The organism is Pseudomonas sp. PDNC002 (assembly GCF_016919445.1).
Classification (GTDB): Bacteria; Pseudomonadota; Gammaproteobacteria; order Pseudomonadales; family Pseudomonadaceae; genus Pseudomonas.
The window spans coordinates 3,925,185-3,982,128 of the sequence record NZ_CP070356.1 but is presented as its reverse complement, the minus strand read 5'-3'; the positions used below and the strand labels follow the sequence as shown (position 1 = coordinate 3,982,128).

Sequence of the window (56,944 nt, the reverse complement as noted above, 5' to 3'; positions counted from 1 at the left end):
TTGCATTTGTATTGATCGCAGAGAAAAATCCGAACATTCAACATGAAAAAGCCCGGCATACCGCCGGGCTTTTCCGCATATCACAAGTTAGGGAACGACTGTGACATCAACCGACTGTGTAACTGTGCCACCGGGACCAGAGCACGAAATTTGATAGATATTAGAGAAGTACAACGGATCAGTTTCCCAAGCGCCTGAAGTTGCCAGCGGAACACCGGTCTTGCTCATACACTGACTAGCATTTTGAGAAGACCAATAGCGAGTGACCTTTTGTCCAGCCTGAATCTGACGTGGCTGCACATCCAAGGTCATTGTTGGCTTTGGAATAACATTAACAAAGACGCTCGAAGTTACAGTCCCACCTAGGCCTGTGCAGGAGATTTGATAGGTATTGGAGGAGTACACAGGCGCAGTGACCGAGGAACCAGAGGTCGCAAGGCGGTCACCAGTCTTGCTGGTACAGTAGTCAGCATATTGCGACTCCCAATTCCGAGTAACCACATCACCCTCAATAACATTCACCGGATTAACAGATAGCGTCATGGTAGGATGTTTGATTCCGAGCATTTCAAATCCAGACTTCTCGAACGTCTTGGTGTATGCGTAGCGCGAACCTATATACGCATCGACCGTCACCTTAAAGTTGGCATTTTTCTGGGCGTAGTCCTTGAAGGTTTTATTGAAACTATCTGCATCCACGTACACCCACAGCGGAAGGCCCATCGTCTCAGTGTATTGTTGAGAGAATGAATCGGAAATACCGGCCCCAGTCGCCTCTACCTTTACGGTCATCTTAGTGACGCTATTATAACTTACCAACTTCAGTCGGCTTCGACCTTTATAGTCCTCCCAATCAGAGGTGACAACCTCATGAAAAACAACAGAGTTAAAGCTACCGCATTCAGCACCAATTTCCTCTGAATAAGTCCAATTGGATGGAGTATAGGTACTACACCCCCTCAAGCGTTCTTTTGGCGCGGCCAACTCAAAGCGATAATGCTCAACCGGCGCCTGTGGGTAACTGACATAGCGAGCCTTACTGATAACCAGTCCAGATTTTGTATTCTGCAAATCTTTCTGATACATAATCGTCGCGCCATCGAACAAATCCGTCCAATGCACAGTTACACCCGGGCAATATGCATAATTTGTCTCTAGGTAACTGAAATATTTCCCAGCAGGAATATTGGTTCCAGTCCCACACACATAACCAGTAGCTCCTGCTGCAGCTCCCAGAAGTTGTTTCTGCTCAGCGACAGCCGACTCTTGAGTCGCGCTTGGCTGCATGACAGTTTCTTCGGCTTGAACAGTAGAGAGCCAGCCGATCGCCAGGCATACAGCAATACAAGTTGTTGAAAGCTTCATAGATCCTCGCATTTACCTTCAGAGTTAATCGAACGTGAATCGCTCAAAGGCGTCTGGACGAGGCTCAAGGCCCTCACATGATTAAGCGTCCGGCAGCGCGGACACTTGATCTGGACTTCACTCAGCTCCCCAATACGGGCAAGCAACCGGCTGCATTTCCCACAGCGGCAATCCTTCAGCATCTGCAACGCCTATTCAGTTCTGCTAGGCTCGCCGCGCTCTCGAGAGCAAGGGGGCCTAGGCTGGCTTGCAGCTCGGACTGCAGGTCGGCGACCGTGGGCGGTGCTACTACACCGACCACGGTCGCCCTCTTTCAACCGCCCACCCAAAGCCCGACACACGCCGAGCCCATCAATAGGCAGGCAACAAAAAACCCGGCACGACGGCCGGGTTTCTTGATTTGCGTACCGGAGCCCTTAAGACAAACCGGTAACACCATGCCTACTTTGTACCCCCTCTTTGCCAAAAGGCCAACGCCAGCCCTCCAATCAACGTGAATACGTTTTCAACCCCTTTGATATTTAAGGATTTTTTATCCTTCCATCCGCCAATATCTCATGCAGCACGACGTAGCAGCATGCCCTGGAGCGCCAGGTGCGCATCGCGCAGGCGACGATAGAACGTTCGCTGGCTACACCGGCAATAAGCCCACTTCTGGTACTCCATGCTCTGGCGGTTCAGATAGTGCTCCCGCAGCTTATGCGGCAGCAGATAGCGATTCATGATCATCTCGATTTCCGCCGCCTGCCCCACCAGCACGCTACCGCCCCGGTTCATGCTGCGGATTAACTCGCCGCAGGTGTCCATCAGCAGCGCGATCACATTGCCGCAGCCCGTGCCCTCCGGGCGCCTCAGCCCCGGCCCATGGAACTCGAAAGCCCACACCCGCAGCAGTTCGTCCATTGCTCGAATCATCGTCAAAACTCCAGCTCGGCCAACCCAACACATCAAGCGACCTACCCAACACACACCCAACACACAAAAAACTATATAAATCCTTAACTTAATTAGATGTGTGTGGTGGGTGTGCATGGTTACCGCGCATAAATGAAGGCTGCCACGGCATGCCCCGCGGAACGCTCAACTGGTCCAGCGGTGAACAGAACCCGGGCTCGTTCCAATCGGCCAACACTGACCGCACGAGCGAAAACCACCATCCCACCGTCAAACCCACCAATTTGATGGCCTACCTGTGCCGCCTGATTACACCGCCAGGCAGTCTGGTGCTGGATCCGTTCATGGGCAGCGGCAGCACCGGCAAGGCCTGCATGCGCGAAGGATTCCGCCTCATCGGCATCGAACGCGACACCGACGAAAACGGGCAGTCCCTGGGCTACATCGCCATCGCCGCAGCCCGCATCAGCCACGCATGGGAACAGGCGCAGCACGAGCGCGCCCAGGGCGATCTGTTTGGTACTGGAGACGAAGCATGATCATCGCAGCGACAACCAGCACCGAGCCCGCCGCTGAGTTTCTGACCGAAGCCGAGCTACAGGTAATGGCCCAGTACCCACCAGATCGCATGGCTCAAGGCAAACGGATGGGTGTACGAAGTCTACGCTGCAGGCCGCCCCATCGTCGGCCGTATCTACGCCCGTCTGAAACTAGCCGGGGTGAAGCCCACCAGCTCGGCCGCTGTTGAGGAACCTTGGCAGCTCGACTTGAGGGACGTCAGCTAATGGGACGCCCGCGCAAACCGGAAAACCGAGAGCTTCCCTACCGTATGCTCAAGCGCACCCGGAAGCTCAAATCAGGTAAGGAATGGGTCGGCTACTACTACCTCGGCCGCAAGGAAGACGGCACGGTCAAGGAAATCCCCCTCGGGACCGACCTCGGCGAGGCACTGCAGGAGTGGGCACGCCTCGCCCGGGCAACCCCGCCGAAAACCATCCGCTACATGTCGGAGCTGTTCGACCGCTACGAAAACGAGATCATCCCCACCAAGTCCAAGCGCTCCCAGGACGACAACCTCAAATATGAGCTGCCCCGGCTGCGCAGAGCCTTCGACAAAGCCCCTATCGGCGCAATCACGCCCCAGGTGATCGCGCGCTATCGGGATGCACGGACGGCAAAAACACGCGGCAATCGCGAGATTGCCATCCTTTCCCACGTCTTTACCCTTGCACGGGAATGGGGCTACCACGACGGCGCCAACCCCTGCGCGGGGTCCGCCGCAATAAAGAGCGCCCACGGAGCTTTTATGCGGGCAACGACGTTTGGTCCGCCGTCTACGCCCAGGCCTGCCAGGAGCTGCGGGACGCCATGGATATGGCCTACCTTGCCGGCCAGCGGCCGGCGGACACCCTTAAAGTGTCGGCGGGCGACCTGACGGCGGACTTCCTGCTGGTCGGGCAAGACCACAAAAAAGCTGCGCGTGCGCCTGCACGTCGACGGAGCCCCCACGGGGCTGGGCCAGTTCATCGACGGTCTGCTGGAGCGCCGCAAGCTCGCCGGCATCACCAGCTCGACACTGATCACCAACAGTCGGGGGCTGCGCCTGAGCTACCGCATGCTGGTCAACCGCTGGAACGAAGCGCGCAACCAGGCGGCAGCAGCCGCGATCGAGGCCCACGACAAGCCGTTGGCTGAGCGCATCAAGGCGTTCGTATTCAGCGACGTCCGACCCAAGGCCGCGAGCGAAATCGAGGACATCGGCGACGCCAGCAAGCTGCTGGGCCACAGCAAAGAAGAGATCACCAAGAAGGTCTACCGCCGCGTTGGCGAAGTAGTCAAACCGACTCGCTGACCCGTCGCGTGGGGCGCGTGTAACGGAAACGATCTCGAAATAACGGAAATGATGCGAGGAAGGCAGAAAGCAAAAAGCCCCGCAGATGCTTAATCTACGGGGCTTTCTGTTTGGAGGCTGAGGTCGGAATCGAACCGGCGTTCACGGATTTGCAATCCGGTGCATAACCACTCTGCTACTCAGCCATGACACGGATGACCACAAGGTGATCATCAAAATCTGGAGCGGGAAACGAGACTCGAACTCGCGACCCCGACCTTGGCAAGGTCGTGCTCTACCAACTGAGCTATTCCCGCGTTGTCGTGTTGACGGGCGCCATTCTAACGTTTCGAAAAGCCCTGTCAACTCCTTGATTCAAAAATACTTATTTCTCTTTTGGGGTCGCGTTGAGGTGCGGCCAGGCGGCCACCAGATAGTGCAGCATCGACCACAGGGTGAGGACCGCGGCAATGATCAGCAATGCGTAGCCTACCAGGACCCAGAAAGTCATCAGGGGTGGATTGGCCAGAAGAATGACCAGCGCCAACATTTGCGCGGCAGTCTTCCATTTCCCGAGGCTCGAGACGGCAACATGCGCCCTCGCCCCTAGCTCTGCCATCCACTCGCGCAATGCCGACACCACGATCTCGCGACCGATGATGATCGCCGCAGGCAGCGTCAGCCACAGATTGGCATGCTCCTCGACCAGCAGGACCAGCGCGGTAGCGACCATCAGCTTGTCCGCCACCGGATCGAGGAACGCGCCAAACGGCGTGCTTTGCCCAAGCCTGCGAGCGAGGTAGCCATCGAGCCAGTCGGTAGCCGCCGCCAATGCGAAAACGGAACTGGCAGCCAGATGACTCGCCGGAAACGGGAGATAGAACAGCAGGATGAAGATCGGAATGAGCAGAACGCGGAGCAGTGTAAGCAGGTTCGGGATATTCATCGGGTCGGAAGGTCTGCGAGTTGAGCCGGCATTCTACTCGCTGTGCAGTGCAGCATAAATCTGCTCTGCCAGCTTTTTACTGATACCGGGGGCCTTGGCAATTTCATCGATACTGGCTCTACCGAGTTCCTGCAACCCACCGAAATGCTTGAGCAGGTCGCGCCGGCGCTTGGGACCGACACCTGCCACATCTTCGAGGGTCGAGGTTCTACGCGCCTTTCCGCGTCGTGCGCGGTGGCCAGTAATGGCGAAGCGGTGAGCCTCATCGCGGATTTGCTGGATGAGGTGCAGCGCCGGGGAATCGGCGGGCAGCGTGAATTCATGTTCGGCGTCATTGAGATACAACGTCTCCAGGCCCGGCTTGCGGGTAACGCCCTTGGCCACACCAAGCAACGTCAATCCCACTACAGCCAGCTCCTGAAGCACCTCCTGGGCCATCGCCAGCTGCCCCTTGCCACCGTCCACCAGCAGGATGTCCGGCATCTTGCCTTCGCCCTCCTTGAGTCGGCTGAAGCGGCGCGTCAGGGCCTGGTGCATGGCGGCGTAATCGTCGCCGGCAGTGATGCCTTCGATATTGAATCGGCGATAGTCCGACTTCAGGGCGCCTTCCGGCCCGAAGACGACGCAGGACGCGACAGTCGCTTCACCGCTGGAATGACTGATGTCGAAACACTCCAGCCGCTGTGGCGGCTCGGGCAGGTCCAGCGCCTCGCCCAGCGCGTCGAAGCGAGTGGCCATGTGCAGCCGGTTGGCCAGCCGCGCCCCCAGCGCCTGTTCGGCGTTGGTCACGGCCAACTGCTGCCAGCGAGCACGGGTGCCGCGCACGCGATGGCTGATTTCCAGCAGCCGGCCACGGGACTCTTCGATGGCCGATGCCAATATCGGAAAATCCTCGTGCACGGCATTGACGATCAGTTCGGTAGGTAGATCGCGCTCGTGATGACTGAGGTAGTACTGGCCAAGGAACGCGAGCATGACATCCGCCACCTCCTCCTCGATGGCCACCTGCGGGAAGAAGTTCTTGCTCCCCAGCACGCGCCCGCCTCGAACACTGATCAGATGCACGCACGCGCCACCCGGCGTGACGATAGCCGCCACCACATCGACATTGCCGGTGCCGAACTCCATGCTCTGCTGATCCTGGACACGGCGCAGGATAGAAACCTGATCGCGCAGCTCCGCGGCTTTTTCGAAGTCCAGGCGCATCGCCGCCTGCTCCATGCTGGAGGAAAGCTCCTCCGCCAGGACGTTACTGCGGCCTTCGAGGAACATGATGGAGTGACGCACGTCTTCGGCATATTCCTCCTCACTCACCAACCCCACGCAAGGCGCCTTGCAGCGCTTGATCTGGTATTGCAGGCACGGACGTGTGCGGTTGCGGAAATAGCTGTCCTCGCACTGGCGCACGAAGAATGCCTTCTGCAGCAAGGCCAGGCTTTCACGAATCGCGCCAGCGCTGGGATAGGGGCCGAAGTACCGCCCCTTCCGCTTCTTCGCACCGCGATGGATCGTCAGGCGCGGGAAGTCATCCTCGGTGGACAGGAAGACGTACGGATACGACTTGTCGTCGCGCAGCAGGATGTTGTACGGCGGCCGCCATTCCTTGATCAGCGTCTGCTCGAGCAGCAGCGCTTCGGTTTCGTTGGCAGTGATGGTGGTCTCGACCTGGGCGATCTTCGCCACCAGGGCGGCGGTCTTCGGCGCCAGGCCGGTCTTGCGGAAGTAGCTGGATAGACGTTTCTTGAGGTCCTTGGCCTTGCCGACATACAGCAACTTGGCCTCGGCATCGAACATGCGGTAGACGCCCGGCCGTCCACTGCAGGTGGCCAGGAACGCCGCCGAATCGAACGGAGCGGTCATCGTCAGTTGCTGGTGTCGACCATGCCGTGCCGGACGGCCAGCAGCGCCAACTCGACGTCGCTGGTGATCGAGAGCTTCTCGAAGATGCGGTAACGGTAGGTATTCACGGTCTTGGGCGACAGGCAAAGCTTGTCGGAAATGCTCTGCACTTTATGGCAGTTGGCGATCATCAGCGCGATCTGGATTTCGCGCTCGGACAGCGTATCGAACGGTGTGGCGTTCTTTTCCGGCTCGAAGGATTTCAGCGCGAGGCTCTGGGCAATCTGTGGGCTGATGTAGCGCTGGCCGGCAAACACCTGGCGAATGGCCTGGACCATTTCTTCCAGCGCTGCGCCCTTGGTCAGATAACCCGCTGCACCGGCCTGCATCAGGCGAGTCGGGAATGGGTCCTCCTCGCAGACGGTCACCACCACGACACGAACGTCGGGCTGGCTGCGCAGCAATTTGCGAGTCGCCTCAAGGCCGCCGATGCCAGGCATCTTCACATCCATCAGCACCACATCGGGCTTGAGCTCGCGAGCTAGTTGCAGCCCGCGTTCGCCGGAGTCGGCCTGGCCAACGACCTGCAGGCCATCGATATCGGCCAGCATGCGGGTAATTCCGGTGCGCACCAGATCGTGATCATCGACCACCAGCACCTTAATCACGCAGCACCCCTTGAGCGAAATGGAATGATGAAGCCCCCGACGGCAAATGTCGGGGAACTGCCGAACCTTAACAGAAAGCGGCCCCACCACCTAGCGTGGAACGACCTTGTCAAAATGCAAGCGCCAGAGAAAACCTTGGCCCTGGCAAAATGCTGACAGATGAGCCAGAACCCGTCTAGAACGCCGGTCTTAATATTTTTCGGGCTGTATTCCCTAGGCCCACCGGGTTCCGGCTAGTCCTGGAAAGCAAGTCGAGTGTTTGAATTTCGCGCATCGAAGCGCACCGGGCCACCCGGCAGATCACCGTATGTCATGCGTATTGGAAAAACGCACTGAGATGCAGCTTTTCTCAGAAAGATCGAAGGACTCACATTTCATCGAGCGCAGGCCAGGATCCTTCCATTGGCTGCCCTACCCTGGCTCATCTGTCCGACGCCACCGGTGATCTGGCACCGCACTGAAAATCAGTTTTCCTATCATCCCGGCCTGGGAAAACATCGGAAACTGCAGCACGCCATCCATGAACTCCGCGAAACCGTATGAAAGGTGTGCCTACGAACTCCTCATGGCGCCCCCTATAGCCATCGAAGACAGAACAACCCGCCGCAGAACAGCCAACCATGAAAAGAATTTGGAACCGCCAGGGCATTTTCGAGCCCCGTCCCCGCAGCAAGAAAGCAAGGAATATGAGAACTCTTCGCGCAGCCGGGGCTGCAATGATGTCGGCATGGGCGCTCGCGCCGGCGCACGCATCCTCCCCGGTGCTGCCGCCAACCATTCAGGCTCTGGCGGCCTCTCCCATCGTTTCCTCGCAGTCACTTAACCTGACGCCCGGACCAGTTGAGGACCGCCTCCTGGCCATCGCCTGGGAAGATAACAAAAGCCACGCCGTCTCCTTCGGCCTGGTCAGAAAGTCCAGCCACACAACCCAAACGCTGTGGCTGACCCAACGAAGCGATGCCTACGACTTGTTGCTGAGACAAATCACGAACTGGCAATACCACCAGCAGCCCGTCATCGCCCTCCTTTATTCCCAAGGCGCGCTCGCTCGGCAGGTGGAAATCTTCGGCATTGGCAAAGACGGTCTTCAACCACTCGACCAGCAACTGGGCGAGGCCATCGAGTGGAAAATTCGTCGCGATGGCAGCTTTGCGCTGGTGGTCTATTCCAAGCCCCACGCTCGCCTTGAACCCACCTGCTTCGACTGGTCGCCCAAGACCTACAAACTCATTCCTAGCCATTGTCAGTGAACCGCCGAGAATCACTCACTCACCGACATCCTCAAATTGCGCCCCATGTGTGGCACTGCGAAACGTTGAAACTCAACGACGGAAAAGTTTCAGCATCCACTAGCGCTCCGAGCACAAGGTAGCGACGCAGCAGCGTCTAGAAAGTGTGGGGGCAACACCGTATCGCGCCACATAACCGGTACTTCCCGGGCCAGTATCTAGGCAGGGAAAACGGGCTGTTCTCTTTCACTTAAAGCCGTGCAAACATGCAAGGACTGCTCCGAAGTCAGAACCGCCAAGTACGAGGCTGCATAATCCAAGCTGGCGCACGAGTCGCACCGAATCAACTCGAAAAGACCCATACCAGAGCCGGATGCCGCTGGCTCCTCCATGCGATTACAAGCCAACCTTTTGTTAATGCCTTCCTGGCGTTTTTTCCATCTCAGGCTGAAATACTTGGTGGGATACAAAGAATCTCCGTCGTGAGACTCAACCAAGGAAGGCAAAATGACTCAACCATCGCAACGCTTTGCCCGGCCCGCAGGGCTCGCCGCTACCCTACTGTGCATGTCACTCTCGCCAGCTTATGCAGATCAGGTGTTGTATCAGGTCGGTACGAAGCCACTCTTTGACGGCAGATTCGGGGACATCGCGGCGTTCCAAGGTGCGCTGAACGCACTCCCAGAGACCTGCAAGCTTCTCCCGGTAACGGTGGATGGCCAGTTTGGTCAGTCGACACGCAAGGCGATCCAGCACGCGACCCAGTGCGACGCCATCAAGAGCGCCCTCTCGCCCAACTCCCCCGCATTCAAAGGGGCGTTGACAGAAGACCTTTGGAAATCGGTCATGCCGAGCGGCAGCCCGAGCCCCTCCTACGAAAAGCGCGCCCAAACACTGGTTTTGACTTACGAAGCGACCGACTACGATCGCCTCGAATGGAACTTCTGCCAGAACAAACCTTTCTGGACGCCAGCCAATCCTTCAGCGCCTTGCTACACGAATGATCCGTCGAGCCTCATCACCTGGGGGCCTCGTGGGGCGACAGCAGGAGGCGGCAAGGAAGTCCAATGGGTTCTATGGCAACTCGATCAACAACATCCCGCGTCCATCACGAATGCCTTTGGATCGGAAGCCGCCGCCGTTCGCACGCTCTTCACGCTGAACTCAAATGCGACGCGCGCCATGTTGTGTTCGGTGTATGTCGATCCTAAGCGGCGGGGCCAATGGACCGCAGGTTTCCAAAAAATCGGGGAAGACCCAGCTGTGCGCCAGGTCTACGACGCGCACTACCTTTCCACTGCCAGTGACGGATCCAAGATGGCGAGTCTCTTCCGGCTATATCAGAGGCTGGGCGTCTCGCCGACCACGGTCGACTATGGGTTCTTTCTGGATCGGGCCACGCACTCCTCGCCGCCCAGCGACACCGTGTCAGCGGCACAAAAAATCAAGGGCGTACTATCTGCAAATCATTGGCCCCTCACACCCGCCAACGTCCGGCGTGCGTACTCGCGGGCATTCCCTACAAGCAATCAAACGCGCGATCGGCTCGGTCGCGACGTCGCCTACTTTGTTGATGCGCTGGGCATCGAGGGGCTGACCGCGGAGGAGAAGAGCGCATGGGTCCACCGTGGCACTTTTGCTGCTTCGGAGGTGGGGCTGTTCGATAGCCAGGCAGCATCCAAGCTCGTTCCCACTCCGGCGACCGTCAAGGGGCCACCCTTCGATCAGGCCGGAGCGGCCTTCCACTGCCCGGCTTCGGTGCTCAATCCACGCAAGCCGTAAAGCCCCGCTCGGTAGCTATAAAACCGCTTGCTGAGACTTCTGACTCTCCGCAGTGCGCACCGCATCACAGGGGGTCATTCGCTCTCACAGGAATGACCCGATGCAATACCGCAATGACAGGAGCCACCCACTCAGGTGGATTGCGCGCCTGCTGCCAGACCAGCGTTTCGTCCTGCACGTTGTTTGCGACCAATATAGTCGATGGCAGGCTGCTCAACGAATGTATGAACCAGGTATGCACTGCCAAACACCATGAAGATATAGGCAATGACCGAAAGCCCACTTGTGCTCCAGTGACTCCGAAAATAGAGAACAAATGCCGGATGCGCAAGATAGATAGAATATGACATTCGCCCCAAAACATCCCCCAACCAGTTATTTGTCAGCCTGAATATCACACCCTCTTCTTTCGCCAGAGACCATACCAAGGCTCCACCTAGAAATGGCGCAAGATAAGAGTCGGACCTATTCCAATTCAGCTTCGCAAACAGGTAGACCCCTATAAACAAAACACCAACCTGAATCATGGATGAAACCATCCAATCAGCCTTGCTGGAGCTGACAGTCAGGGCTATAAAAACCCCAATACAGAATCCGATGATCACGCGCACGAATCCAAACGGAAGGCCATTCCACTGCTGAAAGTGGACATTCATCTGACTCGGAGAGGTTCTGCTAATAAACACCACAAGAACTAAAGATATCAGAGCCATACTCGATATAAGCAGCCCTCGATTACTGTTTCGCAAGGCATGAATAATTGGGAAGAATAGTAATCCAACCCAGAACTCACCAGAGATGCTCCAGCCGACACGGGCGGGCTCGACCCAATAGTTTGAGCCATCACCAAATGGAAACAGCTGAGTAAGGGTGACAACCTTGAACACATCCAATGCTGCAGGCCATGGAATACCATCCACCAACTTAAGAAAAACAAAATGCACGGATACTATAAACAGGAACGCCGGAAATATCCTATAAATCCGGCGCTTCGTAAAATCAGAGAACCACCGCTCGCTGTCAGACCCACCACCAAAAACAATGGAGCGACTAAGAACATAACCACTCAGAATGAAAAAGAAGTCCACGACCAAAACAAAAGACGATGGAATTACATCACCCACATTATTCCAATAGTAGAAATGCCCAAGCGCTACAACTATCGCAAACACACCACGAAAAAAGTCAAGAGAATAATTCCTAGTCATACAGGCGATCCATTGAAGTAAACCGCCAAAAATTATCAACTCATGATAAAACGCAGCATCAGTCAATTCCGCAGACTCGCCAGAATCGACCTAAAAATCTATAGGGAATTTTCTAATTGAATACGGTGAGTTTCCGAACTTCGCGCTTGCCCCGACCTCTGCGCGCCTCGGTGATGTAGCCCGCAGAGGGTCAAACGCACGCAACTTCTGCCGCTATGACTCCACTGAAAAGCCCCGCACTAGCGGGGCCTATCTCGAAATGGACAGCGTATCGGGTCTGCTCTACTTCCATCCCGCTGATGATGGTTTCGCTGGTTACGTTACTTGCTCGGCGCGGCACAAGTGCCCTGCAGCACCACGGCGCTCTGGTAGATATCGTCAGCGTTGGTGAGAGTCCCAAGCTTGTCCGCGGACACTGACATCTTCTTGGCAACAAACTCACGGTTGGCTCCATACGCACTTGGGGCCAGGGGTCCCTTCTCGGCTGTGCCTAATGTGGTACTTGCGACGCCTGCAATACCCGCGCTGACACCAGGCCACACACCGCCGGTCCCAGCCGCGGCGAGCATGCTCCCCACGAAACCGGCAATGCCACCAAAAACCCCTACGCCAAGCCTTGCGCTTTCAGACGACTTCGAACGCGCTTCGTAGAAGTTCTGGGCTCTCAGGCAATCCGCAGATGCAACCTGGTAATCGAGAAGCGCAGCTGCTTTCTGGAGTTGAGCGCTTTCGTTGTTCCGGACCGATATTGGGTATGCCTTGAGAGGGCGCTTTAGTTCTGCAACGTGCAGTGCAGCCAGGTCTGGGTCATCTGCTTCGGCATGCCCATTTCCCGAGCCGGCAGAAGAACACCCAGTGAGCAAAAGCACGAGAGGCAAAGTCCGCGGGAGGCTTTTCCACATATCGGTTCATCCTTGAGCCAGAGATTGTCGCAAGCGTAGCTCAGATGATGGCGCATTCAATACATATGGCCATCACGCCCCTTTCTCCCTTGCGAGCCACTCCATAGTCCTGAAATCAACGTAATTTCAGGATGGCTGCTTGAGCCCTCGATCCTTATCAATCCGATGACGGCGGCCCTCCTATTAACCCGACTGACTGGGATCCCACACTGCTCCAGCACCCGGAATTCTCCCAGTAAGCAGGGCCAAACCGCAGCCTCGGTGATCCGGTAGGTTGCGCTCAGCAGTCCTATCACTCCAACGACGAGCTTAGTTGGGCGCGAGAACTGGCATCCGCGCAGTCGCGTCATGCCGCGATGACCGCCCGGCACTAAGGCTGGGCTTTGTCTTGGTTGGCTCGCATCTCCTGCATGGTGAGTGATCCCCAGTAACGTCGAGGATTACCGCACATGAAGCAGGAACATACCTTGCCGTGATGGGCGAATAAGCCGGCGTTTCTCTCGTCAGTACACCAGGATTCGTGAGCCAGTTGCTTACGGTAGAACTTCGCCTTTATGCGCCGTTCGTGATGACGCCTTTCGGACCTTCCCATGTCGTTGTTCTCCAATGGGTAAAGCCGAAAAAGCCCCGGCAGATTTCTCTGGCGAGGCTTTGGGTTGGTCTGTACGTAATGGCGAAAGAGTATCGAAATGCTCTTCAAACCTTCAAGCGACTTTTCAGGCGCCCCGCTGAGTCCACAGGTTGCCCCTGGCCGATTCGCCCGTGGCCGTCGGCAAGTACAGCGTGTGCCCGCAGTGCTGCTGCGACATGAGCAGAGTGCCCAGCCGAGTCGACAATCGTCGTGTTTTGAGGTAGCCGACGCCGCGATAGCCTGCGTTACGAAAAGCGAGAGAACAGTTACGGAAACGAACTGCCGGCATTGGCTAAGCGCTGTGCAGGAGCCAGAAACGCGAAAGCCCCGCACTGCGGGGCTTTCAACGTTGTAATAGTGGCGGAAGCGTAGAGATTCGAACTCTAGGACAGTTGCCCGTCGACGGTTTTCAAGACCGTTGCCTTAAACCACTCGGCCACGCTTCCACATGAGCGGGCGGCAATATTACCGGATCGCAACACACTGTCAAACTCTGATGATTCAGCGCGCTTTTCCCTCTGTTATGATGGATACCACTACGGTCATGGATCCGTATCCCGCTTAACAGGAGTGTCTCGACATGCAAGAACGGCAATATCTCGACTCCACAGCCGTGGAGCAGAAAGAGGTCAGCGGCGTCCTGCGCAATACCTACGGCCTGCTGGCCCTGACGCTGGCCTTCAGCGGCCTGGTGGCTTTCGCTTCCCAGCAGATGCGCCTGCCCTATCCGAGCATCTTCGTGGTCCTGCTGGGCTTCTATGGCCTGTTCTTCCTCACCGTGAAGCTGCGCAACAGCGCCTGGGGCCTGGTCAGCACCTTCGCCCTCACTGGCTTCATGGGCTACACCCTCGGCCCGATCCTGAACATGTACCTGGGCATGGCGAATGGCGCGGGTGTGATCTCGTCCGCGTTCTTCATGACGGCTCTGGTGTTCTTCGGCCTGTCCGCCTATGTGCTGACGACCCGCAAGGACATGAGTTTCCTGTCGGGCTTCATCACCGCGGGCTTCTTCGTGCTGCTGGGCGCCGTGCTGGTTTCGCTGTTCTTCCAGATCAGCGGCCTGCAACTGGCCATCAGCGCCGGCTTCGTGCTGTTCTCCTCGGCGATGATCCTGTTCCAGACCAGCGCGATCATCCACGGCGGTGAGCGCAACTACATCATGGCCACCATCAGTCTGTACGTGTCGATCTACAACATGTTCATCAGCCTGCTGCAGATCTTCGGCATCATGGGCGGCGACGACTGATAGTCACACCGCACCGGAAAAAGCCCGTTTCGACGGGCTTTTTTCATTTCCAGCGGGGCAAAGAAACCGAGGTGCCGTATCATTCGGCGGCACACCACCGCATAAAGCCAAACCATGAAGTTCGTCATCGCCCTCTTCTCCTCGCCGCACTCGCCGGCAGCCCGACGTGCCCTGCGCTTCGCAGAGGCCGCACTGGCCGGCGGACACGAAATCACCCGGCTGTTCTTCTACCAGGACGGCGTGCACAGCGCCTCGGCCAATGTCGTGGCCAGCCAGGATGAACTGGACGTCGCCGCAGCCTGGACTCGCTTCGTCGCCGACAACCACCTGGATGGCGTGGTCTGCATCGCAGCCGCCCTGCGCCGCGGTGTACTGAACAGCGAAGAAGCCCACCGCTATTCCCGTCCGGCAGCCAACCTTCAGGCGCCCTGGGATCTTTCCGGGCTTGGCCAACTGCATGAAGCTGCGCAACTGGCAGACCGCCTGGTCTGTTTCGGAGGCAACTGATGGCCAAGTCTCTGCTGATCATCAGCCGCCAGGCACCCTGGGCCGGCCCGGCCGCCCGAGAGGCACTGGACATCGCCCTCGCCGGCGGCGCCTTCGATCTGCCAATCTCGATGCTGTTCCTCGACGATGGCGTCTTCCAGCTCGCGCCTGACCAGCGTCCCACCAGCGTTGAGCAGAAAGACCTGCAGGCCAACCTCCAGGCGTTGCCGCTCTTCGGCGTCGAGGCGCTCTACGCCAGCGCGCACAGCCTGATCGAGCGTGGCCTGGACGCCAACAGCCTCACCCTACCCACTCAGGTACTGGACAACGCCGCACTGCGCGGCCTACTGCAGACCCACGACCAGGTGATCACGATCTGATGGCTACCCTCCACCTGCTCTCGCACTCCCCCTTCAACGATGGCCGGCTCGACAGTTGCCTGCGGCTGCTGGGCCCTGATGACGGCGTTCTACTGACCGGTGATGCGATCTATGCCCTGCGAGCCGGCACCCAGCCGGCGCAAGCGCTGGAGCAACTACCCGCGAGCAACGCACTGTTCGCCCTGCAGGAAGACCTGCAGGCGCGCGGGCTAGACGTCGTCCCATCCCGAGTCGACGCTGTGGACTACCCCGGCTTCGTCGAACTCTGCACCCGCTTCGACAAGGTGAACGCCTGGCTATGAGCACTCTCCTGGTCAATGGAAACGCCCTGCCGCTGGACAAGGATGGCTATCTCGTCGACCTGAACGACTGGAGCGACGCCGCCGCCGAGGCCCTGGCGCACAACGAAGGCATTCACCTGACACCCGAGCATTGGGAAATCCTCTTGCTGCTGCGCGAGTTCTACGGTGAATTCCAGCTTTCCCCGGCGAACCGCCCGCTGATCAAATACGTGGCCCAGCGCCTGGGCCCGGAAAAAGGCAGCAGCCTGCACCTCAACCTCCTGTTCAAGGGCACCCCGGCCAAGCTTGCCGCCAAGCTTGCCGGCCTGCCGAAGCCAACCAATTGCCTATGACCGCCGCCCCGCTCGTCCTGCAGACCCCGGAAGAACATCCCTTCGCCCAGTTCGTACGCATCCTCGGCAAAGGCAAGCGCGGCGCACGCGGCCTGACCCGCGAGGAGGCCCGTGAGGCGCTGGGGATGATCCTCGATGACAAGGTCGAAGAAGCCCAATTGGGCGCCTTCCTGATGCTGCTGCGGCACAAGGAGGAAAGCGCCGAGGAACTGGCAGGCTTCACCGAAGCCGTGCGCGAGCGCCTGCAGGCGCCGAAGATCGCCGTGGACCTGGACTGGCCGAGCTACGCCGGCAAGAAGCGCCATCTGCCCTGGTACCTGCTGGCAGCGAAGTGCCTGGGCGGCAGCGGCACCCGCATACTTCTGCATGGTGCGGGCGCCCACACCGCCGGCCGTCTCTACACCGAGCAATTGCTCGAGCTGCTGGGCCTGCCGCTGTGCCGCGACTGGAGCGCAGTCAGCCAGGCACTGGATACCCAGGGTATTGCCTTCGCCCCGCTGGTGGACTGGATGCCGCGACTGCAGCGCATGATCGACTTGCGCAACACCCTCGGCCTGCGCTCGCCAATTCATTCCTCGGTGCGCCTGATCAACCCGCTGGGCGCCACCTGCGTGCTGCAAAGTATCTTCCATCCCGGCTACCAGGCCGTGCACCGTGAAGGCAGCCGCCTGCTGGGCGACTCCGCCATCGTCATCAAGGGCGAAGGCGGCGAGATCGAAGTGAACCCAGATGCCACCTCGCACCTGTATGGCTGCCGTGATGGTGAAGATTGGGACGAGGAATGGCCGGCGCTCTCTCCGATGCGCCACGTCAAACCGGAAACCCTCGACCCGCAGCACCTGGCTGCCGTCTGGCGCGGTGACGAGGAAGATGCCTACGGCGAGCTGGCCGTCCGAGCGACCATGGCGCTGGCCTTGCGGGCGATGGGATTGCAGCGGGAAGAAGCCTTTGCAGAGGCCGACAAACGTTGGGCTGCGCGCAACAAATCGATTTAATCGATACCTTGAATCCTGTTTTTGCGCTAAACAATCGAGTCTGAGCCGATAGACTGGTCCCATCTCCCCGCTTTATGGAGCACTCAAGATGGGACAATTGATTGATGGCCGCTGGCAGGACCAGTGGTACGACACCAGCAAGGACGGCCGCTTCCAGCGCGAGAACGCACAGCGCCGCAACTGGGTCACTGCCGACGGCCAACCCGGGCCGACCGGCGACGGCGGCTTCCGCGCGGAAGCCGGCCGCTACCACCTCTACGTTTCCCTGGCCTGCCCCTGGGCCCACCGCACCCTGATCTACCGCCAGCTCAAGGGCCTGGAGTCGCTCATCGACGTATCCGTGGTCAGTTGGCTGATGCTGGAGAACGGCTGGACCTTCGACAAGGCGCTGGGCTCGACCGGCGACAAGCTCGACGGCCTGGACTTCCTCCACCAGCGCTACACCAGGGACGATCCGCACTACACCGGCCGCGTGACCGTACCGGTACTGTGGGACAAACGCGAACAACGTATCGTCAGCAACGAATCGGCGGAGATCATCCGCATGTTCAACTCGGCGTTCGACGGCATCACTGGCAACCCGCTGGACCTCTATCCGGAAGCGCTGCGCGCGCAGATCGACGAGCTGAATGAGCGCATCTACCCAGCCGTGAACAACGGCGTGTACCGCGCCGGCTTCGCGACGACGCAGGATGCCTACGAAGAAGCCTTCAAGACATTGTTCAATGAACTGGACTGGCTGGAGGAGCGCCTGGGCAAGCACCGCTACCTGGCGGGCGAATACCTGACCGAAGCCGACGTACGCCTGTTCACCACGCTGATTCGCTTCGATGCGGTCTACCACGGCCACTTCAAGTGCAACCTGCGGCGCGTGGCGGACTATCCGAACCTGTCCGGCTGGCTACGCGAGCTGTATCAACTGGAAGGCGTGGCCGGCACCGTGGACTTCCAGCACATCAAGCACCACTACTACGGCAGCCACCGCACCATTAACCCGACCGGCATCGTGCCGCTAGGGCCGCAGCAGGATTTCACCGGGCCGCACGGGCGCGACCATCTGCAGGGCAAGGGTATTTTCCGTAAAGGCTGAGACACCGTAGGAGCGGACTCCGTCCGCGATGTTCATCAGCAGCTGCGAACATCGCGGATGAATCCGCTCCTACAAGAGCAGCGCAACACCAGATTTGCAGGAGCCGATCAGATCGGTTTCTCGATGCCGTCGTAGACCTTCTGCAGCGCGTCCAGGCGTTCCTGGTAACGCTGCTTCAGGCAGGCCTTGTTGGCGCCGCAGGCGCGGCGCTGCTCAAGCCAGGCGAGCTGGGAGTCGCCCAGGTTGCCGCGCATGCCCATGGCGAACAGACCGCGCAACAAGCGGTAGGTAGTCGCCACCTGCACATCCATCTCGGATAGCTGGCGATCCGCGCAGATGGCTTTCTCGTCAGCCTGCTTGGCCTTCTTGCAGTCGAAGCTGGCCGCCGAGGCTGGCAGCACGGTGAAGGCGAAGACGCATACAGCGCCCGGCATCACCACACGCAGAGCTTTCACTGCTGCCCCTCGAACCACGCGAGTTTCTCGCGCAGCTGCACCACTTCCCCGACGATCACCAGGGTCGGCGCATGCACTTCGTGCTCCGCCACCAGCTCCGGCAGGTTCGCCAGGGTGCCGGTGAACACCCGCTGATGCACCGTGGTGCCCTGCTGAACAAGAGCGGCCGGCGTGTCAGCAGAGCGGCCGTGACGCACCAGTTGCTCGCAGATCACCGGCAAGCCGACGAGGCCCATGTAGAACACCAGGGTCTGGCCCGGAGCGACCAAATCGTTCCAGGGCAGGTCGGTGGTGCCGTCCTTCAAGTGCCCGGTCACGAAGCGCACGGACTGCGCGTAATCGCGGTGGGTCAGCGGAATACCGGCGTAAGCCGCGCAGCCGCTTGCCGCGGTAATGCCCGGCACCACCTGGAACGGGATGCCATTGGCCGCCAGTTCGTCGATTTCCTCGCCGCCACGGCCGAAGATGAACGGATCTCCGCCCTTCAGGCGCAGCACGCGCTTGCCCTGCTGGGCGAGCTCCACCAATTGTCGGTTGATCTCATCCTGCGGCACGGCGTGGTCCGCGCGGCGCTTGCCGACATACAGGCGGTCCGCATCGCGGCGGCACAGCTCGAGAATGGCCGGCGCGACGAGGCGATCGTAGAGCACCACGTCGGCCTGCTGCATCAGGCGCAGGGCGCGAAATGTCAGCAGGTCGGGATCGCCAGGGCCGGCGCCGACCAGATAGACCTCGCCACGGGATTCGGGCTGCGGCGCTTCCAGCTTGTCCGCCAGCAGGCGCTCGGCTTCGTTCGGCTGGCCGGCGAGCATGCGCTCGGCGACGGGCCCCTGGAACACGTCTTCCCAGAACTTGCGGCGCTGCTGCAGGTCCGGCAGGCGCTGCTTCACGCGCTCGCGGAAGCGGCTGGCCAGGCCGGCCAGTTGGCCGTAGGTCGCGGGAATCCAGGTTTCCAGCTTGGCGCGCAGCAGGCGCGCCAGCACCGGCGCGTCGCCGCCACTGGAGACAGCCACCACCAGCGGCGAACGATCGACGATGGCCGGGAAGATCACGCTGCACAACGCCGGCGCATCCACCACATTGACCGGCACGCCTCGCTCGTTGGCATCGCGGGAGACTTGGGCATTGAGCGGCTCATCGTCCGTGGCGGCAATGACCAGCACGCAGTCCTGCAAGTCGCCCTGGGCGTAGGGGCGCAGGAGCAGTTCCCCCGCGCCCTCCTCGACCAGTTCGCGCAGCTCGGAATGCACCTCGGGCGCCACCACGCGCAGAACTGCGCCGGCGTCATTCAGCAGGCGCGCCTTGCGCAGTGCGACATCACCGCCGCCGACCAGTAGCGCGCGACGTCCGCGCAGGATGTGGAACAGCGGCAGGAAGTCCATCTCAGCCGATGACCTCGATGCCAGCCATGTACGGCTTGAGCACTTCCGGCACGCGAATCGAACCGTCGGCCTGCTGGTAGTTCTCCAGCACGGCGACCAGGGTACGGCCCACGGCCAAACCCGAGCCGTTGAGGGTGTGGACCAGCTCCGGCTTGCCGGTTTCCGGGTTGCGGTAGCGCGCCTGCATGCGGCGGGCCTGGAAGTCGCCGCAGTTGGAGCAGGAGGAAATCTCGCGGTACTTGTCCTGGCTCGGCACCCAGACTTCCAGGTCGTAGGTCTTGGCGGCGCCGAAGCCCATGTCGCCGGTGCACAGCGCCAGGGCGCGGTACGGCAGTTCCAGCGCCTGGAGCACCTTCTCGGCGTTGCCGACCAGGCTTTCCAGGGCTTCCCAGGACTTCGACGGCTCGACGACCTGCACCATCTCGACCTTGTCGAACTGGTGCTGGCGAATCATGCCGCGGGTATCACGGCCCGACGCGCCGGCTTCGCTGCGGAAGCACGGGGTGTGGGCGACGAACTTTAGCGGCAGCTCCTTCGCGTCGAGGATCTGGCCGGCCACGATGTTGGTCAGCGAGACTTCGGCAGTCGGGATCAGGTACAGATCCGCTTCGTCTTCACGCTGGATCTTGAACAGGTCTTCCTCGAACTTCGGTAGCTGGCCGGTGCCTTGCAGCGCCGGAGCCTGCACCAGGTAAGGGGTGTAAGCCTCTTCGTAGCCGTGCTCGCGGGTGTGCAAGTCGAGCATGAACTGCGCCAGGGCGCGGTGCAGGCGGGCGATCGGGCCACGCATCAGCGCGAAGCGGGCGCCGGACAGGCGCGCGGCGGTCTCGAAGTCCAGCCAGCCGTGCTGCTCGCCGAGGGCGACATGGTCCTTGATCTCGAAATCGAAGGTGCGCGGAGTGCCCCAGCGGCGAACTTCGACGTTCTCTTCTTCATCGGCACCGACCGGAACGGATTCGTGCGGCAGGTTCGGAATGTTCAGCAGCAGGCTGTCCAGCTCGGCCTGGATGGCATCCAGTTCGCGCTTGCCCGACTCCAGTTCTTCGGCCATGCGATTGACTTCGGCCTTCAGCGGCGCGACGTCCTCGCCATTCTTCATGGCCTGGCCGATGGCCTTGGAGCGCGAGTTGCGCTCGGCCTGCAGGGTCTCGGTGCGGGTCTGCACGGACTTGCGCTGGCTCTCCAGCGCCTCGATGCGCGCCACGTCCAGGGTGAAGCCACGGGTGGCCAGGCGTTCCGCAACTTCCTGCGGCTGGGTACGAACCAGTTTGGAATCGAGCATGGTGTGTTCTCGTGTCTAGTGTCAGGCGGCGCTCGCGGGCGCCACTTCAGGATTTTCTGCGTCGGCGGGCGCTGGCCTTGTCGAGGGTCGCCAGGTGGCGCAGCTTCTCGCCGATCTTCAGTTCCAGCCCGCGCGGCACGGGTTGGTAATACTGGCGCGGTTCCATGGACTCGGGGAAGTAGTCTTCCCCGGCCGCGTAGGCGTCCGGCTCATCGTGGGCATAACGATACTCGTCGCCATAGCCCAGGTTCTTCAGCAGTTTGGTTGGTGCGTTGCGCAGATGCAGCGGCACTTCCAGCGAGCCGCTCTCCGCCACGTCACGGCGGGCCGTGTTGTAGGCGTTGTAGACGGCATTGCTCTTCGGCGCACAGGCCAGGTAGACGATAGCCTGCGCAATCGCCAGCTCGCCTTCCGGGCTGCCGAGGCGTTCCTGCACGTCCCAGGCATGAAGGCACAGGGTCAGGGCACGAGGGTCGGCGTTGCCGATGTCTTCGCTAGCCATGCGCACCACGCGGCGGGCGATGTACAGCGGATCACAGCCACCATCGAGCATGCGCGAATACCAGTACAGCGCGCCATCGGGGCTGGAGCCACGCACTGACTTGTGCAGCGCACTGATCTGGTCGTAGAACGCCTCGCCGCCCTTGTCGAAGCGCCGGCGCGAGTCGCCCAGCAGGTTCTGCAGCAGCTCGGCGCTGATCTCGCTGTTGTCTTCGGCGAGGTCGGAAGCGTTCTCCAGCAGATTGAGCAAGCGTCGGCCATCACCGTCGGCGGCGGCCATCAGGATGGCGAAACTGTCATCGGGCAGGCTCAGGTTGCGCTTGCCCAGACCCTTCTCTTCGGTGAGCGCGCGCTCGACCAACCGTCGCAGCGCCGCCTCGTCCAGGCTTTTCAGCACGTAGACGCGGGCGCGCGACAGCAGCGCATTGTTCAGCTCGAAGGATGGGTTTTCGGTGGTCGCACCGATGAAGATCAGGGTGCCGTCTTCCACATAGGGCAGGAAGGCATCCTGCTGGCTTTTGTTGAAGCGGTGCACCTCGTCGACGAAAAGGATGGTACGGCGGCCGTACTGTGCGGCGTGCTGTTTGGCCACTTCCACCGACTGGCGGATTTCCTTCACGCCGGAGAGTACCGCCGAGATGGTCTCGAAGTGCGCGTCGGTGACCTGGGCCAGCAGCTTCGCCAGGGTCGTCTTGCCGACACCTGGCGGGCCCCAGAAGATCATCGAGTGCAGCGCGCCCTGCTCCAGCGCCTCCCGCAACGGCTTGCCGCGGGCGAGCAGGTGCTCCTGGCCGACGTACTCGTCCAGGCTGGTCGCGCGCAGGCGCGCGGCCAGTGGCTGGGAAACGGGGGCGGAGCGGAACAGGTCCACGAATCTTACCTATCGATCAGTCTGGCGCGCGGCCGGTCATTCCTGGATGACGTCGACGCCCTTGGGCACGTCGAAGACAAACTGCTTGGCATCCATCGGCTCGTTCATCTTCACGTCGAAGAACAGGATATTGGTGCGCTGGCCGACGCTGTCGATCAGCTGCATGTCGTTCACCACGCCGCTGCGGAAGGAAATCCGCAGGCTGTCGAACAGGGTGTCCTTGGCCTTGGGCTTGAGTGTGAAGTCGACTACGTTGCCGCCGTCCTTCGCGGTGATGTCGAAGCTCTCACCGATCTTCGAGATGTCACCGGAGAGCAACAGGGCCGGCGTCTGGGTCAGGCGCTGGTCGAGCTTCTGGATGGTCACTTGCTCCAGATCCGGGTCGTACAGCCAGATCTTCTCGCCGTTGGAGATGAGCAACTGCTCGTTCGGCGCGTCGGTGTGCCAACGGAACAGGCCGGGGCGCTTGAGCCCCAGGGTGCCGGCGGTTTCCTGCAGACGAGTGCCGCTGCCATCCAGGGTCAGCTGGGAGAAGCGCGCGGTCATGGTCTGGGCCTTGCCGAGCATCCCGCTCAGGCGCTGGGCGGCGGCATCGTCGGCATGGGCCTGGACGCCGGCAACAGCCAGCGCAGCAACGAACAACAGGCGGATCAGACGCATCGAAATCCTCGAAGTCGAATCAATCACGGATCGGGGCCGGCGCGATCACTTCGCGCGAGCCATTGGTATTCATCGCGGTGACCACACCGGCCATTTCCATCGCCTCGATCATCCGCGCGGCGCGGTTGTAGCCGATCTTCAGCTTGCGCTGCACCGCAGAGATGGAGGCCCGGCGGCTTTCGGTCACGAAGCGCACGGCCTCGTCATAGAGCGGATCGTCCTCGCTGCCTTCGCTGCCCTCGCCGCCACCGCCACCTTCGAACGAACCGCCACCGCCTTCATCGGCGCCGGCGAGAATGTCCTCGATGTAGTTCGGCGCGCCACGCAACTTCCACGCCTCAACGACGCGGTGCACTTCGTCGTCGGAAACGAAGGCGCCATGAACGCGGATCGGCAGGCCGGTGCCCGGCGGCAGGTAGAGCATGTCGCCGTGGCCCAGCAGTTGCTCGGCGCCACCCTGATCGAGAATGGTGCGCGAGTCGATCTTGCTGGAGACCTGGAAAGCAATACGGGTCGGGATGTTCGCCTTGATCAGGCCGGTGATCACGTCCACCGATGGACGCTGTGTAGCCAGGATCAGGTGGATGCCCGCCGCGCGCGCCTTCTGGGCGATACGGGCGATCAGTTCTTCCACCTTCTTGCCGACGATCATCATCATGTCGGCGAATTCGTCCACGACGACCACGATGGTCGGCAGGGTCTGCAGCAGCGGCGCTTCGTCTTCCATGCTCTCGCGACGGTACAACGGGTCGGTCAGCGGCGTGCCGGCCTCTTCTGCGTCCTTCACCTTGCGGTTGAAGCCGGCGAGGTTCCGCACGCCCATGGCGGCCATGAGTTTGTAGCGGCGCTCCATCTCCGCCACGCTCCAGCGCAGGGCGTTGGCGGCTTCCTTCATGTCGGTGACGACCGGGCAGAGCAGGTGCGGAATGCCTTCGTAGATCGACAGTTCCAGCATCTTCGGGTCGATCATGATCAGGCGCGCCTCTTCCGGCGTGGACTTGAACAGGATCGACAGCAGCATGGCGTTCACGCCCACCGACTTACCGGAACCGGTGGTACCGGCCACCAGCAGGTGCGGCATCTTCGCCAGGTCGGTGATGATCGGATGACCGCCGATATCGTGGCCCAGGGCCAGCGGCACGGTGGACTTGTGTTCGTCGTACTCCGGGGTCATCAACACTTCGGAGAAGCGCACCATCTGCCGGTCTTCGTTGGGAATCTCGATACCGACGGTGGTCTTGCCAGGGATGACTTCCACCACGCGCACGCTGATTACCGCCAGCGAGCGCGCCAGGTCCTTGGCCAGGTTGGAGATACGGCTGACCTTCACGCCCGCAGCGGGCTGAATTTCGAAACGGGTAATTACCGGGCCCGGATGCACGGATTCGACGATGACTTCGACGCCGAACTCCTTGAGCTTGATCTCCAGCAGGCGCGACATGGCCTCCAGGGATTCGGGTGAATAGCTCTGCTTCTTTTCCGAGGCCGGGTCGAGGATCGACAGGGGCGGCAGCGTACCTTCCACGGCGGTGTCGACGAACAGCGGCGCCTGTTTTTCCTTCAGTACGCGCTTGCTCGGCTCGGCCGGCTTGGTGGGTGGCGGCGGGACATCGATTTTCGGTGCGACGCGTTTTTCGCGCTCCTGCACGCTCTTGACCAGCGCCTCCTCGCGCTCGATCAGGCGTTCCTTGACCTTGGCCTGCTCGCGGCGGTCGGCAACGATGGGCGCGGCGACTTCAGCGACGCGCTCGTCTACCTCGCGCAACTGGGCGACGAGTTGTTTGTGCTCGCTGCGGGCGCTCCACCAGCGATTGGTGGCGTTGTGGATCAGTTCGAAGAGATCGAGGGTGATCTTGCCGGTGACGTCCATGACCTTGAACCAGGACAGGTCGGCGAACACCGTCATGCCGAACAGGAACAGCGCGAGGAACAGCAGCGTACTGCCCTGCACGTTCAATGCATTGATGCCCAGTTGACCCAGGCTTTCACCCAAGGCGCCACCAGCCGTGGCCGGCATGTGGCTGCCCGTGGTGTGGAAATGGATATAGGCCAGCGCAGAGCCGGAGAGCACCAGGAACACCAGGCCGATCAAGCGCCAGGAGAACAGCCAGCCACTCCACTCCCAGGGCATGTGTCGCTTGCGGAAGACCTGGTAGGTCTTCACCGCCAGCAGCAGCGGGAACAGGTAGGCAAAGTAGCCCAGCACCATGAACAGGATGTCGGCGCTCAACGCCCCCAGTCGGCCAGCAGCGTTCTGCACCTGTTCGACGTGACTGGAATGGCTCCAGCCCGGATCAGACGGATCGTAGGTGAGCAATGCCATCCACAGGTAAAGGCAGAGCGCGCCGAGCGCGATCAGGGCCCCTTCCTTCAGACGGTAATGCAGTTGCTGGCGCCAGGCGGCGGCATGGCTTGCTGTGGTGTCCTTCAAAACGCTTCTATTCCTGCGCTATACGCGCGTCCGAGAGTCGTTGGGCCGCGAAACGGGCCTATTGTACGGCTTTGGCCAGCCGACGCCAGCGAGCCCGGGCGTGTCCGACTGCGCTTTTGCCGGCCTTCCGGGGTTCGGTGTAGCATAGCCCAACACCGCTTTTCGGCTGCTCAATTGGAGCATGCATTCTCTTACGTGACAAAGGCTTATGGAGTCTTTTTATGAGTGAAGTCAAGCATTCGCGCCTGATCATCCTGGGCTCCGGTCCCGCGGGCTACACCGCGGCCGTGTATGCCGCGCGCGCAAACCTCAAGCCTGTTGTCATCACCGGTATCCAACCCGGCGGTCAGCTGACCACCACCACCGAGGTCGACAACTGGCCTGGCGACGTCGAGGGCCTGACCGGTCCTTCCCTGATGGATCGCATGCAGCAGCACGCCCAGCGTTTCGATACCGAGATCGTCTACGACCACATCCATACCGCCGAGTTGCAGCAAAAGCCCTTCACCCTCAAGGGTGACAGCGGTACCTATACCTGCGATGCGCTGATCATCGCCACCGGCGCCTCCGCCCAGTACCTGGGCATGCCGTCGGAAGAAGCTTTCATGGGCAAGGGCGTCTCCGCCTGCGCCACCTGTGACGGTTTCTTCTACCGCAACCAGGTCGTCTGCGTGGTCGGCGGCGGCAATACCGCCGTGGAAGAGGCGCTGTACCTGTCCAACATCGCCAAGGAAGTCCACCTGATCCACCGCCGCGACAAGCTGCGCTCGGAGAAGATCCTGCAGGACAAGCTGTTCGAAAAAGCCAAGAACGGCAACGTGCGCCTGCACTGGAACACCACCCTGGACGAGGTCCTGGGCGACAACATGGGTGTCGTCGGCGTGCGCCTGAAGGACGCCGAAAGCGGCGAAACCCGTCAGCTGGACCTGGCCGGCGTGTTCATCGCCATTGGCCACAAGCCCAACACCGACCTGTTCAAGGGCCAACTGGAAATGCATGACGGCTACCTGAAGATCAAGGGTGGCTCCGAAGGCAACGCGACCCTGACCAGCATCGACGGCGTGTTCGCCGCCGGCGACGTGGCTGACCACGTCTACCGCCAGGCGATCACCTCCGCCGGCGCGGGCTGCATGGCCGCGCTGGACGCCGAAAAGTTCCTCGACGACAACTGATCGGACACAGGGGAGGCTCGCCCTCCCCTCCTCCTTTTATGCTCAAGTGGCTTTCCCGCGACAATTTCGAGTTCCCGCCCCTGGAAAAGGCCTTGCATGAGCCCAACGGCCTGCTCGCAGCCGGAGGCGACCTCAACCCCAAGCGCCTGATCCAGGCATACCGCCACGGCTGCTTCCCTTGGTATCAGGATGGCCAGCCAATCCTCTGGTGGTCACCCGATCCGCGCACCGTATTGCTCCCCGAGGAACTGCACGTCTCCCGCAGCCTCGCCAAGTTCATCCGTCAACAGCAATACCAGGTCACCATCGACCAGGCTTTCGAACAGGTCATCCACGGCTGCGCCGGTCCACGCGAGTATGCCGACGGCACCTGGATCACCACGCCCATGCAGGACGCCTACTGCCAACTGCATCGCCTGGGCATCGCTCATTCGGCAGAGGCCTGGCACGGCAACGAGCTGGTGGGCGGCCTCTACGGCCTGGCCATTGGTCGCCTGTTCTTCGGCGAGTCCATGTTCAGCCGCGCCGACAACGCCTCCAAGGTAGCTTTCGTGACGCTCGTGCAGCGCCTCAAGGCCGCCGGGTTCGTGCTGATCGACTGCCAGATGCCGACCCAGCACCTGCACAGCTTCGGCGCCCGCGCCATTTCCCGCCGCGAATTCGCCAGTTACCTGCGCCGTCATCTCGACGAAACACCTTCGCAGGACTGGACTTCGCAGGCGGACCTGCCCAGCCTGTCTTAAACTTGCCTGAGGGACCTCGCAGGGGTTGAAGATGACCGAGCTCGCCCGCCTGAAGTTTTACGCCACACAACCGCATCCGTGCAGCTATCTGCCCGAAGAGCAGGCCACCACCCTGTTCCTCGACCCCAGTCAGCCCATGGACGCGCAGTTGTATGCCTCGCTGTCCGAGGTAGGCTTCCGGCGCAGCGGCGAACACCTGTACCGGCCCCATTGCCAACATTGCACGGCGTGCATCCCGGCGCGCATCCCGGCCGCCGGCTTCCAGCCGAGCCGCCAGCAGAAACGCATCATCAAGCGCAATACCGACCTGGAAGTGATCCGCAAGCGCCCCGCCTTCACCGAGGAGTACTACGCGCTGTACATGCGCTACATCGAGCAGCGCCATGCCGATGGCGACATGTACCCGCCCAGCCGCGACCAGTTCGCCACCTTCCTGGTACGCGACCTGCCGTTCAGCTGCTTCTTCGAGTTTCGCCTGCAGGGCCGCCTGCTCGCCGTAGCGGTGACGGATGTGCTGCCCAACGGCCTCTCCGCGGTCTACACCTTTTATGATCCGGACGAAGAGCGCCGCAGCCTGGGCCGCTACGCTATCCTATGGCAGATCGGCGAGACCGAGCGACTGAGCCTGCATGCGGTCTATCTCGGCTACTGGATCAAGAATTGCCGCAAGATGAACTACAAAACCCAGTACCGGCCAATCGAGCTGTTCGTGAACCAGCGCTGGGTGGCCCTGAACTGAGCCGAAAACACCCATTGGCGTTGTGGGGCAATTTAAGGCACACTATGTGCCTTTTTTAATGGCCTGAAACATTCAGGCAATCATAGATACCGAGGGTTCTACTGCATGTCGAAAGAAGACAGCTTCGAAATGGAAGGCACTGTCGTCGACACCCTGCCCAACACCATGTTCCGCGTGGAGTTGGAAAACGGGCACGTCGTTACCGCGCACATCTCCGGGAAGATGCGCAAGAATTACATCCGCATCCTGACCGGCGACAAAGTTCGCGTAGAACTGACGCCCTACGACCTGTCCAAGGGTCGTATCACCTACCGCGCTCGCTGACAGACGGTAGGGCCGGTAACGAAACCGGCACCTGGAAAAACGCCCGGCATAGCCGGGCGTTTTTGTTTGCGCCTGATGCGGGTCAGGCGGGTTCTGCGGCGATCACCTCGAACTCGAAGGCCAGTTCGCCATCCTTCAGATCCACATGGGCCACACCACCGTGCTCGGCAAGCTCGCCGAACAGGATCTCCTCGGCCAACGGCCGCTTGATCTTGTCCTGGATGAGCCGAGCCATCGGACGAGCCCCCATCTGCGGATCGTAGCCCTTGTCCGCCAACCAGCCTCGCGCCGTATCGCTGACTTCGATCTGCACGTGCTTGTCCTCCAACTGCGCCTGCAGCTCGGTGAGGAACTTGTCGACGATGCTCTTGATGGTCTCGTGACTGAGCCGACCGAACTGGATGATGGTATCCAGGCGGTTGCGGAACTCCGGCGTAAAGCTCTTCTTGATCACTTCCATCGCGTCACTGGTGTGATCCTGCTGCGTGAAGCCAATGGAGGCCCGCGCCGCGGTTTCCGCACCAGCGTTGGTGGTCATGATCAGGATGACGTTGCGGAAGTCCGCCTTGCGTCCGTTGTTGTCGGTCAGGGTGCCGTGATCCATCACCTGCAGCAGCAGGTTGAAGACTTCCGGGTGCGCCTTCTCGATCTCGTCCAGCAGCAGCACGCAGTGCGGCGTCTTGGTGATCGCTTCGGTCAGCAGGCCGCCCTGATCGAAACCGACGTAGCCCGGAGGCGCGCCGATCAGACGGGACACGGTATGCCGCTCCATGTACTCGGACATGTCGAAGCGCACGAGCTCGACGCCCAGCGCCTTGGCCAGCTGGCGAGCCACCTCGGTCTTGCCCACCCCGGTCGGACCGGAGAACAGGAAGGAACCGACCGGTTTGTCCGGCGACTTGAGACCGGCACGTGACAGCTTGATGGCGGTGGACAGCGATTCGATCGCCGCCGCCTGGCCGAATACGGTCAGCTTCAGGTCGCGTTCGAGGTTGCGCAGCAGCTCTTTATCCGAGCTGGAGACGTGCTTCGGCGGAATCCGCGCAATTTTCGCGACGATATCCTCGACCTGAGGCACTTCGATGCGCTTCACGCGCTTCTCTTCCGGCTGCAGGCGCTGATAGGCACCCGCCTCGTCGATCACGTCGATGGCCTTGTCCGGCATGTGCCGGTCATTGATATAGCGGGCGGCCAGCTCGGCGGCGGCACGCAGCGCTTCATCGCTGTACTCGATGTGGTGGTGCTGCTCGAAGCGCGGCTTCAGGCCTTTCAGGATGCCGAAGGTATCCTCGACGGACGGTTCGGTGACGTCGACCTTCTGGAAGCGACGGGCCAGCGCACGATCCTTCTCGAAGATGCCACGGAACTCCTGGAAGGTCGTGGAGCCGATACAGCGGATCTCGCCGGACGACAGCAGCGGCTTGAGCAGGTTGGACGCATCCATCACGCCACCCGATGCCGCACCGGCGCCGATGATGGTGTGGATTTCGTCGATGAACAGCACCGCATGTGGACGCTTGCGCAGCTCGTTGAGCAGCGCCTTGAAGCGTTTCTCGAAGTCGCCGCGGTATTTGGTGCCCGCCAGCAGCGCGCCCAGGTCCAGGGAGTAGACAACGCTGTCGGACAGCAGGTCCGGCACCTGGCCGTCGACAATGCGCTTGGCCAGGCCTTCGGCAATGGCGGTCTTGCCGACCCCGGCCTCGCCCACCAGCAGCGGGTTGTTCTTGCGGCGACGAGCCAGGATCTGCGCCACGCGCTCGACCTCCGACTCACGACCGACCAGCGGGTCGATACGCCCCTGGCGCGCCAGGTCGTTCAGGTTGCTGGCATAGGCATCCAGCGGATGGCTGGAAGTGGAGGACTCGCCGCCCTCCTCGTCCTGCATGTCCTGCTCGCTGTCCTGATGCTCGGCATGGCCCGGCACCTTGGAGATGCCATGGGCGATGTAGTTGACCACGTCGATCCGCGCGACGCTCTGCTGCTTGAGCAGGAACACCGCCTGGCTTTCCTGCTCGCTGAAGATCGCGACCAGAACATTGGCGCCGGTGACTTCGCGCTTGCCGGAACTCTGCACGTGGAATACCGCACGCTGCAGAACACGCTGGAAGCCCAGGGTCGGCTGGGTCTCGCGGTCTTCGTCGTGCTGGGGAATCAGCGGCGTGGTCGAGTCGATGAACTCCTGCAGATCGCGCCGCAGCTTGTCCAGGTTCGCACCGCACGCCCTCAGGACCGTCGCGGCGGCTTCATTATCAAGAAGCGCCAACAGCAAGTGCTCAACGGTCATGAACTCATGCCGCTTCGCCCGCGCCTCCTTGAAGGCGAGATTGAGGGTGACTTCGAGCTCTCGATTCAACATGACTTCACCTCGCTCCCAAACATCCGCATCAACCTTCTATCTCAATTTCGCACAACAGTGGATGTTGGCTCTCCCTCGCATATTGATTGACCTGCATGGCTTTGGTTTCCGCGACATCGCGGGTAAAGGACCCGCAGTTCGCCTTGCCTTGGGTATGCACAGTCAACATGACCTTGGTTGCCTGCTCTCGGTTCATGTTGAAGTACAGCTCCAGCACCTCAACCACGAAATCCATCGGGGTGTAGTCATCGTTGAACATGATGACCCGATACATGGACGGGGGCTTCAGGGCCGGTTTGGATTCCTCAACCGCCAGCCCCGTCCCATCGTCTTCCAATGGATCCGGGCGGTCCTGATTGAATGTTAGTCGAATCTGGCTACTTGCATGCATGCTGGAATAAAAGCTTTGCGAGTGGGTGAATGAGTGGGCCGACCGGAGTTTGAAACGGCTCTCAGGCCCAGACGACGCCGCCTTGACTAACGGCAAAAGGGTGTTACAACCAAAGGATACCCCCCGGAGGGTATCAGGAGTTCCGGACGCCGGTCTTTACAAAAGGCTGTAGCGGAATAGTAGTGGATGATACTCCAGCAATGGAGTCCTTTGCAGAGGGATATCAGCATGCTTAGCGGTAAGGTCAAGTGGTTCAACAACGCCAAGGGCTACGGTTTCATCCTGGCTGACGGCCGAGATGAGGACCTGTTTGCTCACTACTCGGCAATCCAGATGGATGGCTACAAGACACTCAAGGCCGGCCAACCCGTCAGTTTCGAGATCCTGCAAGGTCCGAAGGGGTTGCACGCGGTGAACATCCAACCCGTCAACGCCAATGCATCGACCCCGTCCACACAGACTGCTCCGAGCAGCGAGGTGCAGAACCTCACGGCGGAAGCCTGATTCGTCATGGATCAGACGAAACGAAAAAGGCCGGCAGCAAGCCGGCCTTTTTCATGGGCGCATCACCCGGTTACATCTTGGCGATGATCGCGTCGCCGAACTCGGAGCAGGACAGCAGCTTGGCGCCGTCCATCAGACGCTCGAAGTCATAGGTCACGGTCTTGGCGGCGATGGCGCCGTTCACGCCGTCAATGATCAGGTCCGCCGCTTCCGGCCAGCCCATGTGGCGCAGCATCATCTCCGCAGAGAGGATGACCGAGCCCGGGTTGACCTTGTCCAGGCCCGCATATTTCGGCGCGGTCCCGTGGGTCGCCTCGAACATGGCCACCGAATCCGACAGGTTGGCGCCCGGCGCAATGCCGATACCACCCACTTCCGCCGCCAGGGCATCGGACAGGTAGTCGCCGTTCAGGTTGAGAGTGGCGATCACGTCGTACTCGGCCGGACGCAGCAGAATCTGCTGCAGCATGGCGTCGGCGATCACGTCCTTCACCACGATGTTCTTGCCGGTAGCGGGGTTCTTGAACTGCATCCACGGGCCGCCGTCGAGCAGCTGGGCGCCGAACTCGTCGCGGGCCACTTCGTAGCCCCAGTCCTTGAACGCACCCTCGGTGAATTTCATGATGTTGCCTTTATGGACGATGGTCACGGAGCTGCGATCATTGTCCACGGCATACTGCAGGGCCTTGCGTACCAGGCGCTTGGTGCCTTCCTGGGAAACCGGCTTGATGCCGATGCCACAGTCATTGGTGAAACGGATCTTCTTGACGCCCATTTCCTCGGTGAGGAACTTGATGACCTTCTGGGCCTCAGGGCTGCCGGCCTTCCATTCGACGCCGGCATAGATGTCTTCGGAGTTCTCGCGGAAGATCACCATGTCCACGTCGCCGGGCTTCTTCACCGGACTGGGAACACCTTCGAACCAGCGCACGGGGCGCAGGCAGACATACAGGTCGAGCTGCTGGCGCAAGGCCACGTTCAAGGAGCGGATGCCACCGCCCACCGGCGTGGTCAGCGGACCCTTGATGGACACGACGTAATCGCGAACGGCATCCAGGGTCTCCTGGGGCAGCCAGGTGTCCTGGTCATAGACCTGGGTGGCCTTCTCGCCAGCGTAGACTTCCATCCACGCGATCTTGCGGTCGCCTTTGTAGGCTTTCTCGACGGCAGCGTCGACGACCTTGATCATGACCGGGCTGATATCGACACCAATGCCATCACCCTCGATGAAGGGGATGATCGGGTTCTTCGGTACATTCAAGGACATATCGGCGTTGACGGTGATTTTGTCACCGGCCGGCACCTGGATCTTTTGGTATCCCATGCTGAACTCCGCTTTTTGGTTGAAACCTCTTGCAGCCACTGAGGGTAGCTCACAAGTCGGTAATCGAACTACATCATTCCTTAGTCTAAAAAAGGGACACGCTTCACCCTGCCTTTAGGGTGGTATACTGGCCGTCATGACTTAATGGTCATCGAGGTCCGAGCAGTCTGGGACCAGACTCTCTCCTCGCAGCGGCGCACGTCCCCACCAGGATCCCGCCGTACAACGCTCTACTGGCGCCCCAATATCCCCGCGGCAAATCTCGAAGGTCGGTCAACCACTTCGTTGAACGCAAGCGTGTACCAACGCGATTCGAGACTCTGTGCGCGCCCAGCAAAGAAGAGAGTTAGAACGAGATGTCCATCCGCTCGAAGATCACCTACACCTTCACCGACGAAGCACCCGCCCTTGCCACCTATTCGCTTCTTCCTATCGTAAAAGCCTTTGCCGCTTCCGCCGGCATCGACGTCGAGACCCGCGACATCTCTCTTTCGGGCCGTATCCTGGCCTCCTTCGCTGACAAGCTCGGCGACAAGGCCATCGAAGACGATCTGGCCTACCTGGCCCAACTGGCCACCGACTCCAAAGCCAACATCATCAAGCTGCCGAACATCTCCGCTTCGGTACCGCAGCTCAAGGGCGCCATCGCCGAGCTGCAGAAGCTGGGCTACACCATTCCGGACTTCCCGGAAGACCCGCAGACCGACGAAGAAAAAGACACCCGCGCCCGTTACGCCAAAGTCCTGGGCAGCGCCGTGAACCCGGTCCTGCGTGAAGGCAACTCCGACCGCCGCGCCCCGGCCGCCGTGAAGGCCTACGCTCGCAAGCACCCGCACAGCATGGGCAAGTGGAGCATGGCTTCGCGCTCCCACGCCGACTACATGCGTGGCGGCGACTTCTTCTCCAGCGAGCAGTCGGTCACCATCCCGAAAGCCGGTGAAGTCCGCATCGAGTTCGTCGGCAAGGACGGCAAGGTCGAGACCAAGAAGACCCTGAAGATGCAGGACGGCGAAGTCCTCGACAGCATGTTCATGAGCTGCAGCAAACTGCGCGCCTTCTTCGAGAAGACCCTGCAGGACTGCAAGGAAACCGGCGTCATGTGGTCCCTGCACGTCAAGGCCACCATGATGAAGATCTCCCACCCGATCGTCTTCGGCCACGCCGTCACCGTCTACTACAAGGACGTGTTCGAGAAATACGGCCAGCTGTTCGAAGAGCTGGGTGTGAACCCGAACAACGGCATCTCCAGCGTCTACGACAAGATCAAGTCGCTGCCGGCCTCGCAGCAGGAAGAAATCCTGCACGACATCCACGAGGTGTACAGCCACCGCCCGGAAATGGCGATGGTCGACTCGGTCAAGGGCATCACCAACCTGCACATCCCCAGCGACGTGATCGTCGACGCCTCCATGCCGGCCATGATCCGCAACTCGGGTCAGATGTGGGGCAAGGACGGCAAGCAGAAAGACACTAAAGCGGTAATGCCGGAAAGCACCTATGCCCGCATCTACCAGGAAATGATCAACTTCTGCAAAACCAACGGTGCGTTCGATCCGACCACCATGGGCAGCGTGCCGAACGTCGGCCTGATGGCGCAGAAGGCCGAGGAATACGGCTCCCACGACAAGACCTTCGAACTGGAAGCTGACGGCGTGATGCGTGTCGTCGATGCCGACGGCAAGGTCCTGATGCAGCACGAAGTACAGGCCGGCGACATCTGGCGCGCCTGCCAGACCAAGGACGCCCCGATCCGCGACTGGGTCAAGCTGGCCGTTACCCGTGCCCGCGCCTCCAACACCCCGGCCATCTTCTGGCTGGACCCGGAACGCGCCCACGACAACGAGCTGCGCAAGAAGGTCGAGCTGTACCTGAAGGACCACGACCTGACCGGCCTGGACATCAGCATCAAGGGTTACAACGAAGCCATCCGCACCAGCATGGAGCGTCAGCTGCGCGGCCTGGACACCATCTCGGTGACCGGCAACGTCCTGCGCGACTACCTGACCGACCTGTTCCCGATCATGGAACTGGGCACCTCGGCCAAGATGCTCTCCATCGTTCCGCTGATGGCGGGCGGCGGCATGTACGAAACCGGTGCCGGCGGCTCGGCTCCGAAACATGTACAGCAGCTGGTGGAAGAGAACTACCTGCGCTGGGATTCCCTGGGCGAGTTCCTGGCTCTGGCCGTCTCCTTCGAAGAAGAAGGCATCAAGACCAACAACGCCAAGGCCAAGGTACTGGGCAAGACCCTGGACATCGCCACCGGCAAACTGCTGGACAACAACAAGTCGCCGTCGCGCAAGATCGGTGAGATCGACAACCGCGGCAGCCACTTCTACCTGTCCATGTACTGGGCCCAGGCCCTGGCCGAGCAGAACGACGACGCCGAGCTGAAAGCTCACTTCGCCACCCTGGCCAAGACCCTGACCGAGAAGGAAGCGGCCATCGTCGCCGAACTGAACGGCGTCCAGGGCAAGCCGGCGGAAATCGGCGGCTACTACCGTTCCAGCCCGGAGCTGACCAGCCAGGTCATGCGCCCGAGCGCGACCTTCAACGCCGCGATCGACGCACTGGCGTAAGCCACTTCGCGCAACACCAGAACCCCCGGGCCTTCCCGGGGGTTCTGCTTTCTGCGCCTCGCAGCGTTAAACTCGCGCCTTTCGCACTGATCCCGTAGAGAGACCGTATCCATGCGCTGGCTAGCACACGTCACCGTCGCCACCATCGTCGAAGACCAGGGCCGCTTTCTGCTGGTAGAGGAAATGTCCGCTGACAAAAAGCAGGTCTTCAACCAGCCCGCCGGCCACCTGGAAGCCAATGAGAGCCTGATTGAGGCCGCTGTGCGCGAGACCCTGGAGGAAACCGGCTGGGACGTGGAGTTGACCGCCGTCACCGGCATCTACCTGTATACCGCCCCCAGCAACGGCGTCACTTACCAGCGCGTCTGCTTCGCCGCCCGCCCCGTGCGCCATCACCCCGAGCGCGCGCTGGACGACGGCATCCTCGGCGCCCGCTGGATGTCTCGAGATGAACTGGCCGCCCAGCCCGAGCGTTGGCGCAGCCATCTGGTGCTGCGCTGCATCGACGATTACCTGGAAGGCGAGCACTTCCCGCTGAGCCTGATCAGGGCCTGATCCGCGCCTGAGCCGCTCGGCTCTGGTAGAATCCCCGCCTTTACCTGCACCCGTGATGCGCCACCATGCCTGAATTGTCGTCTTCTTCGCCGTCTTATTCGGCGAAAACTCCCCAGAACACCCGCGTCATCGTCGGCATGTCCGGCGGCGTGGACTCCTCCGTCTCCGCCCTCCTCCTCAAGGAGCAGGGTTACCAGGTGGAAGGTCTGTTCATGAAGAACTGGGAAGAGGACGACGGCACCGAATACTGCACCGCGATGACCGACCTGGCCGACGCCCAGGCCGTCTGCGACCGCATCGGCATCACGCTGCATACCGCCAACTTTGCCGCGGAATACTGGGACAACGTCTTCGAGCACTTCCTCGAGGAGTACAAGGCCGGTCGCACGCCGAACCCGGACATCCTCTGCAACCGTGAGATCAAGTTCAAAGCCTTCCTCGACTATGCCGTCGCCCTGGGCGCCGACCTGATCGCCACCGGCCACTACGTGCGCCGCCGTGACGTCGATGGCCGCAGCGAGCTGCTCAAGGGCCTGGACCCGAACAAGGACCAGAGCTACTTCCTCCACGCCGTGGGCGGCGAGCAGATCGGCAAGACCCTGTTCCCGGTCGGAGAACTGGAGAAGCCCGAGGTCCGCGCCATCGCCGAGAAATACGGCCTGGCCACCGCAAAGAAGAAGGACTCCACCGGCATCTGCTTCATCGGCGAGCGCCGCTTCAGCGACTTCCTCAAGCAGTATCTGCCGGCCCAGCCGGGCGACATCGAGACCACCGATGGACAGGTCATCGGCAAGCATGTCGGCCTGATGTACCACACCATTGGCCAGCGCCAGGGCCTGGGCATCGGCGGCCTGAAGAATGCCGACGACAGCCCCTGGTACGTGCTGGAGAAAGACCTGGCACGCAACGTCCTGGTCGTCGGCCAGGGCAACGACCACCCGTGGCTGTTCTCCCGCGCCCTGCACGCCTCGCATATCTACTGGGTCAACCCCATCGACCTGGAGCAACCCAGAACGCTGCGCGCCAAGGTGCGCTACCGCCAGGCCGACCAGGACTGCGTACTGGAACGCACCGCCAACGGCTACCGCGCCATCTTTGACGAGCCGCAGCGCGCCGTTACGCCCGGACAGTCCGTGGTCTTCTATGACGGCGAAATCTGCCTCGGCGGCGGCGTCATCGAATCCGCCGAACCCGCTTTCGCTAAGGACCGCACATGAGCGATCTGCACGACCAGATCATTGCCCTTTCCGGCGTTTTCGAAGCCGCCTCGCTGGTAGACCGCCTGGCCCGCACCGGGCAGGTCCCCGAGGCACCGCTGAGCTGCATGCTTGGCAGCCTGCTGGTGCGCGCCCCCAAGACCACCCTCGACGTCTACGGCGGCGACACCGCAAACCTGCGCGAGGGCTTCCGCGCCCTGGTCAGCGCCCTGGAGCGCGACCCGAACAGCCTGCAGCGCGAACCGTTGCGCTACGCCCTGTCGCTGATCGGCCTGGAACGCCAGCTGAACAAACGCGACGACATGCTCGACATCATGGGTACCCGCCTGGACCAGATCCAGCAGCAGGTACAGCACTTCGGGCTGGTCCACGAGAACGTCATCGCCTCCTGCGCCGGCTTGTACCAGGACACCCTGAGCACCTTCCGCCAGCGCATCCAGGTCCATGGCGACATGCGCCACCTGCAAATCAATGCCAACGCCGCGCGCATCCGCGCCCTGCTGCTGGCCGGCATCCGCTCCGCGCGCCTGTGGCGACAGCTCGGCGGCAACCGCTGGCAGATGCTGTTCGCCCGCAAGAAAATGCTCAACGAGCTGCGCCCCCTGCTGCGCGGCTGAAGCATGCCCTTCCGGTCGCCGCAAGGGCGACCGGTTCGCGCCATTCGTGTATGATGTGCGCCCTTTTCGTTGACCGACAGCTACGAGAACGCCCCCCATGCAGCTTTCCTCCCTTACCGCGGTTTCCCCCGTTGACGGCCGTTATGGCAGCAAAACCAGCGCCCTGCGTCCGATCTTCAGCGAGTACGGCCTGATCCGTTTCCGCGTCCTGGTGGAGGTTCGCTGGTTGCAGCGTCTCGCCGCCCATGCCGGCATCCCTGAAGTAGCGCCGTTCTCCGCCGAAGCCAATGCCCTGCTGAACCAACTGGCCGACGACTTCCAGCTGGAGCACGCACAGCGCATCAAGGACATCGAGCGCACCACCAACCACGACGTCAAAGCCGTGGAATACCTGCTCAAGGAACAAGCCGCCAAGCTGCCGGAACTGGCCAAGGTCAGCGAGTTCATCCACTTCGCCTGCACCTCCGAGGACATCAACAACCTGTCCCACGCCCTGATGCTGCGCGAAGGCCGTGACACCGTGCTGCTGCCGCTGATGCGTCAGATCGCCGAGTCCATCCGCGAGCTCGCGGTGAAGTTCGCCGACGTGCCGATGCTCTCGCGCACCCACGGCCAGCCGGCCTCCCCGACCACTCTGGGCAAGGAACTGGCCAACGTCGTCTACCGCCTGGAGCGCCAGATCAAGCAAGTCGCCTCGGTCGAGCTGCTGGGCAAGATCAACGGCGCCGTGGGCAACTACAACGCCCACCTGTCGGCCTATCCGCAGGTGGATTGGGAAGCCAACGCCCGCGAGTTCATCGAAGGTGACCTCGGCCTGAACTGGAACCCCTACACCACCCAGATCGAGCCGCACGACTACATCGCCGAGCTGTTCGACGCCGTCGCGCGCTTCAACACCATCCTCATCGACTTCGACCGCGACGTCTGGGGCTACATCTCCCTGGGCTACTTCAAGCAGAAGACCGTCGCCGGTGAGATCGGCTCCTCGACCATGCCGCACAAGGTCAACCCGATCGACTTCGAAAACTCCGAAGGCAACCTGGGCATCGCCAACGCACTGCTCCAGCACCTGGCCAGCAAGCTGCCGATCTCTCGCTGGCAGCGCGACCTGACCGACTCCACCGTGCTGCGCAACCTGGGCGTCGGCTTCGCCCACAGCGTCATCGCCTACGAAGCCAGCCTCAAAGGCATCGGCAAGCTGGAGCTGAACGCCGCACGCATCGCCGACGACCTGGACGCCTGCTGGGAAGTCCTGGCCGAGCCGGTACAGACCGTCATGCGTCGCTACGGCATCGAGAACCCCTACGAGAAGCTCAAGGAACTGACCCGCGGCAAAGGCATCAGCGCCGAAGCCCTGCAGGTGTTCATCGAAGGCCTCGACATGCCGGCAGAAGCCAAGGCCGAGCTGAAGAAACTGACTCCTGCGAACTACATCGGTAACGCCGCCGCCCAGGCCAAGCGCATCTGAGATTCGCCCTGACTTTGCACGCCCGGCTGTGCCGGGCGTTTTTGTTTCAAGGACTTAACCATGAATCCTGCTATTCCTCTTCAGCTTTTGGGCGGCATCAGCGCCGATGAATTCCTCCGCGATTACTGGCAGAAGAAACCGCTGCTGGTGCGCCAGGCGATCCCGGACTTCAAGAGCCCGCTGGACCCCGATGAGCTGGCCGGCCTCGCCCTGGAAGAAATGATCGAGTCGCGCATCGTCGTCGAACATGGCGATAGCCCCTGGGAACTGCGCCGCGGCCCGTTCAAGGAAGAAGCGTTCAAGGACCTCCCCGAGCGTGACTGGACGCTGCTGGTACAGGCCGTCGACCAGTTCATCCCGGAAGTCGCCGAACTGCTGGAACATTTCAAGTTCCTGCCCAGCTGGCGCATCGACGACGTGATGATCAGCTACGCCGCACCGGGTGGCGGCGTGGGCCCGCACTTCGACAACTACGACGTGTTCCTCCTGCAAGGCCACGGCCATCGCCGCTGGAAGATCGGCCAGACCTGCGACGCCAGCAGCCCGATACTGCCCCACGCCGACCTGCGCATCCTCGCAGAATTCGAAGAGAGCGCCGAATGGGTGCTGGAGCCGGGCGACATGCTCTACCTGCCGCCGCGCGTCGCCCACTACGGCATCGCCGAAGACGACTGCATGACCTACTCGGTCGGCTTCCGCGCCCCCAGCGCCGCCGAAGTGCTGACCCACTTCACCGACTTCCTCGCCCAGTTCCTCTCCGACGAAGAGCGCTACAGCGACGCCGGCATGAGCGCGGTGAAAGGCGACGAAGACCAGCACAAGATCCAGCGCGACGCGCTGGATCGCCTGAAGAACCTGCTGCAGGAGCACATGAGCGACGAGCGCCTGCTGCTCACCTGGTTCGGCCAGTTCATGACCGAGCCGCGCTACCCGGAACTGGTCGCCGGTGAGGAAATCGAGGAAGACGAACTGGCCAGCGCAATCGCCGATGGCGCAGTGCTGATCCGCAACCCCAGTGCCCGCATGGCCTGGAGCGAAGTGGACGTTGGCCTACTGCTGTTCGCCAGCGGCCAGACCGTGGTCCTGCCGGAAAAACTGCGCGAGCTGCTCAAGCTGGTGTGTTCGGCGGAATCGCTTCACGAAGGGAATCTCGGCCAATGGCTGGCCGATGAGGATGGGCGTAAGCTCGTTGGAGAACTGATCAAACAGGGCAGTCTGGAGTTTGCCGATGAGTAGCAAGATCAGGGTTCGCGTGGCGGACTGGCAGAAGGACAATGCCGATCTGCGGCGCATTCGCGAGGCGGTGTTCATTGCCGAGCAATCCGTCCCGCCTGAACTCGAATGGGACGCCGAGGATGTCGAAGCCGTGCACTTCCTGGCCTTCGAAGGCGACTACGCCATCGGCACCGCCCGCCTCCTTCCGGACGGGCACATCGGCCGGGTTTCCGTCCTCAAGGATTGGCGCGGCCTGAAAGTGGGCGACCTGCTGATGCGTGCCGCCATCGAGGAGGCCGAGCGTCAGGGGCTGAAACGCCAATTGCTGACCGCCCAGGTCTATGCCATCCCCTTCTACGAGCGGCTAGGCTTCAAGGTAGCCAGCGGCGAATTCCTCGACGCCGGCCTGCCTCACGTGGACATGGTGCGCGAAAGCGACTGAAGGAGCGAAATGGACAACGTCCCGGAACCAGACGACCTCCCGGCAGAACTGCCGGATATCGAGTTTCAGTCACCGGGACGTTTCGCCGTCCATAACCCGGCCAGTGCGGCGCTGCCGCCGGAAGCGCTCGAACCCGCGCCCTTCCGCCTGGGCGAAGGCGATCAGCTCCAGCGCTTCAACAAGCCCGATACCGCCCGCGCCCACGCCCTCGCGCTGATGCAGCAAGCGCGACGCACGCTCCATCTCTACACCCCAGACCTGGAACCCTGGCTGTACCACCACAGCAGCATCCAGGAAGCCTGCACCCAGCTACTGCTGGGCAATCCACGCAATCGCCTGATGATCCTGGTCCGCGACAGCACGCGCGCCGTGAAGGAAGGCCATCGCCTGCTCAATCTCAGCCGGCGCCTGTCCAGTTATTGCCAGATCCGCCGGATCAACCCGGACTACCCCAGCGAAGAGCACGCCTTCCTCCTCGCCGATGATTGCGGTCTACTCGTGCGCCCTGAGCCGAACGAGTACGCCGGCTACGCCCACTACAACGACGCTGGCCGGGTGCGCCAACTGCAAGCGCAATTCGAACAGACCTGGAACACCAGCGTCCTCGATCCGAACCTGCGGAGTTTCCTGATTTGATCCGACACCCTCTCGCCTTGCTCGTCGCCTGCGCCGTCAGCCTCGCAGCCCTCGCGGAGCCGCGCACCGAGGTCATTCCGCTGAACTACCGCACCGCCGACGAAGTACTGCCAGTGGCGCAGCAGGTTCTGGGCAACGAAGGTCGGGTGACCGCCTACGGCAACCAGCTGGTCGTCAACGCCGAACAGGCGAAGATCCGCGAACTGCAGCAGGTACTCAATCAACTGGACACACGCCCTCACCAGTTGCTGATCAGTGTCGACACCCTCGACGGCAGCCAGGGCAGCCAAAGCGGCTATTCGGTGAACGGCTCGGTGAGCGCCGGCAATGTCGAGATCCAGTCCGGCCGTGGCGAGGTGAACGGACGCGACCAGGTGCGCATCATCAATCGCTCCACCAACAGTCGCGGCGGCGGCACCCAGCAGGTGCGCGCCACCGAAGGCTCACCAGCCCTGATCCAGGTCGGCCAGAGCCAGCCGGTCACCAATGCCGGCATCGGCCCTTATGGCCAGGTCTACAGCCAAACCGAATACCGCGATGCCAACCAGGGCATGTATGTGACCGCCAGCCTCACCGGCAACCTCGTGCACATCACCCTGAGCACGCGCAACGACCGCTTCGACAACAGCTACCAGGGCTCGATGAATACCAGTTCGACCGAAACCCGCATCAGCGGTCCGGTCGGCCAATGGATCGAGGTAGGTGGCGTCAGCGAGAGCAACCAGAGCACGCAGAGTGGTTTCGCCCGCCACTACAGCACCCAGGGGCGCAACGACAGCAGCCTGCGGGTGAAGGTCGAAGTGCTCGACTAACCCTTCCCCAGGTGACTCGTCGGTCCTCCTTAGACCTTCGTGTAGTAGTCCCAAAAAAACACTACAAAACGTTTGACGAACGCTCGTTTGAAAGGGCATGATGGCCTCGCTCCCGCTAACCAGAGGGCCTCAAAGCCCTTCGGACCAAGCCAGTGGCCCACCCGCCATGCAGGTCCGTGTTGTTAAGCCCACAAGGCGGATCGACGAGGTTGCGACTGGCAAGAGGTTGTCCTGAGGGACGGGGAAGCAAGCCTAAGCAACAGCACGAAGTGACGGATTCAGCCGTCCACCATCGCCCAACGGCTGCCACGAGCCGGCAAGCGATTCTGGATGTACCGCTGCAGTCATCAGTCTGTACGCCGCGCCACCCCACTCCTCCAGCGTCATTCCTTCTTTCGGTCGCCCCTTCGCCATCCCGCGGCGAGCAACCCGCAGCCAATTCCGTTTCGATACAGGTTTTGAGTGGGTAAGTCGGTGCTCAACCAAACACATACTTTGAAGGATTGACCATGTCCGCATATCAAAACGACATCAAAGCCGTTGCCGCTCTGAAAGAGAAAACCGGTAACAGCTGGAGCGCTATCAACCCCGAGTCGGTTGCCCGTATGCGCGCTCAGAACCGCTTCAAGACTGGTCTGGACATCGCCAAGTACACTGCGGCCATCATGCGCAAGGACATGGCCGAGTATGACGCCGACACCTCCGTCTACACCCAGTCCCTGGGCTGCTGGCACGGCTTCATCGGTCAGCAGAAGCTGATCTCGATCAAGAAGCACCTGAAGACCACCAACAAGCGCTACCTCTACCTGTCCGGCTGGATGGTTGCCGCGCTGCGTTCCGACTTCGGCCCGCTGCCCGACCAGTCCATGCACGAAAAAACCGCCGTTTCCGGCCTGATCGAAGAGCTCTACACCTTCCTGCGCCAGGCTGACGCCCGCGAACTGGACCTGCTCTTCACTGCCCTGGACAGCGCTCGCGCCGCCGGCGACAAAGCCAAGCAAGACGAAATCCAGGCCCAGATCGACGGCTACGAAACCCACGTAGTACCGATCATCGCCGACATCGACGCTGGCTTCGGTAACCCGGAAGCCACCTACCTGCTGGCCAAGAAAATGATCGAAGCCGGTGCCTGCTGCATCCAGATCGAGAACCAGGTTTCCGACGAGAAGCAGTGCGGCCACCAGGACGGCAAAGTGACCGTTCCGCACGAAGATTTCCTCGCCAAGATCAACGCCGTTCGCTACGCGTTCCTCGAACTGGGTGTTGACGACGGCGTGATCGTTGCCCGTACCGACTCCCTGGGCGCCGGCCTGACCAAGCAGATCGCCGTGACCAAAGAGCCGGGCGACCTGGGCGACCAGTACAACTCCTTCCTGGATTGCGAAGAAGTTTCCGCTGCCGAACTGCAGAACGGCGACGTGGTGATCAACCGCGGCGGCAAGCTGCTGCGTCCGAAGCGCCTGGCTTCCAACCTCTTCCAGTTCCGCAAGGGCACCGGCGAAGACCGTTGCGTCCTGGACTGCATCACCTCGCTGCAGAACGGCGCCGACCTGCTGTGGATCGAAACCGAGAAGCCGCACGTTGGCCAGATCAAAGGCATGGTTGACCGCATCCGTCAGGTCATCCCGAACGCCAAGCTGGTGTACAACAACAGCCCGTCGTTCAACTGGACCCTGAACTTCCGTCAGCAGGTGTTCGATGCGTTTGTTGCCGAAGGCAAAGACGTTTCCGCCTACGACCGCGCCAAGCTGATGAGCGTCGAGTACGACGAGACCGAACTGGCCCAGGTTGCTGACGAGAAGATCCGTACCTTCCAGCGCGATGGTTCCGCTCACGCCGGCATCTTCCACCACCTGATCACCCTGCCGACCTACCACACCGCCGCTCTGTCGACCGACAACCTGGCCAAAGGCTACTTCGCCGACCAGGGCATGCTGGCCTACGTGAAAGGCGTTCAGCGTCAGGAACTGCGTCAGGGTATCGCCTGCGTCAAGCACCAGAACATGGCTGGCTCGGACATCGGCGACAACCACAAAGAGTACTTCGCTGGCGAAGCCGCTCTGAAAGCCTCCGGTAAAGACAACACCATGAACCAGTTCCACTAATAGGGAACCGGCTCGACCGGCCCCTCGGGGCCGGGAGGCACCGCAAAACCCCGGCCCAGGCCGGGGTTTTGCTTTTTCACTTGGCCGAACCGCCGGCCAGCCCCTCCTCGCCCGCCAAGGGCAGAACCGCAATGGCATGCCAGCCTCGGACTTCCTCTATAAGGAAGGAAAAGCCCATGCGCAAGCGCAACCGCCTCGCTCTCGCCGCCCACTTCATCCAGCGCCTGCCGCGCCGCCTTCACGAGCCAATGCTCAGTCGCCTGTTCTGCTCCCAGGTACGCTTTGCCGGCACCGCAGGCGTACGCATCCAGAAGCTCTCCAGCGACGAAGTGCGGATGAGCCTGGCCAACCATCGCCGCGCCCGCAATCACATCGGCGGCGTGCACGCCGCCGCCATGGCCCTGCTCGCCGAATCAGCCAGCGGCTGCATGGTCGGCATGAACCTGCCTGACACCAAGCTGCCACTGATCAAATGCCTCAAAGTCGATTACCTGCGCCGGGCCCGCGGCAGCCTGCGCGCCATCGCCACGCTGACGCCGGAGCAGCGCCACGCAATGCTGGAGCAAGACAAGGGAGAAATGCTCATCCAGGTGACTCTGCTGGACGACTCCGGCGCCGAGCCGGTGCGCTGCGAGATGCACTGGGCGTGGATTCAGAAAGGAAACTGAACCACCCGGAACGAGGGGAACCCAAGAAAACTGTCGCGGATATGCTTCGACAGCAAATGAGCGAAATAAAAGACTCGCCGCTTATATGTAGTAAAGTTACGGATATACGACACTGCAAATGATAATACTTATCATTCGTTGATTAACGATTTATTGCGCCGAAATACCTCGAAAGTACCATTCGACCAAAGCCGAAGTGCCGCCACACTAAGCGGCTAGAGCCGCGCAAACAGGGCGCTACGGGAAATGCAAAAGGCTTTTGCCCGAATTAGAAGCATCTGTTTGTGTTGGAAAAATTTACTTGCTGAAGGCTTTGGGCATAAAATTGGAAAGATGACCTGAACCCTTAGCTCGCTATCCTTGAGTTGTCGGGTTCGCAGTAGTCGGGCCTTGCGCCCGAAACCCAAGACAATCGTTTTTTGTAGGAAGGAGTATCGGCATGCCCAATCCAGCTGAACTTGCAGCTCAACACTGGGGACTCGCCGCCTTCCTTTTAGGAGTGCTGGGCCTGCTCGCCTTCATGCTAGGGGTTTCCAGCCTGCTTGGCAGTAAGGCATTTGGTCGCAGCAAGAACGAACCGTTCGAATCCGGGATCGTTCCTACTGGCAGCGCACGCCTGCGTCTGTCGGCAAAATTCTATCTGGTCGCGATGCTCTTCGTGATCTTCGACGTCGAAGCCCTCTTCCTTTTCGCCTGGTCAGTGTCCGTCCGTGAAAGCGGCTGGGCCGGTCTGATCGAGGCAACCATTTTCATAGCAATTCTGTTGGCAGGTCTTGTCTACCTGTGGCGTATCGGCGCGCTCGATTGGGCGCCGGCGGCACGTCGCGCACGGCAGGCGAAGCTAAAACAATGAGGCTTTGGCGATGCAATACAAACTTACCCGGATCGATCCGGATGCGCCCAATGATCAGTACCCGATCGGCGAACGCGAAACGGTAGAAGACCCGCTCATCGAAGGGCAGGTCCACAAGAACATCTTCATGGGCAAGCTCGAGGATGTTCTCAACGGTGCGGTGAACTGGGGTCGCAAGAACTCCCTGTGGCCGTACAACTTCGGGCTGTCCTGCTGCTACGTGGAGATGACCACGGCGTTCACCGCGCCGCACGACATTGCCCGTTTCGGCGCCGAAGTGATCCGTGCATCGCCGCGCCAGGCTGACTTCATGGTCATCGCCGGCACCTGCTTCATCAAGATGGCCCCGGTCATCCAGCGCTTGTACGAGCAGATGCTGGAACCCAAGTGGGTGATCTCGATGGGGTCGTGCGCCAATTCCGGCGGCATGTACGACATCTACTCGGTCGTTCAGGGGGTCGACAAGTTCCTCCCCGTGGACGTGTACATCCCCGGCTGCCCGCCCCGTCCGGAGGCGTTCCTGCAAGGTTTGATGCTGCTGCAGGAATCCATCGGCCAGGAGCGTCGTCCGTTGTCCTGGGTTGTAGGCGATCAAGGCGTCTATCGCGCCGACATGCCTGCCCAGAAGGATCTCAAGCGCGAACAGCGCATTGCGGTCACCAACCTGCGCAGCCCCGACGAAGTGTGATCCGGCCCTCCACGAGAGGCCCGTTTTCACTCCACCGTTGACCGAGTGACTTAAAGACTATGAATGCAGACTCCGCTCTGTACATCCCGCCTTACAAGGCAGACGACCAAGACATCGTCGTCGAACTGAATTCCCGCTTTGGCGCCGAGACCTTCACCGTCCAGGCCACCCGCACCGGCATGCCGGTGCTCTGGGTCGCCCGTGAGCGCCTGATCGACGTCCTGACCTTCCTGCGCAATGTGCCCAAGCCGTACGTCATGCTCTATGACCTGCACGGCGTGGACGAGCGCCTGCGCACCCACCGTCGCGGCCTGCCGGGCGCCGATTTCAGCGTGTTCTACCACCTGATGTCGCTCGAGCGTAACAGTGACGTGATGATCAAGGTGGCCCTCTCCGAAGGCGACCTCAACGTGCCCACCGCCACCCGTATCTGGCCGAACGCCAACTGGTACGAGCGTGAGGTCTGGGACATGTACGGGATCACCTTCAATGGTCACCCGCACCTGACCCGCATGCTGATGCCGCCGACCTGGGAAGGTCACCCGCTGCGCAAGGACTACCCGGCGCGCGCCACCGAATTCGATCCCTACGCGCTGTCCGCCGCCAAACAGGACCTCGAGCAGGAAGCCCTGCGCTTCAAGCCCGAAGACTGGGGCATGAAGCGCCACGGCGAGAACGAGGACTTCATGTTCCTCAACCTCGGCCCGAACCACCCGTCCGCCCACGGTGCGTTCCGCATCATCCTGCAGCTGGACGGTGAAGAGATCCTCGATTGCGTTCCGGAGATCGGCTACCACCACCGTGGCGCCGAGAAGATGGCCGAGCGTCAGTCCTGGCACAGCTTCATTCCGTACACCGACCGTATCGACTACCTCGGCGGCGTGATGAACAACCTGCCGTACGTGCTCTCGGTCGAGAAGCTCGCCGGCATCAAGGTGCCGCAGCGCGTCGACGTCATCCGCATCATGATGTCGGAGTTCTTCCGCATCCTGAACCACCTCCTCTACCTGGGTACCTACATCCAGGACGTGGGCGCGATGACTCCGGTGTTCTTCACCTTCACCGACCGCCAGCGCGCCTACAAGGTCGTCGAGGCCATCACCGGCTTCCGCCTGCACCCGGCCTGGTACCGCATCGGCGGCGTCGCCCACGACCTGCCGCGTGGCTGGGACAAGCTGGTCCGCGAGTTCCTCGACTGGATGCCCAAGCGCCTGGACGAGTACGAAACCGCTGCCCTGAAAAACAGCATCCTGCGTGGCCGTACCATCGGCGTTGCCCAGTACAACACCAAGGAAGCGCTGGAGTGGGGTACCACCGGTGCCGGCCTGCGCGCCACCGGCTGTGATTTCGACCTGCGTAAAGCCCGCCCCTACTCCGGGTACGAGAACTTCGAGTTCGAAGTGCCGCTGGCGGCCAACGGCGACGCCTACGACCGCTGCATGGTCAAGATGGGTGAAATGCGCCAGAGCCTGCGCATCATCGAGCAGTGCCTGAAGAACATGCCCGAAGGCCCGTACAAGGCCGACCACCCGCTGACCACGCCGCCGCCCAAAGAGCGCACGCTGCAGCACATCGAAACCCTGATCACCCACTTCCTGCAGGTTTCCTGGGGCCCGGTCATGCCGGCCAACGAAGCCTTCCAGATGGTGGAAGCGACCAAGGGTATCAACAGCTACTACCTGACGAGCGATGGCAGCACCATGAGCTACCGGACCCGCATCCGGACGCCCAGCTTCCCGCACCTGCAGCAGATTCCGTCGGTGATCAACGGCAGCATGATCGCTGACCTGATCGCCTATCTGGGCAGTATCGACTTCGTTATGGCCGACGTGGACCGCTGATCATGAGTACCCTTATCCAGACTGATCGTTTCGAACTCAGCGAAACCGAGCGCTCGGCCATCGAGCACGAAATGCATCACTACGAGGACTCCCGTGCGGCGTCCATCGAAGCCCTGAAGATCGTCCAGAAGCAGCGCGGCTGGGTGCCGGACGGCGCCATCCCGGCGATCGCCGACATCCTCGGCATCCCGGACAGCGACGTCGAAGGCGTGGCTACCTTCTATAGCCAGATCTTCCGCCAGCCGGTCGGCCGCCACATCATCCGCGTCTGCGACAGCATGGTCTGCTACATCGGCGGCCACGAGTCCGTGGTCGGCGAGATCCAGAAGCAGCTGGGCATCGGCCTCGGCCAGACCACCGCCGACGGCCGCTTCACCCTGCTGCCGGTGTGCTGCCTGGGCAACTGCGACAAGGCCCCGGCGATGATGATCGATGACGACACCTTCGGCGACCTGCGTCCCGACGGCGTCGCCAAACTGCTGGAGGCCTACGCATGAGTCGCCTCACCTCCTACGGCACGCCCAACCGCACCGCGCGCGCGGCCGAAACCCACCCGCTGACCTGGCGCCTGCGTGACGATGGCGCCCCGGTCTGGCTGGAGGAGTACCAGTCGAAGAATGGCTATGCCGCCGCGCGCAAGGCGCTGGCCGAGATGGCCACCGACGACATCGTCCAGACCGTCAAGGACTCCGGCCTCAAGGGCCGCGGCGGTGCGGGCTTCCCCACCGGCGTTAAATGGGGCCTGATGCCCAAGGACGAATCCCTCAACATCCGCTACCTGCTCTGCAATGCGGACGAGATGGAGCCCAACACCTGGAAGGACCGCATGCTCATGGAGCAGCTGCCGCACCTGCTGGTGGAAGGCATGCTGATCTCTGCGCGCGCCCTCAAGGCCTACCGCGGCTACATCTTCTTGCGCGGCGAGTACGTCGACGCCGCCCGCAACCTGAACCGCGCCATCGAGGAAGCCAAGGCCGCAGGCCTCTTGGGCAAGAACATCCTCGGCAGCGGCTTCGATTTCGAGCTGTTCGTCCACACCGGCGCCGGCCGCTACATCTGTGGCGAAGAGACCGCGCTGATCAACTCGCTGGAAGGCCGCCGTGCCAACCCGCGCTCCAAGCCGCCCTTCCCCGCCGCCGTCGGCGTCTGGGGCAAGCCGACCTGCGTGAACAACGTCGAGACCCTGTGCAACGTGCCGGCGATCGTCGAACACGGCGTCGACTGGTACAAGGGCCTCGCCCGTCCGGGCAGCGAAGACATGGGCACCAAGCTCATGGGCTTCTCCGGCAAGGTGAAGAACCCCGGCATCTGGGAACTGCCCTTCGGCCTCCCGGCTCGCGAGCTGTTCGAGGACTACGCCGGCGGCATGCGCGACGGCTACAAGCTCAAGGCCTGGCAGCCGGGCGGCGCCGGTACCGGCTTCCTACTGCCGGAACACCTGGACGCCCTGTTCTACGCCGGCGGCGTCGCCAAGGTCGGCACCCGTATGGGTACTGGCCTGGCCATGGCGGTGGACGACAGCGTCAACATGGTTTCCCTGCTGCGCAACATGGAAGAGTTCTTCGCCCGCGAATCGTGCGGCTGGTGCACTCCATGCCGCGACGGTCTGCCGTGGAGCGTGAAGGTCCTGCGCGCGCTGGAGAAAGGCGAAGGCGCCCAGGGCGACCTGGAAACCCTCGAGCAGCTCGTCAACTTCCTCGGCCCAGGCAAGACCTTCTGTGCCCACGCACCGGGTGCCGTCGAGCCGCTGGGCAGCGCACTGAAGTATTTCCGTCCCGAGTTCGAAGCGGGCATTTCCCGCCAGGCTCAGGCCGTACAAGCACCGCAGACCGTCGGCGCTTGATGCTTTGATCGCCGGGCGCTGCGCCCAGCGTTGTTTCGTTGCAGTGCCGCGGCGTGCCGCCGGCCCGATGAAACCGTGATTTCTATTAGCCACGCCCGCTGACAACGGGCCAACGAAGACTTAGACCCATGGCCACGATCCACGTAGACGGCAAGACGTTAGAAGTCGACGGAGCGGACAACCTGTTGCAGGCCTGCCTCTCCCTCGGTCTCGACATCCCCTACTTCTGCTGGCACCCGGCGCTCGGAAGCGTCGGCGCATGCCGCCAGTGCGCGGTCAAGCAGTACACCGACGAGAACGACAAACGCGGTCGTCTCGTCATGTCCTGCATGACTCCCGCCACCGACAACACCTGGATTTCCATCGAGGACGAAGAGGCCAAGCAGTTCCGCGCCAGCGTCGTCGAATGGCTGATGACTAACCACCCGCACGACTGCCCGGTCTGCGAGGAAGGCGGTCACTGCCACCTGCAGGACATGACGGTGATGACCGGCCACAACCAGCGCCGGTACCGCTTCACCAAGCGCACCCACCAGAACCAGGAGCTCGGCCCGTTCATCGCCCACGAGATGAACCGCTGCATCGCCTGCTACCGCTGCGTCCGTTACTACAAGGACTACGCTGGCGGCACCGACCTGGGCGTCTATGGCGCGCACGACAATGTCTACTTCGGCCGCATCGAGGACGGTGTACTGGAGAGCGAATTCTCCGGCAACCTGACCGAGGTCTGCCCGACCGGCGTGTTCACCGACAAGACCCACTCCGAGCGCTACAACCGCAAGTGGGACATGCAGTTCGCCCCGAGCATCTGCCATGGCTGCTCCAGCGGCTGCAACATCAGCCCCGGCGAGCGTTACGGTGAAATCCGTCGCATCGAGAACCGCTACAACGGCTCGGTGAACCACTACTTCCTGTGCGACCGCGGCCGCTTCGGCTACGGCTACGTCAACCGCGAAGACCGCCCACGCCAGCCGCAGCTGGTGCTGAGCAAGCAGAAGCTTTCGCTGGACGGCGCCCTCGACCAGACCGCCGCCCTGCTCAAGGGCCGCAAGGTCATCGGTATCGGTTCGCCGCGCGCCAGCCTGGAAAGCAACTACGCCCTGGCCGAACTGGTCGGCGCGCAGAACTACTACAGCGGCATCTCCGCCGACGAACTGCAGCGCCTGCAGCTCGTGCTGAAAGTCATGCAGGACGGTCCGCTGCCGGTTCCGACCATCCGTGACATCGAAGACCACGACGCGGTATTCGTGCTCGGCGAAGACCTGACCCAGACCGCTGCCCGTATCGCCCTGGCCCTGCGCCAGTCGGTGAAAGGCAAAGGCGAGGACATGGCCGCCGCGATGAAGATCCAGCCGTGGCTCGACGCCGCGGTGAAGACCATCGCCCAGCACGAGATGAACCCGCTGTTTATCGCCAGCCTGGATGAAACCCGCCTGGACGACGTTGCCGCCGAGTGCGTGCACGCCGCTACCGAAGACCTGGCTCGCCTGGGCTTCGCCGTGGCCCACGCCATCGACCCGAGCGCCCCGGCCGTCGCCGGCCTCGATGCCGAAGCCGCCGCCCTGGCCCAGCGCATCGCCGATGCCCTGGTGGCCGCCAAGCGTCCGCTGGTCATCTCCGGCACCTCGCTGGGCAGCAACGCCCTGATCGAAGCCGCCGCCAACATCGCCAGCGCACTGAAGAACCGCGAGAAGAACGGCTCCCTGAGCCTGGTGGTTCCGGAAGCCAACAGCCTGGGCCTCGCCCTCTTCGGTGGTGAATCCGTCGAAGCCGCCCTCGAGCAGCTGACCTCTGGCGCCGCCGATGCCGTGGTGATCCTGGAGAACGACCTGTACCGCCGCGCCGACGCCGCTGTTGTCGACGCCGCCCTGGCCGCCGCCAAGATCGTCGTGGTCGCCGACCACCAGCAGACCGCCACCAGCGCCAAGGCCACCGTCCTGCTGCCGGCCGCCAGCTTCGCCGAAGGCGATGGCACCCTGGTCAGCCAGGAAGGCCGCGCCCAGCGCTTCTTCCAGGTCTACGATCCGACCTACTACAACGCCGACAACCTGGTCCGCGAAGGCTGGCGCTGGCTGCACGCCCTGCACAGCACCCTCGAAGGCAAGCGCGTCGACTGGACACAGCTGGACCACGTGATCGACGCCGTCGTCGTCGCCAAGCCGCAACTGGCTGGCATCCGCGAAGCAGCGCCGAACGCCGCGTTCCGCATCAAGGGCCTGAAGCTGGCACGCGAGCCGCACCGCTACTCCGGCCGTACCGCCATGCGCGCCAATATCAACGTCAGCGAGCCGCGTCAGCCGCAGGACATTGACTCCGCCTTCGCCTTCTCCATGGAAGGCTACTCCGGCAGCGCCGAGCCGCGTCAGCAGATTCCGTTCGCCTGGTCCCCGGGCTGGAACTCCCCGCAAGCCTGGAACAAGTTCCAGGACGAAGTCGGCGGCCACCTGCGCGCCGGCGATCCGGGCGTGCGCCTGATCGAGGCCAAGGGCGAGGCCCTGTGGTTCAGCGAGATTCCTGCGCCGTTCCACACCGCCGCCAGCCAGTTCAAGGTGGTGCCCTTCTATCACCTGTTCGGCAGCGAGGAGAATTCCGCCAAGGCCGCCCCGGTGCAGGAGCGCATCCCGCAGACCTACGTCACCCTGGCCAAGTCCGAGGCTGACCGTCTGGGCGTCAACGAAGGCGCGATCATCCGCCTGACCGTCAAGGGCCAGGAGCTGCGCCTGCCGCTGCGTGTAAGCGAAGAGCTCGGCGCCGGCCTGGTCGCCCTGCCGATCGGTCTGCAAGGCATTCCCGCCGGCGTCATCGGCTCGGTCGCTGAAGGTCTGCAGGAGGCTGCGCAATGAGTTTGATGAGCATGAGCTGGCTGACACCCGCCGTCGTCGACATCATCATCGAAGTCATCAAGGCCATCGTCATCCTGCTCGCCGTGGTCGTCTGCGGCGCGCTGCTCAGCTGGGTCGAGCGTCGTCTGCTCGGCCTCTGGCAGGACCGCTACGGTCCGAACCGGGTCGGCCCCTTCGGTGCCTTCCAGCTCGGCGCCGACATGCTGAAGATGTTCTTCAAGGAAGACTGGACCCCGCCGTTCGCCGACAAGATGATCTTCACCCTCGCCCCCATGATCGCCATGGGTGCGCTGCTGGTGGCCTTCGTCGTCATCCCGATCACCCCGACCTGGGGTGTGGCGGACCTGAACATCGGCATCCTGTTCTTCTTCGCCATGGCCGGCCTGACCGTCTACGCGGTGCTGTTCGCCGGCTGGTCGAGCAACAACAAGTTCGCCCTCCTCGGCAGCCTGCGCGCCTCGGCCCAGACCATCTCCTACGAGGTGTTCCTGGCCCTGTCGCTGATGGGCATCGTGGCCCAGGTCGGTTCGTTCAGCCTGCGCGACATCGTCGATTACCAGGCCGAGCACATGTGGTTCATCATTCCGCAGTTCTTCGGTTTCATGACCTTCTTCGTCGCCGGCGTCGCCGTGACTCACCGTCACCCGTTCGACCAGCCCGAAGCCGAGCAGGAACTGGCCGACGGTTACCACATCGAGTACGCCGGCATGAAATGGGGCATGTTCTTCGTCGGCGAGTACATCGGCATCGTGCTGGTGTCCGCGCTGCTGGCGACCCTGTTCTTCGGCGGCTGGCACGGGCCCTTCGGCATCCTGCCGCAGATCCCGTTCATCTGGTTCGCCCTGAAAACCGGCTTCTTCATCATGATGTTCATCCTGCTGCGCGCGTCCATTCCGCGCCCGCGCTATGACCAGGTGATGGCCTTCAGCTGGAAGTTCTGCCTCCCGCTGACTCTGATCAACCTGCTGGTGACCGGCGCTGTCGTGCTGGCGACCCAGTAAGGAGCAAGACAATGATCAAATACATTTTCGAAGTCGTGCATGGCACCTACACCCAGCTTCGCAGCCTGGTGATGATCTTCGGCCATGCCTTCCGCAAGCGTGACACCCTGCAATACCCGGAAGAAGCCGTGTACCTGCCGCCGCGCTACCGCGGCCGCATCGTCCTCACCCGCGATCCCGACGGCGAGGAGCGCTGCGTCGCGTGCAACCTGTGCGCCGTGGCCTGCCCGGTCGGCTGCATCTCCCTGCAGAAGGCCGAGACCGACGACGGTCGCTGGTACCCCGAGTTCTTCCGCATCAACTTCTCCCGCTGCATCTTCTGCGGCCTGTGCGAAGAAGCCTGCCCGACCACCGCGATTCAGCTGACGCCGGATTTCGAAATGGGCGAGTTCAAGCGCCAGGACCTGGTCTACGAGAAGGAAGACCTGCTGATCTCCGGCCCCGGCAAGAACCCGGACTACAACTTCTACCGCGTTGCCGGCATGGCCATCGCCGGCAAGCCGAAAGGCGCCGCGCAGAACGAAGCCGAACCGATCAACGTCAAGAGCCTGCTGCCGTAAGGAGACGTCGCGTGGAATTCGCTTTCTACTTCGCCGCCGGCGTCGCCGTGCTGGCAACCTTCCGGGTCATCACCAACAGTAACCCGGTGCATGCCCTGCTCTACCTCGTGATCTCGCTGCTGGCCATTTCGATGACCTTCTTCAGCCTCGGCGCGCCGTTCGCCGGCGCCCTGGAAATCATCGTCTACGCCGGCGCGATCATGGTGCTGTTCGTCTTCGTGGTGATGATGCTCAACCTCGGCCCGGCTATCGCCGAGCAGGAGCGCAAATGGCTCACACCCAAAGTCTGGATCGGTCCTGGCGCGCTCGCGGCAGTACTGCTGGTCGAACTGCTGTGGATGCTCTCGCGCACCCCGAGCGGTGCCGGCATCGGTCACACCACCGTGGACGCCAAGGCCGTGGGCATCAGCCTGTTCGGCCCGTACCTGCTGGTCGTCGAACTGGCCTCGATGCTGCTGCTGGCGGCACTGGTCGCCGCCTACCACCTCGGCCGCCACGAAGCGAAGGACTAACACCATGAACACAATTCCTCTCGAACACGGACTGGCGCTCGCCGGTGTGCTGTTCTGCTTCGGCCTGGTGGGCCTGATGGTACGACGCAACATCCTGTTCGTACTGATGAGCCTGGAAGTGATGATGAACGCCGCCGCGCTGGCCTTCGTGGTCGCCGGTAGCCGCTGGGCCCAGCCCGACGGCCAGGTGATGTTCATCCTGGTGCTCAGCCTGGCTGCGGCCGAGGCCAGCATCGGCCTGGCGATCCTGCTCCAGCTGTATCGCCGCTTCCATACCCTCGATATCGACGCTGCCAGCGAGATGCGCGGATGAACCTGCTGCCCCTTACTTTCCTGTTCCCCCTGGTCGGCTTCCTGCTGCTCTCGTTCTCCCGTGGCAAGTGGTCGGAAAACCTCTCAGCTCTGGTCGGTGTCGGCTCCGTGGGCCTCGCCGCCCTCTCCGCCTTCTGGGCGATCTGGGGCTTCCACAGCAACCCGCCCGAAGGTGGCGCCTACAGCCTGGTGCTGTGGCAATGGATGAGCGTTGGTGACTTCAAGACCAACTTCACCCTGTACCTGGACGGCCTGTCGGTCACCATGCTCGGCGTGGTCACCGGCGTCGGCTTCCTGATCCACCTGTTCGCCTCCTGGTACATGCGCGGTGAGACCGGTTACTCGCGTTTCTTCGCGTACACCAACCTGTTCATCGCCAGCATGCTGTTCCTGGTGCTGGGCGATAACCTGCTGTTCATGTACTTCGGCTGGGAAGGCGTGGGCCTCTGCTCCTACCTGCTGATCGGTTTCTATTACAACCACGTACCGAACGGCAACGCGGCGCTGAAAGCCTTCATCGTGACCCGCGTGGGTGACGTGTTCTTCGCCATCGGCATGTTCATCCTGTTCCAGCACCTGGGCACGCTGAACATCCAGGAGCTGCTGGTCCTGGCTCCGCAGCACTTCGCCAAGGGCGACCTGTGGATCAACCTGGCCACCCTGATGCTGCTCGGCGGCGCCGTCGGCAAGTCCGCCCAGCTGCCGCTGCAGACCTGGCTGGCCGACGCGATGGCCGGCCCGACTCCGGTCTCCGCGCTGATCCACGCCGCCACCATGGTGACCGCGGGCGTCTACCTGATCGCCCGCTGCCACGGCCTGTTCGAGCTGGCTCCGAACGTTCTGGAGCTGGTCGGCATCATTGGCGCCGTGACCCTGGTCCTGGCCGGCTTCGCCGCCCTGGTGCAGACCGACATCA

Annotated in this window: 53 protein-coding genes, 3 tRNA genes and 2 pseudogenes (1 of these 58 running past the window's edge); 39 read left to right on the top strand and 19 right to left on the bottom strand. The window is 61.7% G+C overall.

Going from position 1 to position 56,944, the window contains the following annotated elements; genetic code table 11:
- Positions 1-87: 87 nt before the first annotated feature.
- The 3 genes from JVX91_RS18235 to JVX91_RS18225 all read right to left on the bottom strand — a co-directional run bounded on the left by JVX91_RS18235 (position 88) and on the right by JVX91_RS18225 (position 2,268).
- Positions 88-1,365 carry a hypothetical protein gene (locus tag JVX91_RS18235; protein WP_205335584.1) on the bottom strand — a complete coding sequence of 426 codons (1,278 nt, stop codon included), beginning with the start codon at positions 1,363-1,365 and terminating at the stop codon, positions 88-90.
- Complete coding sequence (locus JVX91_RS18230) at positions 1,362-1,547, bottom strand: Com family DNA-binding transcriptional regulator (protein WP_205335583.1); 186 nt, start codon at positions 1,545-1,547, stop codon at positions 1,362-1,364. The genes JVX91_RS18235 and JVX91_RS18230 overlap by 4 nt, the downstream gene beginning before the upstream one ends.
- Before the next feature lie 373 nt (positions 1,548-1,920).
- A complete protein-coding gene (locus tag JVX91_RS18225; protein ID WP_240201617.1) occupies positions 1,921-2,268 on the bottom strand; it encodes a hypothetical protein in 348 nt (115 codons plus the stop codon).
- A 161-nt stretch (positions 2,269-2,429) separates the two neighbouring features.
- Between JVX91_RS18225 and JVX91_RS29195 the strand changes: the two genes are divergently transcribed.
- From JVX91_RS29195 to JVX91_RS18210, 3 genes and pseudogenes are all read left to right on the top strand, one after another.
- Positions 2,430-2,798 carry a site-specific DNA-methyltransferase gene (locus tag JVX91_RS29195; RefSeq protein WP_205335581.1) on the top strand — a complete coding sequence of 123 codons (369 nt, stop codon included), beginning with the start codon at positions 2,430-2,432 and terminating at the stop codon, positions 2,796-2,798.
- A pseudogene (locus tag JVX91_RS29025) lies at positions 2,795-3,044 on the top strand (DUF4224 domain-containing protein). The gene JVX91_RS29195 and the pseudogene JVX91_RS29025 overlap by 4 nt, the downstream one beginning before the upstream one ends.
- Positions 3,044-4,111 (top strand): annotated as a pseudogene (locus tag JVX91_RS18210) (integrase). The pseudogenes JVX91_RS29025 and JVX91_RS18210 overlap by 1 nt, the downstream one beginning before the upstream one ends.
- 111 nt (positions 4,112-4,222) lie before the next feature.
- On the opposite strand, the gene JVX91_RS18205 reads toward JVX91_RS18210, so the two are convergent.
- The 5 genes from JVX91_RS18205 to uvrY form a co-directional block, all read right to left on the bottom strand.
- Positions 4,223-4,296, bottom strand: a tRNA-Cys gene (locus JVX91_RS18205).
- 35 nt (positions 4,297-4,331) lie between these two features.
- Positions 4,332-4,407: transfer RNA gene (locus JVX91_RS18200), tRNA-Gly, on the bottom strand.
- Positions 4,408-4,475: 68 nt separating this feature from the next.
- Positions 4,476-5,036, bottom strand: a complete 561-nt coding sequence (gene pgsA, locus JVX91_RS18195; protein ID WP_205335580.1) for a CDP-diacylglycerol--glycerol-3-phosphate 3-phosphatidyltransferase — start codon at positions 5,034-5,036, stop codon at positions 4,476-4,478.
- 33 nt (positions 5,037-5,069) lie between these two features.
- Positions 5,070-6,896, bottom strand: coding sequence for an excinuclease ABC subunit UvrC (gene uvrC / locus JVX91_RS18190; RefSeq protein WP_205335579.1), 1,827 nt, complete (start codon positions 6,894-6,896; stop codon positions 5,070-5,072).
- 2 nt (positions 6,897-6,898) lie between these two features.
- Positions 6,899-7,543, bottom strand: a complete 645-nt coding sequence (uvrY, locus tag JVX91_RS18185; RefSeq protein WP_205335578.1) for a UvrY/SirA/GacA family response regulator transcription factor — start codon at positions 7,541-7,543, stop codon at positions 6,899-6,901.
- 620 nt (positions 7,544-8,163) lie between these two features.
- Between uvrY and JVX91_RS18180 the strand changes: the two genes are divergently transcribed.
- Together JVX91_RS18180 and JVX91_RS18175 are read left to right on the top strand one after the other, a co-directional pair.
- Positions 8,164-8,793: a hypothetical protein gene (locus JVX91_RS18180; protein WP_205335577.1), complete on the top strand. Its 630-nt coding sequence runs from the start codon at positions 8,164-8,166 to the stop codon at positions 8,791-8,793.
- Between the two features lie 486 nt (positions 8,794-9,279).
- A complete protein-coding gene (locus tag JVX91_RS18175) occupies positions 9,280-10,554 on the top strand; it encodes a hypothetical protein (RefSeq protein ID WP_205335576.1) in 1,275 nt (424 codons plus the stop codon).
- A 131-nt stretch (positions 10,555-10,685) separates the two neighbouring features.
- Here the strand turns inward: JVX91_RS18175 and JVX91_RS18170 are convergent, their stop codons facing one another.
- Together JVX91_RS18170 and JVX91_RS18165 are read right to left on the bottom strand one after the other, a co-directional pair.
- Positions 10,686-11,828: an acyltransferase gene (locus tag JVX91_RS18170; RefSeq protein WP_205335575.1), complete on the bottom strand. Its 1,143-nt coding sequence runs from the start codon at positions 11,826-11,828 to the stop codon at positions 10,686-10,688.
- Positions 11,829-13,653: 1,825 nt separating this feature from the next.
- Positions 13,654-13,741, bottom strand: a tRNA-Ser gene (locus JVX91_RS18165).
- Positions 13,742-13,875: 134 nt separating this feature from the next.
- Between JVX91_RS18165 and JVX91_RS18160 the strand changes: the two genes are divergently transcribed.
- The 7 genes from JVX91_RS18160 (at position 13,876) to JVX91_RS18130 (ending at position 18,126) form a co-directional block, all read left to right on the top strand.
- Positions 13,876-14,541 carry a Bax inhibitor-1/YccA family protein gene (locus tag JVX91_RS18160; protein ID WP_205335574.1) on the top strand — a complete coding sequence of 222 codons (666 nt, stop codon included), beginning with the start codon at positions 13,876-13,878 and terminating at the stop codon, positions 14,539-14,541.
- A 114-nt stretch (positions 14,542-14,655) separates the two neighbouring features.
- Positions 14,656-15,048: a sulfurtransferase complex subunit TusD gene (gene tusD, locus JVX91_RS18155; RefSeq protein WP_205335573.1), complete on the top strand. Its 393-nt coding sequence runs from the start codon at positions 14,656-14,658 to the stop codon at positions 15,046-15,048.
- The gene (tusC, locus tag JVX91_RS18150; protein WP_205335572.1) at positions 15,048-15,407 is read left to right on the top strand and encodes a sulfurtransferase complex subunit TusC; all 360 of its coding nucleotides are present in this window, start codon (positions 15,048-15,050) and stop codon (positions 15,405-15,407) included. The genes tusD and tusC overlap by 1 nt, the downstream gene beginning before the upstream one ends.
- Positions 15,404-15,709 (top strand): sulfurtransferase complex subunit TusB, encoded by a 306-nt coding sequence (gene tusB, locus JVX91_RS18145; RefSeq protein WP_240201779.1) that lies wholly within the window; start codon positions 15,404-15,406, stop codon positions 15,707-15,709. The genes tusC and tusB overlap by 4 nt, the downstream gene beginning before the upstream one ends.
- Positions 15,706-16,041, top strand: a complete 336-nt coding sequence (locus JVX91_RS18140) for a TusE/DsrC/DsvC family sulfur relay protein (protein ID WP_205335570.1) — start codon at positions 15,706-15,708, stop codon at positions 16,039-16,041. Before tusB ends, JVX91_RS18140 begins: the two co-directional genes overlap by 4 nt.
- On the top strand, positions 16,038-17,036 hold the full coding sequence (locus JVX91_RS18135; RefSeq protein ID WP_205335569.1) for a glycosyl transferase family protein: 999 nt from the start codon (positions 16,038-16,040) through the stop codon (positions 17,034-17,036). Before JVX91_RS18140 ends, JVX91_RS18135 begins: the two co-directional genes overlap by 4 nt.
- Positions 17,037-17,124: 88 nt before the next feature.
- Positions 17,125-18,126: a glutathione S-transferase family protein gene (locus tag JVX91_RS18130; RefSeq protein ID WP_205335568.1), complete on the top strand. Its 1,002-nt coding sequence runs from the start codon at positions 17,125-17,127 to the stop codon at positions 18,124-18,126.
- A gap of 107 nt (positions 18,127-18,233) precedes the next feature.
- Here the strand turns inward: JVX91_RS18130 and JVX91_RS18125 are convergent, their stop codons facing one another.
- The 6 genes from JVX91_RS18125 to ftsK are packed head-to-tail and all read right to left on the bottom strand — an operon-like array spanning position 18,234 to position 25,708.
- Positions 18,234-18,560, bottom strand: a complete 327-nt coding sequence (locus JVX91_RS18125) for a lysozyme inhibitor LprI family protein (RefSeq protein WP_205340041.1) — start codon at positions 18,558-18,560, stop codon at positions 18,234-18,236.
- Between the two features lie 17 nt (positions 18,561-18,577).
- Positions 18,578-19,963 carry a siroheme synthase CysG gene (gene cysG / locus JVX91_RS18120; protein ID WP_205335567.1) on the bottom strand — a complete coding sequence of 462 codons (1,386 nt, stop codon included), beginning with the start codon at positions 19,961-19,963 and terminating at the stop codon, positions 18,578-18,580.
- Position 19,964: 1 nt separating this feature from the next.
- Complete coding sequence (serS, locus tag JVX91_RS18115; protein WP_205335566.1) at positions 19,965-21,245, bottom strand: serine--tRNA ligase; 1,281 nt, start codon at positions 21,243-21,245, stop codon at positions 19,965-19,967.
- A 46-nt stretch (positions 21,246-21,291) separates the two neighbouring features.
- On the bottom strand, positions 21,292-22,617 hold the full coding sequence (locus tag JVX91_RS18110; RefSeq protein WP_205335565.1) for a replication-associated recombination protein A: 1,326 nt from the start codon (positions 22,615-22,617) through the stop codon (positions 21,292-21,294).
- 36 nt (positions 22,618-22,653) lie between these two features.
- A complete protein-coding gene (gene lolA / locus JVX91_RS18105) occupies positions 22,654-23,277 on the bottom strand; it encodes an outer membrane lipoprotein chaperone LolA (RefSeq protein ID WP_205335564.1) in 624 nt (207 codons plus the stop codon).
- Between the two features lie 19 nt (positions 23,278-23,296).
- Positions 23,297-25,708 (bottom strand): DNA translocase FtsK, encoded by a 2,412-nt coding sequence (gene ftsK / locus JVX91_RS18100; protein WP_205335563.1) that lies wholly within the window; start codon positions 25,706-25,708, stop codon positions 23,297-23,299.
- A 221-nt stretch (positions 25,709-25,929) separates the two neighbouring features.
- Between ftsK and trxB the strand changes: the two genes are divergently transcribed.
- From trxB to infA, 4 genes are all read left to right on the top strand, one after another.
- Entirely contained in the window at positions 25,930-26,880 is a 951-nt protein-coding gene (gene trxB / locus JVX91_RS18095; protein WP_205335562.1) for a thioredoxin-disulfide reductase, read from the top strand.
- Positions 26,881-26,918: 38 nt separating this feature from the next.
- The gene (aat, locus tag JVX91_RS18090) at positions 26,919-27,623 is read left to right on the top strand and encodes a leucyl/phenylalanyl-tRNA--protein transferase (RefSeq protein ID WP_205335561.1); all 705 of its coding nucleotides are present in this window, start codon (positions 26,919-26,921) and stop codon (positions 27,621-27,623) included.
- 31 nt (positions 27,624-27,654) lie between these two features.
- Positions 27,655-28,362 carry an arginyltransferase gene (locus JVX91_RS18085; protein WP_205335559.1) on the top strand — a complete coding sequence of 236 codons (708 nt, stop codon included), beginning with the start codon at positions 27,655-27,657 and terminating at the stop codon, positions 28,360-28,362.
- Positions 28,363-28,467: 105 nt separating this feature from the next.
- The gene (infA, locus tag JVX91_RS18080) at positions 28,468-28,686 is read left to right on the top strand and encodes a translation initiation factor IF-1 (RefSeq protein WP_002553999.1); all 219 of its coding nucleotides are present in this window, start codon (positions 28,468-28,470) and stop codon (positions 28,684-28,686) included.
- Between the two features lie 82 nt (positions 28,687-28,768).
- Here infA and clpA read toward each other — a convergent pair whose 3' ends face one another.
- Together clpA and clpS are read right to left on the bottom strand one after the other, a co-directional pair.
- A complete protein-coding gene (clpA, locus tag JVX91_RS18075; protein WP_205335558.1) occupies positions 28,769-31,042 on the bottom strand; it encodes an ATP-dependent Clp protease ATP-binding subunit ClpA in 2,274 nt (757 codons plus the stop codon).
- 28 nt (positions 31,043-31,070) lie between these two features.
- A complete protein-coding gene (gene clpS, locus JVX91_RS18070) occupies positions 31,071-31,433 on the bottom strand; it encodes an ATP-dependent Clp protease adapter ClpS (RefSeq protein ID WP_205335557.1) in 363 nt (120 codons plus the stop codon).
- A gap of 228 nt (positions 31,434-31,661) precedes the next feature.
- On the opposite strand from clpS, the gene cspD reads away from it, so the two are divergent.
- On the top strand, positions 31,662-31,937 hold the full coding sequence (gene cspD, locus JVX91_RS18065) for a cold shock domain-containing protein CspD (protein WP_205335556.1): 276 nt from the start codon (positions 31,662-31,664) through the stop codon (positions 31,935-31,937).
- Positions 31,938-32,007: 70 nt separating this feature from the next.
- Here cspD and icd read toward each other — a convergent pair whose 3' ends face one another.
- Positions 32,008-33,261 carry an NADP-dependent isocitrate dehydrogenase gene (gene icd, locus JVX91_RS18060; RefSeq protein ID WP_184597021.1) on the bottom strand — a complete coding sequence of 418 codons (1,254 nt, stop codon included), beginning with the start codon at positions 33,259-33,261 and terminating at the stop codon, positions 32,008-32,010.
- A gap of 356 nt (positions 33,262-33,617) precedes the next feature.
- Here icd and JVX91_RS18055 point away from each other — a divergent pair, with 356 nt between their 5' ends.
- From JVX91_RS18055 to nuoL, 22 genes are all read left to right on the top strand, one after another.
- Positions 33,618-35,840 carry an NADP-dependent isocitrate dehydrogenase gene (locus tag JVX91_RS18055; RefSeq protein WP_205335555.1) on the top strand — a complete coding sequence of 741 codons (2,223 nt, stop codon included), beginning with the start codon at positions 33,618-33,620 and terminating at the stop codon, positions 35,838-35,840.
- 111 nt (positions 35,841-35,951) lie between these two features.
- The gene (locus tag JVX91_RS18050; RefSeq protein WP_205335554.1) at positions 35,952-36,395 is read left to right on the top strand and encodes an NUDIX hydrolase; all 444 of its coding nucleotides are present in this window, start codon (positions 35,952-35,954) and stop codon (positions 36,393-36,395) included.
- A 65-nt stretch (positions 36,396-36,460) separates the two neighbouring features.
- Positions 36,461-37,612: a tRNA 2-thiouridine(34) synthase MnmA gene (gene mnmA / locus JVX91_RS18045; RefSeq protein WP_205335553.1), complete on the top strand. Its 1,152-nt coding sequence runs from the start codon at positions 36,461-36,463 to the stop codon at positions 37,610-37,612.
- Positions 37,609-38,229, top strand: coding sequence for a high frequency lysogenization protein HflD (gene hflD / locus JVX91_RS18040; RefSeq protein WP_205335552.1), 621 nt, complete (start codon positions 37,609-37,611; stop codon positions 38,227-38,229). Before mnmA ends, hflD begins: the two co-directional genes overlap by 4 nt.
- Positions 38,230-38,326: 97 nt before the next feature.
- Positions 38,327-39,697: an adenylosuccinate lyase gene (gene purB, locus JVX91_RS18035; RefSeq protein WP_205335551.1), complete on the top strand. Its 1,371-nt coding sequence runs from the start codon at positions 38,327-38,329 to the stop codon at positions 39,695-39,697.
- 60 nt (positions 39,698-39,757) lie between these two features.
- Entirely contained in the window at positions 39,758-40,933 is a 1,176-nt protein-coding gene (locus JVX91_RS18030; protein ID WP_205335550.1) for a cupin domain-containing protein, read from the top strand.
- Positions 40,926-41,354: a GNAT family N-acetyltransferase gene (locus JVX91_RS18025; protein ID WP_205335549.1), complete on the top strand. Its 429-nt coding sequence runs from the start codon at positions 40,926-40,928 to the stop codon at positions 41,352-41,354. The genes JVX91_RS18030 and JVX91_RS18025 overlap by 8 nt, the downstream gene beginning before the upstream one ends.
- A gap of 9 nt (positions 41,355-41,363) precedes the next feature.
- Entirely contained in the window at positions 41,364-41,990 is a 627-nt protein-coding gene (locus tag JVX91_RS18020) for a histone acetyltransferase HPA2 (protein ID WP_205335548.1), read from the top strand.
- Complete coding sequence (locus tag JVX91_RS18015; protein WP_240201778.1) at positions 41,990-42,802, top strand: secretin N-terminal domain-containing protein; 813 nt, start codon at positions 41,990-41,992, stop codon at positions 42,800-42,802. The genes JVX91_RS18020 and JVX91_RS18015 overlap by 1 nt, the downstream gene beginning before the upstream one ends.
- A 509-nt stretch (positions 42,803-43,311) precedes the next feature.
- Positions 43,312-44,907, top strand: a complete 1,596-nt coding sequence (locus JVX91_RS18010) for an isocitrate lyase (protein ID WP_054909443.1) — start codon at positions 43,312-43,314, stop codon at positions 44,905-44,907.
- Positions 44,908-45,083: 176 nt separating this feature from the next.
- A complete protein-coding gene (locus JVX91_RS18005; protein ID WP_205335546.1) occupies positions 45,084-45,575 on the top strand; it encodes a DUF4442 domain-containing protein in 492 nt (163 codons plus the stop codon).
- A gap of 439 nt (positions 45,576-46,014) precedes the next feature.
- The gene (locus JVX91_RS18000; protein ID WP_017517108.1) at positions 46,015-46,428 is read left to right on the top strand and encodes an NADH-quinone oxidoreductase subunit A; all 414 of its coding nucleotides are present in this window, start codon (positions 46,015-46,017) and stop codon (positions 46,426-46,428) included.
- A gap of 10 nt (positions 46,429-46,438) precedes the next feature.
- Positions 46,439-47,116: an NADH-quinone oxidoreductase subunit B gene (locus tag JVX91_RS17995; RefSeq protein WP_045214755.1), complete on the top strand. Its 678-nt coding sequence runs from the start codon at positions 46,439-46,441 to the stop codon at positions 47,114-47,116.
- Positions 47,117-47,175: 59 nt separating this feature from the next.
- Positions 47,176-48,957, top strand: a complete 1,782-nt coding sequence (nuoC, locus tag JVX91_RS17990; protein WP_045214752.1) for an NADH-quinone oxidoreductase subunit C/D — start codon at positions 47,176-47,178, stop codon at positions 48,955-48,957.
- The gene (nuoE, locus tag JVX91_RS17985; RefSeq protein WP_169887231.1) at positions 48,954-49,454 is read left to right on the top strand and encodes an NADH-quinone oxidoreductase subunit NuoE; all 501 of its coding nucleotides are present in this window, start codon (positions 48,954-48,956) and stop codon (positions 49,452-49,454) included. Before nuoC ends, nuoE begins: the two co-directional genes overlap by 4 nt.
- Positions 49,451-50,800 carry an NADH-quinone oxidoreductase subunit NuoF gene (nuoF, locus tag JVX91_RS17980; RefSeq protein WP_169938593.1) on the top strand — a complete coding sequence of 450 codons (1,350 nt, stop codon included), beginning with the start codon at positions 49,451-49,453 and terminating at the stop codon, positions 50,798-50,800. The genes nuoE and nuoF overlap by 4 nt, the downstream gene beginning before the upstream one ends.
- Positions 50,801-50,928: 128 nt before the next feature.
- Entirely contained in the window at positions 50,929-53,643 is a 2,715-nt protein-coding gene (nuoG, locus tag JVX91_RS17975; protein WP_205335545.1) for an NADH-quinone oxidoreductase subunit NuoG, read from the top strand.
- A gap of 11 nt (positions 53,644-53,654) precedes the next feature.
- A complete protein-coding gene (gene nuoH, locus JVX91_RS17970) occupies positions 53,655-54,644 on the top strand; it encodes an NADH-quinone oxidoreductase subunit NuoH (protein ID WP_205340040.1) in 990 nt (329 codons plus the stop codon).
- Positions 54,645-54,655: 11 nt separating this feature from the next.
- Entirely contained in the window at positions 54,656-55,204 is a 549-nt protein-coding gene (nuoI, locus tag JVX91_RS17965; protein ID WP_024765123.1) for an NADH-quinone oxidoreductase subunit NuoI, read from the top strand.
- Between the two features lie 11 nt (positions 55,205-55,215).
- Entirely contained in the window at positions 55,216-55,716 is a 501-nt protein-coding gene (gene nuoJ / locus JVX91_RS17960) for an NADH-quinone oxidoreductase subunit J (protein WP_169938589.1), read from the top strand.
- 4 nt (positions 55,717-55,720) lie between these two features.
- Positions 55,721-56,029 (top strand): NADH-quinone oxidoreductase subunit NuoK, encoded by a 309-nt coding sequence (gene nuoK / locus JVX91_RS17955; protein ID WP_024765121.1) that lies wholly within the window; start codon positions 55,721-55,723, stop codon positions 56,027-56,029.
- Positions 56,026-56,944 carry the 5' end (the start) of an NADH-quinone oxidoreductase subunit L gene (gene nuoL / locus JVX91_RS17950; RefSeq protein ID WP_205335544.1) on the top strand. The gene runs 929 nt beyond the window's last position, so the window shows 919 of its 1,848 coding nt (coding positions 1-919); it begins with the start codon at positions 56,026-56,028; its stop codon lies off the right edge, out of view. Before nuoK ends, nuoL begins: the two co-directional genes overlap by 4 nt.

Excerpts from the sequence above, each read along its gene's own strand:
- purB (WP_205335551.1), top strand. The coding sequence starts at position 38,327 with ATGCAGCTTTCCTCCCTTACCGCGGTTTCCCCCGTTGACGGCCGTTAT.
- lolA (WP_205335564.1), bottom strand. The coding sequence starts at position 23,277 with ATGCGTCTGATCCGCCTGTTGTTCGTTGCTGCGCTGGCTGTTGCCGGC.
- uvrC (WP_205335579.1), bottom strand. The coding sequence starts at position 6,896 with ATGACCGCTCCGTTCGATTCGGCGGCGTTCCTGGCCACCTGCAGTGGA.
- JVX91_RS18050 (WP_205335554.1), top strand. The coding sequence starts at position 35,952 with ATGCGCTGGCTAGCACACGTCACCGTCGCCACCATCGTCGAAGACCAG.
- aat (WP_205335561.1), top strand. The coding sequence starts at position 26,919 with ATGCTCAAGTGGCTTTCCCGCGACAATTTCGAGTTCCCGCCCCTGGAA.
- JVX91_RS18230 (WP_205335583.1), bottom strand. The coding sequence starts at position 1,547 with ATGCTGAAGGATTGCCGCTGTGGGAAATGCAGCCGGTTGCTTGCCCGT.
- nuoF (WP_169938593.1), top strand. The coding sequence starts at position 49,451 with ATGAGTCGCCTCACCTCCTACGGCACGCCCAACCGCACCGCGCGCGCG.
- hflD (WP_205335552.1), top strand. The coding sequence starts at position 37,609 with ATGAGCGATCTGCACGACCAGATCATTGCCCTTTCCGGCGTTTTCGAA.
- JVX91_RS18085 (WP_205335559.1), top strand. The coding sequence starts at position 27,655 with ATGACCGAGCTCGCCCGCCTGAAGTTTTACGCCACACAACCGCATCCG.
- infA (WP_002553999.1), top strand. The coding sequence starts at position 28,468 with ATGTCGAAAGAAGACAGCTTCGAAATGGAAGGCACTGTCGTCGACACC.
- JVX91_RS18175 (WP_205335576.1), top strand. The coding sequence starts at position 9,280 with ATGACTCAACCATCGCAACGCTTTGCCCGGCCCGCAGGGCTCGCCGCT.
- nuoC (WP_045214752.1), top strand. The coding sequence starts at position 47,176 with ATGAATGCAGACTCCGCTCTGTACATCCCGCCTTACAAGGCAGACGAC.
- JVX91_RS18160 (WP_205335574.1), top strand. The coding sequence starts at position 13,876 with ATGCAAGAACGGCAATATCTCGACTCCACAGCCGTGGAGCAGAAAGAG.
- JVX91_RS18180 (WP_205335577.1), top strand. The coding sequence starts at position 8,164 with ATGAAAAGAATTTGGAACCGCCAGGGCATTTTCGAGCCCCGTCCCCGC.
- JVX91_RS18030 (WP_205335550.1), top strand. The coding sequence starts at position 39,758 with ATGAATCCTGCTATTCCTCTTCAGCTTTTGGGCGGCATCAGCGCCGAT.
- tusD (WP_205335573.1), top strand. The coding sequence starts at position 14,656 with ATGAAGTTCGTCATCGCCCTCTTCTCCTCGCCGCACTCGCCGGCAGCC.
- cspD (WP_205335556.1), top strand. The coding sequence starts at position 31,662 with ATGCTTAGCGGTAAGGTCAAGTGGTTCAACAACGCCAAGGGCTACGGT.
- JVX91_RS18025 (WP_205335549.1), top strand. The coding sequence starts at position 40,926 with ATGAGTAGCAAGATCAGGGTTCGCGTGGCGGACTGGCAGAAGGACAAT.
- tusC (WP_205335572.1), top strand. The coding sequence starts at position 15,048 with ATGGCCAAGTCTCTGCTGATCATCAGCCGCCAGGCACCCTGGGCCGGC.
- JVX91_RS18135 (WP_205335569.1), top strand. The coding sequence starts at position 16,038 with ATGACCGCCGCCCCGCTCGTCCTGCAGACCCCGGAAGAACATCCCTTC.
- JVX91_RS18130 (WP_205335568.1), top strand. The coding sequence starts at position 17,125 with ATGGGACAATTGATTGATGGCCGCTGGCAGGACCAGTGGTACGACACC.
- serS (WP_205335566.1), bottom strand. The coding sequence starts at position 21,245 with ATGCTCGATTCCAAACTGGTTCGTACCCAGCCGCAGGAAGTTGCGGAA.
- nuoG (WP_205335545.1), top strand. The coding sequence starts at position 50,929 with ATGGCCACGATCCACGTAGACGGCAAGACGTTAGAAGTCGACGGAGCG.
- JVX91_RS18010 (WP_054909443.1), top strand. The coding sequence starts at position 43,312 with ATGTCCGCATATCAAAACGACATCAAAGCCGTTGCCGCTCTGAAAGAG.
- cysG (WP_205335567.1), bottom strand. The coding sequence starts at position 19,963 with ATGGACTTCCTGCCGCTGTTCCACATCCTGCGCGGACGTCGCGCGCTA.
- JVX91_RS17995 (WP_045214755.1), top strand. The coding sequence starts at position 46,439 with ATGCAATACAAACTTACCCGGATCGATCCGGATGCGCCCAATGATCAG.
- icd (WP_184597021.1), bottom strand. The coding sequence starts at position 33,261 with ATGGGATACCAAAAGATCCAGGTGCCGGCCGGTGACAAAATCACCGTC.
- nuoK (WP_024765121.1), top strand. The coding sequence starts at position 55,721 with ATGAACACAATTCCTCTCGAACACGGACTGGCGCTCGCCGGTGTGCTG.
- JVX91_RS18020 (WP_205335548.1), top strand. The coding sequence starts at position 41,364 with ATGGACAACGTCCCGGAACCAGACGACCTCCCGGCAGAACTGCCGGAT.
- JVX91_RS18125 (WP_205340041.1), bottom strand. The coding sequence starts at position 18,560 with ATGCCGGGCGCTGTATGCGTCTTCGCCTTCACCGTGCTGCCAGCCTCG.
- JVX91_RS18055 (WP_205335555.1), top strand. The coding sequence starts at position 33,618 with ATGTCCATCCGCTCGAAGATCACCTACACCTTCACCGACGAAGCACCC.
- JVX91_RS18140 (WP_205335570.1), top strand. The coding sequence starts at position 15,706 with ATGAGCACTCTCCTGGTCAATGGAAACGCCCTGCCGCTGGACAAGGAT.
- pgsA (WP_205335580.1), bottom strand. The coding sequence starts at position 5,036 with ATGAATATCCCGAACCTGCTTACACTGCTCCGCGTTCTGCTCATTCCG.
- JVX91_RS18235 (WP_205335584.1), bottom strand. The coding sequence starts at position 1,365 with ATGAAGCTTTCAACAACTTGTATTGCTGTATGCCTGGCGATCGGCTGG.
- mnmA (WP_205335553.1), top strand. The coding sequence starts at position 36,461 with ATGCCTGAATTGTCGTCTTCTTCGCCGTCTTATTCGGCGAAAACTCCC.
- clpA (WP_205335558.1), bottom strand. The coding sequence starts at position 31,042 with ATGTTGAATCGAGAGCTCGAAGTCACCCTCAATCTCGCCTTCAAGGAG.
- nuoH (WP_205340040.1), top strand. The coding sequence starts at position 53,655 with ATGAGCTGGCTGACACCCGCCGTCGTCGACATCATCATCGAAGTCATC.
- JVX91_RS18005 (WP_205335546.1), top strand. The coding sequence starts at position 45,084 with ATGCGCAAGCGCAACCGCCTCGCTCTCGCCGCCCACTTCATCCAGCGC.
- JVX91_RS29195 (WP_205335581.1), top strand. The coding sequence starts at position 2,430 with ATGCCCCGCGGAACGCTCAACTGGTCCAGCGGTGAACAGAACCCGGGC.
- JVX91_RS18225 (WP_240201617.1), bottom strand. The coding sequence starts at position 2,268 with ATGGACGAACTGCTGCGGGTGTGGGCTTTCGAGTTCCATGGGCCGGGG.
- JVX91_RS18000 (WP_017517108.1), top strand. The coding sequence starts at position 46,015 with ATGCCCAATCCAGCTGAACTTGCAGCTCAACACTGGGGACTCGCCGCC.
- trxB (WP_205335562.1), top strand. The coding sequence starts at position 25,930 with ATGAGTGAAGTCAAGCATTCGCGCCTGATCATCCTGGGCTCCGGTCCC.
- clpS (WP_205335557.1), bottom strand. The coding sequence starts at position 31,433 with ATGCATGCAAGTAGCCAGATTCGACTAACATTCAATCAGGACCGCCCG.
- nuoI (WP_024765123.1), top strand. The coding sequence starts at position 54,656 with ATGATCAAATACATTTTCGAAGTCGTGCATGGCACCTACACCCAGCTT.